Genomic DNA, 57,671 nt, shown 5'->3' with positions numbered 1-57,671 from the left:
ATTTCATTTCCATTTTGTTTTAATACTTCATAATGAACTTTCATCTTACCGTCTTTTCCTTCTTGCTTCACTTTTTGTTGCCCTTTAAAAAGTTCATCAGATTTTTCATATTTCGTATTATAAGCTAAATCACGTTCAACAACTTCTTCTTCTTTAACTAAAACATCTATTAATGGTTTTGCTGCTTTTATATTAATTTCCTGACCTACCTGTAAAATGGAATCTTGTTTCAATTCAGGATTTAATTGGAGAAGCTCGTTAATAGAAAGGTCATGTTCACTTGCAATTGAACTTAATACTTCTCCTGCTTTAATTTCATATGTTTCATCAGCTAGCTCATTTTTCTCTAAGAGTAGAAGCGCTTGTTCAACCGATAGTAACTCAGTAGGATCTATCTTCACTTCCGAAAGTGAAATCTCTTCAGATAAAGAAACATCAACTATTTTCGATTCTCCTATAGCTAATTCTTCATCAGTTTCGTCGTCCACTTCAACTGATAAATTTGTATTTTCTTGTTCATCTAATTCTTCATTTTTCGGTTGATTAGTTTTTATTTCATAATCTGTCATGTTCATTTCAGCTAAAACTTCTTCGGGTACATATTTTGACTTTAATTTGTTTAATACTTCATTTACCGCTTCTTCATCTCTAAAATACCCGATGACTTCACCGTTAATTTCTAGTTTTAAAGCCTTCATAATATAGGTAACTTCGTTTGATAGTTTGTCTAAAACATGCTGGTTATTAAAAGAAGGTTGAAAGGCGTTTTCCGATATGTAGGTAATTTCTTGATCAACAGATAGATTTAACTTCTCCTCATCTATTTCGGATTGATCCTCAGTTAGTGTGGTTACTAATTCTGCCTTATAAATACTAATCTGTTCTTCTAAGAAATCTTCCACTACTTCTTTACTTCCAACAGTACCTAAATGTTTACCATCCACATACACATGGTAAACACGAGGGAACTCATCCGTATCTGCATATACTGAAGTAAAGGAAAATACTAAACCAAGACAAACTAGTAAAATAACCTTATGTAGGATGTTACTGTGTAAAAACTTATTTTTTTTGTTTTTAATGTTCCTCACAACCTTTTCCTCCTATAGTGTTGACCTACCAGAGTTACAGTAGTTTGGTATTTTAAGGCAAAAATGCTACGTATATAAATCTACCACAAACCTATTAACTAAATAAATAGTACTGGGAATAATGTAATAAACTTGTATAAAAAATGTAAATTTTATACAAACAAAAAGTATATTTTTATTCCATAAGTGTAATATGTAAATTTATCAACTATGAATTTATTTTTTTCTACAAATGAATGTAACAAATAGATTACAAAGCTACCAAACACTAATATAATTCCTAATATTTTCTATAATTTTAGCCTAGTTTACTACTTTTTATACTACTCTTAGGTTAGTAGAAGATAAAAATAAAAAGCAGAACGAAATGTTCTGCTTTTTAAGATGGCTCGGGACGGAATCGAACCGCCGACACACGGATTTTCAGTCCGTTGCTCTACCGACTGAGCTACCGAGCCATAATTATATTATATACAGTTGACTTATCTTCCCTCATATATCTAGTTTCGAAGATTATTATTTGAAGTATTGTGCTCGTCTCGTTGCAAGCTTACGGTGAAGTATACGCTCCTCGCAAAGCCCAACATAGATGTAATTGCTAGGAGAATTACTGCTTCTCTACCGACTGAGCTACCGAGTCGTTATTAAGTTACTATTAAAAAGGGCAAAAAAATGGCGGTCCGGACGGGACTCGAACCCGCGACCTCCTGCGTGACAGGCAGGCATTCTAACCAACTGAACTACCGGACCGTTTCTATTAATTATATGGTGACCCGTACGGGATTCGAACCCGTGTTACCGCCGTGAAAGGGCGGTGTCTTAACCGCTTGACCAACGGGCCATGTATTTCGACTATTTCTGACAGCGTTATTAATATATCATATTTTTTTACTGTCTGACAATAAATTTTACATAAATATTTTTTGTTAAAAATTGGATTGATAGAATATGTCTATGCATAAGAAAAAAGCTACATAAGTGTGTAGCTTTTTTCTCATAATTTCTATTCTTTTTTATTCATATATATCCGATAGAACATTTGTCTGGGTACGATCTGGACCTACAGAAAAAATAGATACAGGTATTCCTGTTAGCTCTGATACTCTTTTGATATAGTGTCTAGTATTGTCAGGTAAATCTTCCAATGACTTGGCACTTGTTATATTTTCAGACCATCCTTTTAACTCTTCATAGACAGGCTTACACTTAGCAAGAACATTTAAATTGGCTGGATATTCATCTATAATTTGACCGTTATATTCATATCCTACACAGATTTTTAATGTATCGATGCCTGTTAAAACATCTAACGAATTCAGCGATAAATCTGTTATACCACTAACACGTCTAGAATGCTTAACGACAACAGCATCAAACCAGCCCACACGTCTAGGACGACCAGTAGTTGTTCCGTATTCTCTTCCAACTTCACGTATTTGGTCACCAATATCGTTCATTAACTCTGTAGGAAATGGTCCATCTCCTACTCGTGTTGTATATGCTTTTGAAACACCCATTACTCGGTCAATTTTAGAAGGACCGATTCCTGCTCCTACTGTTACCCCACCAGCAGTAGGGTTAGAGGAAGTCACATAAGGATATGTTCCTTGATCGATATCAAGTAAAACGCCTTGAGCACCTTCAAACAAAATGTGGTTTCCTTCTTGAATTGCATCATCTAAAATAACAGAAGTATCACATACAAAAGAGGCTAATTGTTGCCCATATTGATAGTATTCTTCAAATATTTCATCAACAGCCATCGGCTCTGATTCATATATTTTTTCGAACCACATATTTTTTTCATTCACATTTTGAGTTAATTTTTCATGGAATAATTCTTTATCTAAAAGATCAGCCATACGAATACCCATTCTAGATGCTTTATCGGTATAGGCTGGCCCAATTCCCTTTTTAGTTGTCCCTATTTTATTTTCACCCTTGAACGCTTCTTGAAGTTCATCTAATTTTTGATGGTAAGGTAAAATAACATGGGCTCTATTACTAATCTTTAAATGGTCAACTGCAATATTTCTTTCCTTTAAATATTTTATTTCATCTAGGAGTGCTTTGGGATTAATAACCATTCCATTACCCATAACACAAATTTTATCTTGATAAAAAATACCTGATGGAATTAAGTGTAATTTATATGTATCTCCACCAAATTTAATAGTATGACCAGCGTTATTACCACCTTGATATCGAGCAACAATGTGAGCCTTCTGTGATAAGAAATCTGTAATTTTTCCTTTTCCTTCGTCTCCCCACTGTGTTCCTACTACTACCGCTGTTGTCATATGGGCACCTCCAAATTATATACTTCATTTAATACCTCGATTATTCTACCAATATTTTATTATATTCGTCAATATATTCCGAACATTTATTGAATAATGTTTTTATTTGTTCGCAAATAGTTAGAAACAACAGAAGAAAAAACTTCCATAATAATGCTTCTATTTAAATTTCCCTTTTTTAATACTAATTATGCCATTTTAATCCGTATACTTTGCAATGCTAATAGAGGCTTTATTTTAAGAAACCTCATTTTTATAAGACAGAAAAAAAGACCAAACCATCTTATACACATGATTTGGCCTTTCTAACATATTCTATTAGGCTGGCGGAACTTCTTCTTGCCTATATCGATGATCTAAGTTTACAAACTTATTGTATTCTTTTACAAATGCGAGTTCGACATTCCCTACTGGACCATTTCTTTGTTTAGCAATAATAATTTCTATAATGTTTTGTTTTTCTGATTCTTCTTTATTATAGTAATCATCACGATATAGAAATCCAACTATATCAGCATCTTGCTCAATACTTCCTGATTCCCTTAGGTCGGACATCATAGGTCTCTTATCTTGTCTTTGTTCTACTCCACGTGAAAGCTGTGATAATGCTATCAGAGGAACATTTAATTCCCTTGCCAACCCTTTTAACTGTCTCGAAATCTCAGAAACTTCTTGTTGACGATTTTCTCCGCCTCTACCGCTACCTTGAATTAATTGTAAATAATCTATCAATATCATTCCAAGTCCATGTTCCTGTTTAAGTCTTCTGCACTTAGCACGGATGTCATTTACTCTTATACCTGGGGTATCATCTATGAAGATACCAGCATTAGATAAGCTACCCATCGCCATCGTTAGCTTACCCCAGTCTTCTGCTTCTAATTTACCAGTTCTTAATCGTTGGGCATCGATGTTGCCTTCTGCACACAACATACGCATAACTAGTTGATCAGCACCCATCTCCAAACTAAAAATAGCAATGTTTTCTTGTGCATGAATAGAAACATTTTGAGCGATATTTAATGCAAACGCAGTTTTACCTACTGAAGGTCGAGCTGCAATGATAATCAAATCATTTCGTTGAAAGCCAGAGGTTATTCTGTCTAAATCTTTAAAACCAGTAGGTATTCCAGTAACATCGGCCTTACTATGATGTAATTGTTCTATATTGTCATAGACTTCTATTAAAACATCTTTAATATTTTTAAAAGCGCCCGAGTTGTTTTTATGGGAAACTTCCAATATACTTTTTTCTGCTTCATTTAAGACATAATCTAATTCTTCTTCCTCAGAAAAACCTGTTTTTACTATATTAGTAGCTGCTGTAATCAATCTACGTAAAGTAGATTTTTCTTCTACTATTCTTGCATAGTATTCTATATTTGCTGCTGTCGGAACAGAGTTAGCAAGGTCACTAAGATAAGAAACCCCTCCAACGTCATCTAGCATCTTTTTATTGGATAAAATAGTAGTTACGGTTACTAAATCTATAGGTTCACCCTTGTCCGAAAGTGTTAACATAATCTCATATATTTTTTGATGGCTCGCACGATAAAAATCATCTGGAAGCAACAATTCTGAAGCCGCTACAATTGCCTGTGGTTCTAGAAATATAGCCCCTAGTACTGCTTGTTCAGCTTCTATATTATGAGGTGGAGTACGGTCATTCCAAATCTCACTCAAAACAAGTTCCCCCTTGATTATGAAGAAGTCTTATATCTATTTTTCTCCAATGTGTACTTTTATTGTTCCAACTACATCTGGATGAAGTTTTACTGGAACATCCGTAAAACCTAATGCTCGTATTGGCTGATCAAGCTCAATTTTCCTTTTATCAATGTTTATTTTATGCTTCTTTTTTAACGCATCTGCTATTTGCTTACTCGTAACAGATCCAAAAAGACGTCCACCATCTCCAGCTTTTGCAGCTAATTCAACTGTTAGAGACGCTAACGTTTCTTTTAGCTTCTTAGCATCTTCTAATTCTTCTTGCTCTAATTTTTGCTCTTTATTTTTTTTAGCCTTTAAAGCACTTAAATTAGCATTTGTTGCTTCTACAGCTAAATTATTTTTCAATAAATAGTTTCGGGCATAGCCCTCAGCTACCTCTTTAACATCACCTTTTTTCCCTTTACCTTTTACGTCTTTTGTGAATATGACTTTCATTCATCATCGCTCCCTTCAACGTATTGATCAATTATTTTCTTCAACTGTTCTGCAACTTCATCTACAGTTGTGTCATTTAATTGTGTTGCGGCATTTGTTAAGTGTCCACCGCCATTCATTTTTTCCATAATTATTTGTACGTTTATATCACCTAATGAACGTGCACTTATACCAATTTTCCCGTCATCTCGTTCGGATATGACGAATGACGCTTTAATATCACTCATTGTTAAAAGGGTGTCTGCTGCTTGTGCAATTAGGACAGGTCCATACACTTCCCCTGGATCTGCTTTTACAATTGCTATACCACTTTTGTATAGCTCTGTATTCTCGATAAGTTTACTTCTACGGACATATACATTAATATCTTCTTTCATTAACTTTTGGACTAAAACAGTGTCAGCACCTTTAGACCTTAGATATGATGCTGCATCAAATGTACGTGAGCCTGTGCGAAGCGTGAAATATTTTGTATCAACAATTATGCCTGCTAAAAGTGCAGTAGATTCCAGCATATTAAGCTTCAAAGTTCCTGGCTGGTATTCTAATAGTTCTGTAACTAATTCCGCTGTAGAAGAGGCGTATGGCTCCATATAAACAAGCGTTGGATCTTTGATAAACTCCTCTGCTCTTCTATGGTGATCTATAACAACCACATGGTCTGTTTTAGCTAATAGACGTTCTTCCATTACTAAAGAAGGTTTATGGGTATCTACTATTACTAGCAATGTGTTTTTTGTCACAATATCTAAAGTTGAGTCCGGGGAAATAAGCCACTGTGCTAAGGATGAGTCCTCATAAATGACATCCATTAACCTTTGAACTCCTGTGTGCACACCTTCAGGATCAAAAACAACATACCCATTTTTTTGATTGGCTTGAGCTACCTTTAAGATACCTATAGCAGCCCCAATCGAGTCCATGTCTGGGTTTTTATGGCCCATAATAATTACTTGATCACTCTCTTTTACTAATTCCTTTAATGCGTGAGAAATAACCCTAGCACGAACTCTCGTTCTTTTTTCCATTGGATTCGTTTTGCCACCGAAAAACTTAACTTTTCCACTTTCATCCTTAATGACAACTTGATCTCCACCACGACCTAATGCTAGATCAAGACTAGATTGAGCTAATTCACCTAATTCTCGTAAAGTAGATGAAGTACCTTTTCCGATTCCAATACTTAATGTTAACGGTACATTTTTATCCGAAATAAGTTCCCTTACTTCATCAAGAATTTCAAACTTAGTCTTCTCTATTTGGTCTAATACTTCTAAATTCATAACTGCAAGAAAACGTTCTTGTGACGTTCGTTTTAAGTAGATATTGTACTCACCAGACCATTTATTTAATATAGAGGTCATTTGGGAGTTTAAATGACTTTTAGAGGTGTCATCCATGGCTTGTGTAACTTCTTCATAGTTATCTAAAAAGATGATTCCTAATATGGTTTGTTCATTTTGATATAATGTCTCTATTTCTACCTGTTTTGTCTGATCAAAGAAATATATGAGACGTTCATCTCTTTTGATTATTGCTTGAAAACTTTTCACATCAAATTCAAACCATAACTCTTCTTTATCCTCTTTGATTGCAGGTATTAATTCTTCTGATATTTGGTTTAAGCTATAACCTACTAATGTCTCATTATCGGCAAAAATATTAACGTAAGGATTTGTCCATTCTATTTCATATTCCTCACTAAAAAGGACAATACCTATTGGCATTTCATTCAATGCCTCTTCTCCAACCTTCTTAACTCGATAAGAGAGTGTTGAAATATATTCTTCTGCCTGATCCTGAAGTTCCTGTTCTGTCTTTATACTATTGTACATCGTAAAGGCGAGTAAAATTGCCATCACAATTCCAATAATCCATTGAAAATAAAAAACAAATCCAAGGAAGAATAGGGATAGAGCATATATGATCCAAATATGACGATTTAGCGGAATTTTCTTAAAAAGATTTGACATAAAGCCAACTCCTAACCAATAAGGTTAACTCAGATTACTTACTTTCTTTGTTTAAACGGTCCCTCAAATTAAAACCTAAATCAATTATACCTAAAATTCTTAATGGATAAAGGAATATAAATGGAAGTAGTACAACCATTACAATCGTTCCGATAATAATTCCTTTTGACTTCTTTTTTGCATGTACGTAATAGAATATAAAAGATAAACCTTGTAAGGTGATAAGCGCTCCTACTAAGGTGAAAATGTTTACTGCTGCTTGATTTAAAGTACTACCCTGTTCCGTATCAACCCACATTAAAATCATAGCAATAAAATAATACCAAATAAGTGAAATTGGTAGTTTAAAATCACGCAAAGGTGGAAAAGCATACGTTTTATTTTCAAGTCTGTTAATGATTTTAAAACCAAACCAAATTGCTAAAAAGCTATAAAGAATTCCAATGAATCCAATTATAGTAGGAATTAAATACGTAAGCTGCTTCATTTGCTCTTCTATTTGTAGTAGGGCTTCTTCAGAGGTCCCTAACTGTTTTATTAATTCCTGTGTATTCTGCAGAGATATATCGATTAAATTATTCAATTCATCAACAAAATTAACCTGAAACAACAACTGTCCAATCCCTAAAATAGCTAAAAAACCTAACGCAAAAGCTACTGCACCAGTTGCCCACGTTTCATATACTGATTTTTTATAATGAAGACATACGCCGACTGTTATTCCACCGATCCCAGCCATAAGCGTTAGTGGCAAACTAAATATGGATGCTACGATTATGGTTAGCACACTAGTTGCCAAAAACATAATAACAGATGCTTGGATACCGTTTTTATACGCATATATTACAAACGGTAGTGGAAGTAAAAATATAGAGACTATTTCTATAAAAGGGATATATAAAGTCATTAATAATAACAAAAGGTAAATTGCAGAAAACAGTGCTCCCTCAGTTATAACGTTTGATTTCTTCATTCATTGCACCTCGTCAGTTTATTTATCATTTTAACTATAACTTCGTTTATTTTACCAATGTCAAATGGATTCTGTAAAAGATTAGATTTGATATCCATCATAACACGAAAGCCCAATATTTTAATAAGGAAATTGTTGTCTTCCTTAATTTTTAAATGGATTTTATAATAAGAAAAAAACTAGCTTGTACAAATGAAAATATATACTTAGAAAACAACATCTATACTTTCGGAGAAGATGGTATTTTCTAAACATATATTATGTACTTCATATGAGACTTAGGGGATAGTAAAAGGAAAGGCATAATGGAAGTTTATTTGATTCCATTATGCCTTATATTCCTAATTAATCGTTCACGTATGGTAACAATGCCATTGTACGAGCACGTTTAATTGCTTTTGTTAATTTACGTTGGTACTTAGCAGATGTACCAGTTACACGACGAGGCAAAATTTTACCGCGTTCAGATATAAACTTTTTAAGAAGATCTACATCTTTATAGTCAATATGTGTAATACCATTGGCTGTAAAGTAGCAAACCTTTTTACGCTTACGTCCACGACGAGCCATTTGCTTCCCCTCCTTCACGATTTATTAAAATGGTAAATCATCATCCGACAAGTCAATAGGTTCACCGTTGTTAGCGAACGGATCTTCCTCATTATTACGTCGGTCATAATTATTTTGTGAAGGATTCTGATTGGTTTGAAAACCAGCTGAACCTCTATCGCCTTGAGAAGACCCTTTCGATTCCAAAAATTGTATTGTTTCTGCAACAACCTCGGTAATAAATACTCTTTTTCCCTCTTGGTTGTCAAAACTTCGTGTTTGAATTCGCCCATCAACACCTATTAAGCTTCCTTTTTTCATAAAGTTAGCTAGGTTTTCTGCAGCTCTTCTCCACACAACACAGTTAATGAAATCAGCTTCCCGATCCCCTTGTTGATTCGAGAATGGACGGTTTACTGCAACTGTAAAGTTTGCAACAGCCACTCCATTTGGTGTATATCGAAGGTCAGGATCTTTTGTTAGTCTTCCTACAAGAACGACACGATTCATCATCAGAAACACTCCTTATTGATCTTCTTCACGAATAGCCATATGGCGGATAATATCGTCAGAGAACTTAGCTTGACGATCAAACTCATTAACTGCAGCAACATCATTAGTTGCAAAGTTAACAAGAACATAATAACCATCACGGTAGTCGTTAATTTCATAAGCTAAACGACGTTTACCCATTTCGTTCACTTTTTCAACTTCCGCCCCATTGTCCGTTAGTAACGTTGTAAAGCGCTCAACTACAGCTTTTTGAGTCTCCTCATCAACGTCCGGGCGGATGATGTACATGATCTCATATTTATTCATCCGTCTTCACCTCCTTTTGGTCTTAGCGGCCCCGTTCTTAGTCGGAGCAAGGAGTAACACTTACGTAATTACTCACAATGATGTATTATACCAAACTTTATAGCCCTGTACAATAGCGGTTAAAGATTATACGTTGAATCGGAACAAAATTACGTCCCCATCTTGAACAACATACTCTTTTCCTTCTGACCTAACTTTTCCTTGCTCCTTTGCTACTGTCATTGAACCAGCAGCTAGTAAATCTTCATAAGACACTGTTTCTGCACGAATAAATCCTCTTTCAAAATCGCTATGAATAACTCCTGCAGCCTGTGGAGCTTTCATACCTTTTTTAAAAGTCCATGCTCGCACTTCTTTTTCTCCAGCAGTAAAGTAGGTTGCCAAGCCAAGCATATGATAAGAGGCCTTAATTAATTGATCTAAGCCTGATTCTGCAATACCAAGCTCTTCTAAAAACATTTCTTTTTCTTCCCCTTCAAGCTCAGCTATTTCAGATTCAATTTTTGCACAAACCGTAATAACCTTGGAACCTTCTTTAGCAGCATACTCTTGAACTAGTTGTAAATTTTCATTTTCTTCAGGGTTTTGGATTTCATCTTCTCCAACATTTCCCACATATAAAACTGGTTTAATTGTTAATAGATGAAATTGCTTTACTATTTTTAATTCCTCTTTTGAAAAGTCTATGGATCGTGCAGGCATTTCATCTTCCAAAGCGTCTTTTACTTTTTTCAACACTTCAAACTCTACCATTGCATTTTTATCTTTTTGTTTTGCCATTTTCTCTACACGTTGATACCTTTTGGTTACTGATTCTAAATCAGCCAAAATTAGTTCCAAGTTAATTGTTTCAATATCATCTATAGGGTTTACTCTGCCTGAAACATGTGTAATATTATCGTCATTAAAACATCTAACCACATGGCAAATAGCGTCTACTTGACGAATATGAGATAAAAATTGATTACCTAAACCTTCTCCTTTACTAGCTCCTTTTACGATTCCAGCAATATCAGTAAATTCAAAGGCTGTAGGAACAGTTTTCTTAGGATTAACTAGTTCCGTTAACTTTCGTAATCGTTCGTCTGGAACCTCTACAATCCCTACATTAGGATCAATTGTACAAAACGGATAGTTAGCTGATTCTGCACCAGCCTGGGTTATAGCATTAAACAATGTCGACTTACCAACATTCGGTAGGCCAACTATTCCTGCAGTTAAAGACATTTTATATTCCACTCCTTAATTTCCGTGCCTTACTTTGTTTGTAGTCAATCCAATTATAGATAGTCCTTTCTAAAAAAACAAGCTAAACAAAAAGAAGCAAAGGAAGGTCATATACACCCCATTTTGCTCCTTTAGTATAGAAATATTTATTTTTACTTTTTAATTGCTGCACAAAATTTAAGTTATGCCTAGTTTTATCCAAATTATTTTTCTTCACTTTTTTCAAGTATTTTCTTCACTTTTTTTTCAAACTGCCTTCTAGGTATAAGAACACTGTGCTGACAGCCCATACACTTTATCCGAATATCCATTCCCACACGAATAACTTTCCATTGGTTTTCACCACAAGGATGGGGCTTCTTCATTGAAACAATATCATTCAACTCAAATTGTTTATTATCTGCCATCCAAATGTCACTCCTTTACTAAATCTTCTTCTTTTTCTTTACGGGAATACATAACCAATCTTGGGAATGGTATTTCCACACCATTTTTATCAAGTTCTTCTTTTATTGCTTTTCTCATTTTACGAGCAATTGCCCAATGTTGCATAGGCTCTACCTCAGCAATCACCCGAAAAACAACATCAGATGCTCCTAAATTTTGAACACCTAATAATTCTGGTGTTTTCACCATTTCAGGATTATCCGCAGGAAGTCTTTCCAAAAGTTCCGTTAATACTTTTTCTGCAAGATTAATATCTCCTTCATAAGAGACGCCTACATCGACTACTGCAACGCTGTTATGGATAGAAAAGTTTATAACTTCTTGAATATTACCATTTGGAATAATATGATGTTCACCTGTCCATGTTTTAATCTTCGTCGTTCTCAAACCTATTTCATCAACTACCCCTTCTGATTGGCCAATTCTCACGAAATCACCAACAGAAAACTGATCTTCGAATATAATAAAAAAACCTGTAATAATATCCTTCACTAGATTTTGCGCACCAAAACCAATAGCTAGACCAGCAATTCCTGCCCCTGCGAGAAGTGCCCCTACCTGCAATCCTAGTGATTCTAAAATCATAATAAATGCAGTGAAATAGACCATATAGACTAATGTATTTTCTAACAGTTTCGTAAGTGTTGCTTCTCTTCTTTCAGAAATGGTAAAAGGTCCTTTTTTTCTATGCATAAACAACTTCAATATTAAACCTTTTCCAATTCTTGTAATGATCCAAGCGCCAAATAAGATCAGAATAATTCTCACTGTTGCGAGACCAACTGTTTCTAAAATTTGATGTTCAGCTAAATAATCAAATATTTGACCCCATTGGTTAATGAGCCAGTCCATCTTTATCCTCCTAATACAATCTAATACCGCAAATCCTCCTTATATCTGTTCGCAATGGGATATAGTAGAATTGCTGATAATACATATAAGTTTAATAATCCATATAGTGGATATAAGTACTCGATTAAAGTTGAAAAACCAAAACTTGTAAATGGAACAGTTAATGTAACTGTGATTAGAGCTAATGCCCATAAAGGAATCTTAAACCTTTCTTGAATTCTAGAAATAAAACCTAAAACACTAGATAACGCTGTTGTGAATAGAGCTATCCAAAGCAATATCGATATAAAAATAAACATCTTATATGGATAATGTTTTAGAATAGCAAATAGCGGGATTTCATATAGCAACATCTCTTCAGAAATCTGAATTAGACTACTATTATAAATAAAAGATACGACACCAAGAATCACCGCACTACCAACGCTTGCTATCCAAACTTCCCCTTTACGCTTCACGTGCTTGCCAACAGCCCCTAATACAGCTATTAAAGGTAATATATTTAAGGCTGTAAAAGGAAAAGCTGAAGCCCAATTCGTTTGCTCGTTTAAATGGGAGATAAGGGAAAGTTCTTGCTGTACAGTAAATAATATCAAAACATACAGCAGTCCGCCAATTAAAAGTGGAAGAACAAAACTATTCATAGAAATTATCCCTTTCAAGTCCCATATAAAAACCAAAACAAGTGGTATCCCAATAGCTGCAATACCCCACCAATATGAAAAATGGAAGGCTTGCCATGTCGCTCCACTTCCTGCCATCATAACCATAGTGGTGGTAAATAAATAAACTAAAATTAATATATCATATAAACCAGTTAGGTGTTTCCCAACAATTAATCGAAGCACTGGTAGATAATGCGTTGTTCTTTGTTCATAACTGATAGTTAAAATCACATGACAGCTTACTGCAAACATAATTGAAAATAATAGAATAGCTAATCCACTTTCATGACCAAAAAATTGCCACAGTTCTCTTCCTGATGCATATCCAGCTCCTACCATTGTTCCAATTATTAAAAACATCCATTTAAATCCTGCTTTCCACATGGCTTCTCCTCCATTTTTTTACCAAAGTTGGTCTTTTTCAAGTTGGTAAGTATAGAACGGACATTGTTTCCGTATACTATTACCAATATGATTGTGGAGGACTAGCTATGAATCTAAAACAAATCCTTTTTCCAAAAAAACAAGAAAAAAGGTTTTATTATGCACATCCCTCGTCCGCTTATCGGTTAGCAAAAACGTTATATTCCTGGATTCCTAACAGAGATCAAGAAATCATAATAGTATGTATTGGGACGGATAGATCTACAGGAGATTCCTTAGGGCCAATTGTTGGAAGTCTACTGAGTGAACATCATCTTCCACAATTTTCGATATATGGGACATTGGACTCTCCAGTCCATGCTAAAAATCTTGAAGATAGGTTAGAAGATATAAAGCAAAACCATTCAAACGCTTTTATTATTGCTATTGATGCTTGTTTAGGAAAACAAAGTTCTATTGGTTCTATCATTGCAGGAGTCGGCTCCATCAAGCCAGGAGCAGCAGTTCAAAAACAGTTACCTGACGTTGGTGATTTATATTTAAGCGGGGTTGTAAATCTTAGTGGATATATGGAATATTTCGTATTACAAAACACTAGATTGTCCATCGTCATGAATATGGCCAAGCAAACTTCGCAAGCTTTAAGATTTTTACATTATTTTTTACAAAAAGATACTACAGAAGAAATAGTAGAAGAAAAAGAAGAAGGGTAATTCTTTTTAACTTACTTTTATCTATTAAACTTTAATAATAGATAATAGTCAGCATTCAAGCTGACTATTATTCTAAAACTGCATATATATAGCTAATAGGAATCCTACCATTAGTATGCTAGGAAGCAAATTTGCTACTCTTATATTCGTGATTTTTAATAGATTTAATCCAATAGCTACAATGAGCAGCCCGCCTGTAGCAGTCATATCCTCTATAAACAAGTTTAAAAATTGTTCTGGTACCCAATTTTCAATTTGTGTAGCAAAAACAGCTATTAATCCTTCGTAAAGTACTACAGGGATTATGGAAAAAACGACACCAAACCCAAGTGTTGTCGTTAAGACTAATGCAACAAACCCATCAATCATTGCTTTTGTGAGTAAAATTTCATGATCGTTACGCAACCCACTATCTAAACCCCCAATAACAGCCATAGCACCTATAACAAAGATTAAAGAAGCTGTTACAAACCCCTGAGCAATGGTAGACTCCCCTTTATTCTTTTGGTTGAATTTCGTTTCAATCCAGTTACCTATTGCATTAAGCTTATCTTCTAGTCTAAACAACTCCCCTATAAGAGCTCCTGTTATTAAACTTAATAACACAATAACAATCCGTTCAGATCCAAAAGCCATTTGAAATCCGATTAACAATACTGTTAAACCGATACCGTACATAATTGTTTCTTTAATTCTTTCCGGTATTTTAGTGAAAAACAAACCGAAAAAGGTTCCAACTAATATACCTAGTCCATTCATCAATGCACCGAATAACACCATTTTCGTTCCCTCTTTCTCGCCTCTCCAGCTGCAATGTTCCACGTGAAACAATAACAAAAATATGAAATTAATAAGAAGGGAGAAGCAAGCTTAAGCTTTCGCTTCGCTCACTTCCCCCGAACGCCTATCCATTTAAAAGTTGGATAATGCGATCTAAATCTTCCTGACTAAAGAATTCAATTTCTATTTTTCCTTTGCGTTTCCCTTTTTGAATATTTACATTTGTTCCAAAACGTTCACGCAACTCTGATTCTTTTGCCTCTAAAAAGATATCCTTTTTCTCTTTTGCTGGTTTCTTTTTAACTTTTTTCTCATTTAATTGAGAAATAAGCATTTCAACCTGGCGGACATTTAAATGTTCTTTTCGTATTTTATCCACTATTAATGGTAAGGATTCTTTGTCTTTTAAACCTAACAAAGCACGACCATGTCCCATGGAAAGTTCTCTATTATTAATTAGAGCACAAACAGTTTCCGGTAAAGCTAAAAGCCTGACTAAATTGGCGATGTGAGGGCGACTTTTCCCTAATCTTTGCGCTAAAACCTCTTGGGTAATACCTAACTCATTCATTAAACGATCATATGCCTGAGCCTCTTCAATAGGTGTTAAATCTTCCCTTTGGAGATTTTCCAACAATGCTAGTTCCATCATCTTTTGATCTGTTAATTCACGAACGACAGCAGGAATTGTTTCAAGTCCCGCTTCTTTTGCAGCACGGAATCGTCGTTCTCCAACAACAATTTCATATCCCTTTATGCTTTTTCGTAAAATAATCGGCTGCAATATACCATGTTCTTGAATCGATTCCTTTAATTCTTCAATGGCATCTGCTTGGAATGTTTTACGCGGCTGATATGGATTCGGTCGACATTGTTGTATTGGTATGTCCTTAACAATCTCATCTTCAGTCTGTACATCTGGAAAAAAAGCACTTATTCCTTTACCCAACCCTCGCGCCATTCGCCATCACTTCCTTCGCTAAATCATTATAAACCTCAGCACCTCTAGATTTCGGATCGTATTTTGTGATTGGTTCGCCATGACTCGGTGCCTCTCCCAATCTGACATTACGAGGAATAATGGATTGGAAAACTTTATCTTGAAAATACTTTTTAACTTCTTCTATAACCTGTAGACCTAAATTAGTTCGCGCATCTAACATCGTTAATAAAACCCCTTCAATCATTAACGTTTTATTTAAATGTTTTTGAACTAATCTAACGGTATTCAAGAGCTGACTCAAACCTTCTAAAGCGTAGTATTCACATTGTACAGGGATCAAAACACTATCAGCAGCTGTTAGTGCATTTATTGTGAGTAAACCTAAAGAAGGAGGACAATCAATGATTATAAAATCATAACGTTCTCTTACGGGGTCCAATGCTTTCTTTAAGCGAACTTCCCTCGATATTGTTGGTACTAATTCTATTTCAGCTCCAGCCAATTGGATTGTAGCCGGGATAGAATCTAAATTTTCAACAGCAGTAGGTACACAAACCTCAGCCGCTTTCAAATCCTCAACTAACACATTATATATACACTGATCCATATCCGCCTTATCAATTCCAACGCCACTCGTTGCGTTTCCTTGCGGATCTACATCAACTAGAAGTACTTTGTGGCCTAAATCAGCCAATGAAGCACTTAAATTAACAGCGGTTGTTGTTTTACCAACACCACCTTTTTGATTTGCAATGGCAATGACTTTGCCCATGGTGTCACCTGCCTCTATTCTGTCATGAAATTTTTTATTACTTCTCTATAATAGTAGAAAAAATCCTCCTCTTATACAAAGGTAGGAGGACTTCTTCTATTCTATCATTTCTTTTTCGGAATTTTAATCGTTAATTGATAGTATTCATCATGTTCTTCTTCATTGGTTTCTAATTCTATACCAGAATCATTGACCATGTGTATCGATTGGCGAATAGTGTTCATCGCAATACGAACATCTTTGCTAAAACCCCTCATTTGGACTCTAGGCTTTTTCTTTGTCTGTGGTTCTTTTAATTGTTGGATTCTTTTTTCTGTTTGACTGACATTTAAGCCTTTTTCTAATATCTCTTTCAAGAGCTTTTCCTGTTGTTCCGGTTCCTTCAATCCTATTAAAGCACGAGCGTGACGTTCTGTTATTTGTTTTTCAAGAACGGCATTTCGAACAGCTTGAGGGAGTTTTAATAATCTTAACTTATTAGCAATTGTTGACTGACTTTTACCTAATCGTTGTGCCAATGCCTCTTGGGTTAGGCCATGCATTTCTAACAATTGTGCATACGCCATCGCCTCTTCAATGACCGTCAATTCTTCCCTTTGTAGGTTTTCAATTAAGGCAACCGAGGCTGTTTCTGTATCGGACATTTCTTTAATGATTGCCGGTATATGATCCCACTGAAGATGTTGCGCTGCTCTCCAGCGACGTTCTCCAGCAATCAATTCATATTTCCCTCGAAGGTTGTCCATTTTTCGAACAACAATCGGCTGAATCATCCCATGTGTTCGAATGGTTTGGGCTAACTCTTGAATGCGTTCATCACTAAAAATGGAACGCGGTTGATATTGGTTTGGTTGAATATCACGAATAGGAATTTGAATTACTTCATCTTGTCTTACATTTTGTTGCGTTCCTTCCGTCTTTTCTCCCGCTCCAAAAAATCGGTTTAATGGGTTCACCCATAAACACCACCTTTTCACCATATCAGAAAGTATATCGTGTTAACGAAAAGGCAAGGTATACTTACCAACACGAATATGTAGAAAGATAAGTGCAATCATGCATTGATCTGCACCTATGATCCAGGGCGCTAACGTTCTTTATACAATCCTTTATTACTAATTTCGAGACTTTTTCTCAAAATCCTGCCAAATGTTCCACGTGAAACATTCAGGTGAATCCAATATGTCTATCTATTAATTTATCATATCTATCATTTTATCATATCTAAATAAAAAAAAGCAGAAAAAAAGAACCCATTTCCTAATATAGATTAGGAAATGGGACTTTTGTTAGGAATTCCTGGTTTTCTTGGATATCGTTTTGGTGTTGTTTTTATTTTTTTTACAACTGCTAAATGGCGCTCACTACCCTCTTCAGGCAAAGCAAAAGCATGTACCTCATTCCATTCTCCACCTAACTGATGAATTGCAGACTGAGCATCTTTTTCCTCTTCCTGAAACTGTGGTCCTTTTAAAGCTAAAAATGTTCCACCGACTTTAGCAAGAGGCAAGCAAAGTTCGCTTAACACCGATAATCGGGCAACAGCTCTTGCTGTGACTATATCAAAACTTTCGCGGAATTTCTTGTTTTGCCCAAACGTTTCAGCACGGTCATGATAAAAATTTACCCCTTGCAAGTTCAACTGTTTAGCTAAATGATCTAAGAATGTAATACGTTTATTTAGAGAATCAACAATTGTTACTTGTAGTTCAGGGAAGATAATTTTTAACGGTAGGGATGGGAACCCTGCTCCTGCACCCACATCACACACAGTCATGTTTCCTTCAAAAGGGAAATAAAAAGCTGGTGTAAGAGAATCGTAAAAATGCTTTAAATATACTTCATTCTTAGCTGTTATTGCTGTTAAATTCATTTTTTCGTTCCATTCAACAAGCGTGCTATAATATATTTCAAACTGCTTTAACTGTTTATCATTTATTTCTATTCTTTTTTCCTTCAATAGTTGGATAAAAAGTTCCTCATTCATTACAAATACCCCTTTTAATTGTTTGAAACACGTGCAATCTTACCTTGTTCAATATAGACGAGTAGAATAGATACGTCTGCTGGATTAACTCCTGAAATCCTTGAAGCTTGCCCCAAAGATAAAGGCCTAACTTCTTTAAGTTTTTCACGAGCCTCTGTTGCTAACCCTTGAATAGCATCATAATCAATATTTTCAGGAATGCTTTTGGAATCCATTTTTTTCATTTTTTCAACTTGTTGAAGGGACTTTTTAATATAACCTTCATACTTTATTTGTATTTCTACTTGTTCCTCTACATCTAAAGGTAATTCTTGTTCTGGTGAAGCTAATCCTTTAATGGTTTGGTAGGATACTTCCGGTCTTTTTAGCAAATCTGCAGCTCTTATTGCATCCTTTAGAGGGGTCCCGCCTGTTTCCTCTACTACTTTTTGCACGGCATCACTTGGCTTTAGTAAGATTTGACCAAGACGCTCTTTTTCTCCTTCAATTAATCTTTTCTTTGCGATGAATTTTTCGTATCTTTCCTGTGTAATAAGTCCAATCTGATAGCCTATATCAGTAAGTCGCAGATCAGCATTATCATGTCTTAATAAAAGACGGTATTCCGCACGTGAAGTTAGTAAACGATATGGTTCATTAGTTCCTTTCGTCACAAGGTCATCAATAAGTACCCCAATGTATGCTTGTGATCTATCTAAAATTAATGATTCTTTATTTAATGCTTTTGCTGCTGCATTTATTCCGGCCATTATACCTTGAGCTGCCGCTTCTTCATATCCCGAAGTACCATTTATTTGACCTGCTGTAAATAATCCTTCAATTCGTTTTGTTTCTAAAGTTGGCCACAACTGTGTTGGAACTACAGCATCATATTCAATCGCATATCCCGCTCTCATCATTTCTGCTTTTTCTAGTCCAGGTATGCTTTCTAACATCTTTTTTTGTACATCCTCTGGTAAAGAAGTGGATAACCCTTGGACATACACTTCCTCTGTATTCCTTCCTTCTGGTTCTAAGAAAATCTGATGTCTCGGCTTATCATGGAAACGGACAATTTTATCTTCAATAGAAGGACAATAGCGAGGTCCTCTACCTTTGACTGCCCCCGAGTACATAGCTGATCTTTGCAAGTTTTCATCAATTATTTGATGGGTAAATTCACCAGTATATGTTAACCAACATGGTAATTGATCTGTGATAAATTCTGTTGTCTCATAAGAAAAAGCTCGTGGTTCATCATCACCTGGTTGAATTTCTGTTTTTGTATAGTCGATCGTATGGCTTTTTACTCTTGGAGGTGTCCCTGTTTTGAATCGAACTAAATCAAAACCAAGCTCCTCCAAATGCTCAGACAATGTAATACTCGGTCGTTGGTTGTTAGGGCCACTTTCATATGCTATATCACCGATTAGGACTTTTCCACGCATGAATGTTCCGGTTGTTATAATAACTGTATTGGCGTAATAAGCTGCTTTCGTTTCTGTAATAACACCCTTGACAGCATTATCCTTAATAATTAATCGTTCAACCATTCCTTGTCTAACAGACAGATTTTCTTGGTTTTCAAGCGTTTTTTTCATTTCTGATTGGTAAAGAACCTTATCTGCCTGTGCACGTAATGCTCTTACAGCTGGACCTTTACTAGTGTTTAGTAAACGCATTTGTATATGTGTTTTATCTATATTTTTACCCATTTGTCCGCCAAGTGCATCGATTTCCCGTACTACTACTCCTTTTGCTGGTCCACCAACAGATGGATTACAAGGCATAAAGGCAATTAAATCTAAATTTAGCGTTAACATCAATGTTTTCGCTCCACGTTTTGCAGAAGCTAATGCAGCTTCACAACCAGCGTGACCCGCACCAATAACAATTACATCGAATCGACCCGCTTCATACATACTCTTTAAACTCCTTCCAAATCATTATTTCCCTAAGCAGAATTGAGAAAATAATTGATCAATTAAGCTTTCATGTACCGTATCACCAATAATTTCACCTAATAGCTCCCAAGTTCTCGTAACATCTATTTGAACCATATCAATTGGCATTCCTGCTTCAATACCATTTATAGCGTCCTCTAATGCATTTTTAGCATTTTTCAATAGTTGAATATGACGGGCATTAGACACATATGTAAGATCACCAGTATCTAAATCTCCTTCAAAGAAAATGTTTGCTATACCTTGTTCTAATTCATCAATACCTTTTTCCTCTATAATAGCCGTCTCAATAATTAGTGAGTTTTCTGCTAATTGTTTGACCTTTTCTATATCTAACCTTCTAGGAAGATCCGTCTTATTCACAATAATTAGCTTATCCATTCCAGCAGTTGCTTCAAATAAACGTTCATCTTCATCAGTAAATTCATCACCGTTATTTAATACAAGTAAAATTAAATCTGCTTCCTTTAGAACTTGGCGGGACCGCTCTACACCAATTTTTTCAACGATGTCCTCTGTTTCACGTATACCTGCAGTATCAACTAATCTTAATGGAACTCCTCTAACATTCACATACTCTTCAATGACATCTCTTGTTGTACCAGGTATTTCTGTAACGATAGCCTTGTTTTCATGAGCTAACGCATTAAGTAACGAAGACTTCCCAACATTAGGTCTACCGATAATAGCCGTTCCAATACCTTCTCTTAATATTTTACCCTGTTTTGCTGTTTGTAAAAGTCCCTCTATTTGCTTATATACTTGCTGTGTTTTTTCAATTAACACATGATGGGTCATTTCTTCCACATCATCATACTCTGGATAGTCAATGTTCACTTCCACATGTGCTACCGTTTCAATTAATTCTTGACGAAGCGAACGGATTAACTTCGATAACCTTCCATCCATTTGTTTTAAGGCAACACTCATCGCTCTGTCTGTTTTTGCACGAATTAAATCCATCACTGCTTCTGCCTGTGACAAATCGATTCTACCATTTAAAAAAGCTCTTTTCGTAAATTCACCAGGTTCTGCTAAACGAGCACCATTAGATAAAACTAACTCTAGAACACGATTAACTGAAACTAATCCACCATGGCAATTAATTTCAACAATATCCTCACGTGTGAAAGTTCTAGGTGAACGCATAACAGTTACCATCGACTCTTCTACAGTTTCATTTGTTTCGGGATCTACTAATTTTCCATAGTGTATCGTATGGGAAGGAACTTCATCTAAGTTTTTCCCTTTAAAGATTTTTTTCGTAATGTTTATTGCATCTGCCCCACTTAGCCGAACAATGGCAATTGCACCTTCTCCAACTGGAGTTGAAATTGCCGTAATTGTATCTATATCCATTGCCCTTCCTCCTTACAGGCATAGGTATTTTAAAATCAAATTTATTAATTTCACTAATTCCTTAGAATAGCATATTTATCCAAGTTATTCCACTTATAACTACTTTTATAATAGTATCCCAATTTAGACATTATATATATATTTTTAGACCCTTTTGTTTTTAATCTGTTAAAAAGAAAACACCTTCCATTATGTTTAAATGATAACGGAAGGTGATTTTTTATATTATTCTGGTTTTATTACGACTTTACGATTTGGTTCTACACCATCGGAATGTGTAGATATTTTGTTATTATTCTGTAAAGCAGTATGGATAACTTTTCTTTCATATGAAGGCATAGGCTCTAAAGAAACTGATTTTTGAGTTTGAATCGCCTTTTGTGCTAAACGATTTGCGAGTTGAATAAGCGTATCATTTCTTCTTTCTCTATATCCTTCAGCATCGATAATTACTGTTTTAAAACCATCTACATTTCGATTAACAACTAAATGAGTCAAGTATTGCAATGCGTTTAGAGTTTGTCCTCGTTTCCCAATTAGCATAGCAATCTTTTCACCAGATAGTTCATATAGAACTTCTTTTTCTTTTTTTACTGTATTAATCGTAATAGTAATTCCCATTTGTTCTGCTACTTGACGAAGGAATTCTTCCCCTTCCTTCACCTTATCGTTTAAGACACGAACTTTTACAATTGCCGGTTTGGAACCGAACACACCAAAAATTCCTTTTTTCCCTTCATCGATAACATCTACATGGACACGATCTATGACCGTATCAAGCTTCACCAAAGCAGATTGAACTGCTTCATCTACAGTTTGGCCAGTAGCAGTTACTTGTCTCACTTTTTTGCTCCCCCTGCATTATCATCCTTCATCATTGGACGACGAATGAAGATAGTTTGAATAACCATAAATACGTTACCTACTACCCAGTATAAAGCAAGTGCTGCTGGGAAGAATGTAGCGAATACCCCAATCATGATAGGCATGATATAAAGCATCATTGTCATTTGAGGATTTTGTGCTGCCGGACTACCAGCCATCATTAGTTTTTGTTGCAAAAATGTTGTTCCAGCTGCAACTAGTGGCAAAATGAAAAATGGATCTGGAGCACCTAATTCAAACCACATAAATGTTTGTGTTTTAATTTCATCTGAACGATAAATAGCATGATAAAAAGCAATTAATATTGGCATCTGAACTAGTATAGGTAAACACCCTGCTAGTGGATTAACACCATGAGTTTGGAAAAGCTTCATCGTTTCTTGTTGTAATTGCTGTTGCGTCTTAGCATCTTTAGAGCTATATTTTTCGCGCAAAGCCTTAATTTCAGGTTGAATATCCTGCATCGCTTTAGAAGATTTCAATTGCTTTACGTTTAACGGTAGTAATACTAAACGTATAATGATCGTAACAATAATAATCCCAATACCAAAACTATTTCCAAAAATTCCAGCTACATACTGGATTAGTAATGCTAATGGCCAAACAAAATATTGGTTCCAAAACCCTTCACTATCTGAATGGATTGGCTCATTAATTTCTGTACAACCTGAAAGAAAAAACAAAATCCCAATCATGGCTGCGATTAATAATAACTTATTTCGCAACTTTCTTCCTCCTAACCTGCATCACAAGCATGTTTTATGTAAATGAACATATAATTATATATTACCATTTTTTCTTTACTAGTTTCTATATAAAATAATTCCTTATATAAAGGAAGATAAAAAAAGTAATAAAATCTAATGAATGAAATTTCATCCATTAAGATTTAAGACTTCGTATCTTTTTTAATAGGTTTAATAAGCTTTGTTTTACGTAGTAAATGATTTAAACTTTTTTTTACATCAGGAAAGTCTAGATCTTTTGCTGGAACCCTGGCAATTACTACTAAATCATATTCATGTTTAATTTCTTCATGTAGTTCCAAAAAAGCTTGTCTTAAAAGCCGCTTCACTCTATTCCTCACAACTGCATTTCCAATTCGCTTTCCTACAGATAGTCCAATTCTAAAATGAGCTTGTCCAGCTTTCTCCATATAATAAAGGACAAACTGACGATTTGCGAAGGAACTCCCCTTTTGAAAAACTAGCTGGAATTCTTCATTCTTTTTAATTCTATAGGATTTCTTCATCATTTATTCACTCCAGTTTAGAAGCTTTCTAAAAGGCATAGTTATCTAGAAGTGAAAAATAAAACAACACACTTGATATTCACCCAATAAGTCTAGTTTATTCGCTGGATGCAAACATTAAACCCACAACGAACAAATTTCATCATTTACTCTTTTAAAGTGAAAAAAGACCACTGAGGATTTCAGTGGCCTATGCAGATAGATTTTTTCTTCCTTTACGACGGCGACGAGCTAAAATCTTACGGCCGTTTTTAGAACTCATTCTTGATCTAAATCCATGAACTTTACTACGTTTACGTTTTTTAGGTTGATAAGTGCGTTTCATTTATATACACCTCCTGAGGAAAGTTGAACTTTTTTTGAACTAGGCTAACACCATCTTTTGGATAAGCCTAAGGAATATCCCTACACCTAAACTGTTTACATAAGTTAAATCAGTTCAAAGTGCAAAAAGGTTAAAAGACAGTCCAATTAATTATACGGGACGTTAAAAACAAATGTCAACTTTTCCTTGAATTCAGAAGGTAAAAAAAATTATCCACAAACTGTATCGACAAAAAAAGAACACCAATTTTATATCCACAACAATTATCGACAAGTAATACACAAAATATAGTGCTGTGGATAAAAAAAGAACACAAGAAATGGGATATGTGGATAAGTCATTAAAATCCATTGCAACCCGAGGATTTATTTGGTATTATATTTGTGTTTAACTTTGTTATTTAATTCAATCCTATATTGACTTTTCCACAGACTGTGGATAACGTGTGGACATTCATACACATCCCTGTTTACGAATTTATAAACAAATTTGTGGATAATGTCGATAAATGTCAAATCATTAGTTATAATGATAATAAATCATCCACAGGTGTATTCCACTTGTTTACTTATCAACAGCCTCAAAATACTTAAAATTGAGCATGTTAGTAACTTTTTTCACTAAAATATGGCCTTTTTTATAAATATTATGAACCTTAAAAAAATTAGGTTCCATTGCACTTATGCTAGAGCTAACTGTATCGCAATAATTTTATACTTCTTTCTTGAACATGTGAAAATTGGCTTTCACCACATCATATTGGGGTAAGCCCGATTTTATATTGTAAAAATTAAATTCCCTCACCGATAAAGGGGTGAACTTTTTGGAAAACATAGCAGAACTATGGACAAAAACATTAAAAACTATAGAAGGAAAGATTAGTAAACCTAGTTTTGATACCTGGTTAAAGTCAACTGAAGCTAAGTCTTTTCATAATGAAACAATCGTTATAGCAGCTCCGAATGAATTTGCACGTGATTGGCTGGAGAATAGTTACTCTCAACTAATTTCAGATACTTTATTTGAAGTAACTGGAACTTCCTTAAAACCAAAGTTTATAATCCCCGAAACGGAAATCGAGGAATATGAACCAAAAAAGAATAAAAGGCCCGTCCAAAATATTTCTAATGCAACAGAAGGCACTTCAAAAAGTATGTTAAATTCAAAATATACTTTTGATACTTTTGTTATTGGATCTGGAAATCGCTTTGCTCATGCTGCTTCATTAGCTGTTGCAGAAGCGCCAGCAAAAGCTTATAACCCACTTTTTATTTACGGTGGAGTTGGCTTGGGTAAAACACATTTAATGCATGCTATTGGACATTATGTTATTGAACACAATCCATCTGCAAAAGTTGTTTACTTATCTTCTGAAAAATTTACAAATGAGTTTATTAACTCTATTCGTGACAATAAAGCTATTAATTTTAGAAACAAATATAGAAATGTAGATGTTTTATTAATAGATGATATTCAGTTTCTAGCTGGAAAAGAACAAACACAAGAAGAATTTTTCCATACGTTTAATACACTGCATGAAGAGAATAAGCAAATTGTCATTTCTAGTGATCGTCCTCCAAAAGAAATACCTACATTAGAAGATCGCTTAAGATCAAGGTTTGAATGGGGACTTATTACAGACATTACACCTCCAGATTTAGAAACAAGAATAGCCATTTTACGAAAAAAGGCAAAAGCAGAAGGTTTAGATATTCCAAACGAAGTGATGTTATATATAGCAAATCAAATTGATACAAATATAAGAGAATTAGAGGGGGCTCTTATAAGAGTTGTAGCATATTCCTCTTTAATAAACCGTGATATAGATGCATCAGTAGCAGCAGATGCATTAAAAGATATCATTCCTAGTTCGAAACCTAGAACCATTACTATACATGGGATACAAGAAGTTGTAGGGGAATTTTATCACATAAAGTTAGAAGATTTTACAGCGAAGAAAAGAACAAAATCAGTTGCTTTTCCTAGACAAATCGCAATGTATTTAGCTAGAGAAATGACGGACTTTTCACTTCCTAAAATTGGGGAGGAATTCGGTGGTAGAGATCATACAACTGTCATACATGCCCATGAAAAAATTTCAAAAATGATAGCAGCAGATCAACAGTTAAATCATGAAATTGAAGAAGTAAAAGAAAGAATTAAACAAAAATAACATCTGAATAATGTGAATAACTTTTACACATCTACACACAGTCTATCCACATGTGGATAGACTTTCTTATCTTTACTTTATAACTGTTATCCACATATTCACAGTCCCTACTATTACTATTACTACTTTTTTAAAGAAAAATAATATAATAGATACACATTTAGGAGGATTTTAAAATGAAGTTTGTTATCCAACGAAATCAGTTAATGGAAAGTGTACAAGATGTAATGAAAGCTATTTCTTCTAAAACAACAATTCCTATTTTAAGTGGAATGAAACTAGAAGCAACAACTGATGGAGTGAAACTTACAGGTAGTGACTCTGATATTTCTATTGAATCTTTTATACCAACGGAAGAAAATGGAATTGTTTTTGTAGAAAATATTGAACCTGGAAGTATCATACTACAAGCTAAATATTTTCCTGAAATTGTGCGTAAATTACCAGAACAAACAGTCGAAATAGAATCAGATGAACAATTTAATGTAACAATTCGTTCAGGAAGTGCTGAATTTAATTTGAATGGACAAGACCCACAAGAATATCCACAGCTTCCAAAACTTCATACAGAAAATAGTTTTGAATTGCCAATAGATTTATTAAAGGATCTTATTCGCCAAACTGTATTTGCTGTATCCACTTCAGAAACGAGACCTATTTTAACTGGAGTTAATATGGTGTTAAGAGATGAAAAGCTACACTTTGTTGCAACAGATAGTCATCGATTAGCATCTAGAACTATCCCAATGTCTGATATAACATCAGAGGTAACGTTTAAAAATATTGTTATCCCAGGTAAAAGTTTAAATGAACTAAACAAAATACTAGAAGATTCCCAAGATAAAATAGAAATCAGTGTCACAGAAAACCAAATTTTATTTAGAACAAAACATCTTTATTTCTTATCTAGATTATTAGACGGTAATTATCCCGAGACATCACGTTTAATTCCGGAACAAAGTAAAACAAATGTAGTTATCGATGCAAAAGAACTACTACATTCCATTGATCGTGCAAGTTTACTAGCTAAGGAAAGCAGAAATAATGTCGTTAAATTGATGACAAAAGATGGACATACTATAGAGATTTCAAGTAATTCACCAGAAGTTGGAAAAGTATTAGACGAAGTTAAAGTAGATTCTATTGAGGGAGAAGAATTAAAAATATCCTTTAGTGCAAAATATATGATGGATGCTTTAAAGGCGATTAATACAGAAAAAGTAAAAATTCTTTTCACTGGAGCTATGAGACCTTTTATTATTAAACCCGGCTCAGAAGAAGAGGAAATTTTACAATTAATATTGCCTGTACGCACTTACTAAAAAACATGATTAACACCTAACAGGGTGGATTGAGAAGCAAGGGATTCCACCCTTGCTTTTCTTATACGTAATGATTTAGTAAAATAGAAGAAGAATGAAAAGTAGGGTGGTAAAAAAATGAATGAACAAATAGAGATTAAGACAGAATCAATTCCACTTGGACAATTTTTAAAACTGGCAAATGTTTTAGAAACGGGCGGAATGGCTAAGTGGTTTCTAAGTGAATATGAGGTTTTTGTAAATGGTGAAAAAGAAGACCGTAGAGGAAAGAAATTAAGACATGGTGATGTAGTAGTAATTGAAGGCATTGGTTCATTTGAAGTAGCGAATCGTGACGAAGGTTCCTTGAATTAAAAGGAGTAATATATGCATATTAATGAACTGTCTTTGAAAAATTATCGTAATTATGAAAGCTTAGATTTAACTTTTGATCATAAAGTGAATGTCATAATTGGAGAAAATGCCCAAGGAAAAACCAATATAATGGAATCTATCTATGTTCTCGCCCTTACAAAGTCACATCGTACATCTAAAGATAAAGAACTCATTAAATGGGATGAAAGTTATGCTAAAATAAAAGGTAGTGTAGTAAAGAGAAACAGACAGTTTCCTTTAGAACTTATTTTCTCCAATAAAGGAAAAAAAGCAAAATTAAATCATATTGAGCAACAGCGATTAAGTGACTATATTGGTGCACTTAATGTTGTTATGTTTGCACCAGAGGATTTGAATTTAGTTAAAGGCAGTCCTCAAGAACGACGTCGTTTCATTGATATGGAAATCGGACAAATACAACCTATTTATGTTTACCATTTAGGACAATTTCAAAAAATACTTAAACAAAGAAATGCATTATTAAAGGATTATCAACGTAAACAACAAATGGATAGAACAATGCTCCGAGTAATGACAGAGCAAATCATTGAGCATGCAGCAACTATTATTCATAGGAGATTTAAGTTCCTACAGTTGTTACGTAAATGGGCTCAGCCAATACATTTAGGAATTAGCCGTCATCTAGAAAAATTAGAAATAACATATGATGCTTCAATAGAGGTATCAGAAAACATGGAATTGTCAAAAATAGTAGAAGTCTATCAAAAACAATTTGAAGATATGGAAACAAAAGAAATTGAAAGAGGTACATCATTGATAGGTCCTCATCGTGATGATCTCGTTTTTCATTTAAACGGTAAAGAAGTGCAAACATATGGATCACAAGGCCAACAAAGAACAACAGCTCTATCGTTAAAACTCGCAGAAATAGAATTGATTTATAGTGAAGTTGGGGAATATCCTATTTTACTTTTGGATGATGTTTTAAGTGAGTTGGATGATCATAGGCAATCGCATCTATTAAATACGATTCAAGGTAAAGTACAAACCTTTGTATCTACAACAAGCGTTGACGGAATCGAACATGATACGTTAAAAAAAGCAGAGATATTTCATGTCCATCAAGGGGCAGTATCGAAAGAAGGGTGAGGTTACGTTGTTTATACATATAGGTGAGGATCATGTCATTCAGTCAAGAGATGTAGTTGCTATAATAGATAGTGATTTATTAACTTCTTCCTCTATTGTTGATGAAATGATAATGAATCAAAAAAAGAATAACAAAGTTGTTGAAACATCTTATGAATCTGCAAAATCCATTGTTATAACAACGGAATATATATATTTTAGTACATTATCTGTTGCAACTTTGAAAAAACGCTCTCAATTATCGTCTACTCTAAATAAATTAGAGGATTTTTCGGAAGCATTTGAAGAGTAATCGTAACATTAGAAATACCTAGTATAATAGTGCTTTTACATTACTATAAAGTGAACCGTGAAAGAACAAAAAAATGAAGGTGTGAAACCGATGGCTATGGAAGAAAAATTATCAGGACAAGCATACGATGAAAATCAAATACAGGTATTAGAGGGTCTTGAAGCTGTTCGAAAAAGACCAGGTATGTATATAGGTTCCACGAATGAAAAAGGGCTTCATCATTTAGTTTGGGAAATTGTAGATAACAGTATAGATGAAGCTTTAGCTGGTTATTGTGATCAAATCAATATCGTTATCGAAAAAGATAACAGTATAACTGTTAGTGATAATGGACGTGGGATTCCTGTTGGAATTCACGAAAAACAAGGACGTCCTGCGGTAGAAGTAATTCTAACTGTATTACATGCTGGTGGTAAGTTTGGTGGTGGTGGTTATAAAGTATCAGGTGGACTACATGGGGTTGGTGCATCTGTTGTTAATGCCCTATCAACAGAATTAGAAGTATTTGTTCATCGAGATGGAAAAGTTCATTATCAAAAATACCATCGTGGTGTGCCACATGAAGATTTAAAAATCATTGGAGATACGGATATTACTGGTACTAAAATACACTTTAAACCAGATCCGGAAATTTTTTCAGAAACATTAGAATATAACTATGACACGTTAAAGCATCGTATTCGTGAGTTAGCTTTTTTGAATAAAGGTATCACTATATCTATAGAGGATAAACGCCATGATAGGGAGCCTCAAAAATTTTATTATGAGGGTGGTATTTCTTCCTATGTAGAGCATTTAAATCGTACGAGAGAGCCATTACACGAGCCTTTCTATGCCGAAAGTGAAATGGATAACATAACAGTTGAAATAGCTATTCAATACAATGATGGCTTTGCTAGTAATATATACTCCTTTGCAAATAATATTCACACTTATGAAGGTGGAACACATGAATCCGGTTTTAAAACCGCTTTAACTAGAGTAATTAATGATTATGCTAGAAAAAATCATATGTTTAAAGAAAGTGACCCAAATTTAAGTGGTGATGATGTTCGAGAAGGTATAACTGCAATTGTATCTATTAAGCATTCAGATCCACAGTTTGAGGGACAAACAAAAACAAAACTTGGAAATAGTGAAGCAAGAACAGTAACAGATGCATTATTTAGTGAAAACTTCTCTAAGTTTTTATTTGAAAATCCAGATATAGCAAAAAAAGTAGTTGAAAAAGGGTTAATGGCTTCCAGGGCTCGTATGGCTGCGAAAAAAGCTCGTGAGTTAACGAGAAGAAAAAGTGCTTTAGAAGTTTCAAGTCTTCCAGGAAAACTAGCTGACTGTTCTTCAAAAGACGCCAAAATTAGTGAACTTTATATCGTTGAGGGTGATTCTGCTGGTGGTTCAGCAAAACAAGGTCGTGATCGTCACTTCCAAGCAATTCTCCCATTAAGAGGTAAGATTATAAACGTTGAGAAAGCCCGTTTAGATAAAATATTATCAAACAATGAAATTCGGACTATTATTACAGCCCTAGGGACAGGTATTGGGGAAGACTTTGATATTGAAAAAGCTCGTTATCATAAAATTGTTATTATGACAGATGCCGATGTGGATGGTGCTCACATACGTACATTGCTTTTAACCTTCTTTTATCGTTATATGAAACCTTTAATAGAAAAAGGCTATATTTATATTGCACAACCGCCATTATATAAGGTTCAACAAGGGAAAGCAGCTCATTATGTATATAATGATCGTGAACTAGATGCATTACTACAGGAGCTTCCAAAAGCACCTAAACCTGGTATGCAACGTTACAAAGGTTTAGGGGAAATGAATCCTACTCAGCTTTGGGAGACAACAATGGACCCATCAACAAGAACAATGCTCCAAGTAAATCTCCAGGATGCAATGGAAGCAGATGAAATATTTGAAATCCTTATGGGAGATAAAGTAGAACCTCGTCGTGACTTTATACAAGATAATGCTAGATATGTTAAAAACTTAGATATTTAACCCAGTCGTCTACGCTTTTAAATGTCTAGCTGCGGCTCCTATCTCCTCGGGGTCATAAGTCAATCTGCTATGTGATAAAGATTGTCACGTCGCATCTTGTCTTATGCCTGTCGGAGATAACCAGTCGCCTACGCTTTTAAATGTCTAGCTGCGGCTCCTATCTCCTCGGGGTCATAAGCCAATCTGCTATGTGACAAAGATCGTCACGTCGCATCTTGTCTTATGCCTGTCGGAGATAACCAGTCGCCTACGCTTTTCTAAATATAAGGAGGTAATCCAATGGTGGATCAACAACGTCCACAGGTTCAAGAAATAAATATTAGCCAAGAGATGCGAACATCTTTTCTTGACTATGCTATGAGTGTAATTGTTGCACGTGCTCTTCCAGATGTTCGAGATGGATTAAAACCAGTACATCGTAGAATATTGTATGCGATGCATGATTTGGGGATGCATGCAGACAAATCATATAAAAAATCTGCTCGTATCGTTGGTGAAGTTATAGGTAAGTACCACCCTCATGGTGACTCTGCCGTTTATGACGCAATGGTTAGAATGGCACAAGACTTTAACTATCGTAAAGTACTAGTTGATGGACATGGTAACTTTGGATCCGTAGATGGTGATGCTGCTGCGGCAATGCGTTACACCGAAGCACGTATGTCTAAAATAGCAATGGAAATATTACGTGATATTAATAAAGATACGATAGATTATGCGGATAACTATGATGGTTCTGAGAGAGAACCAGTAGTATTACCTGCTCGTTTTCCTAATCTTTTAGTTAACGGTGCATCAGGAATAGCAGTAGGTATGGCAACCAATATCCCACCACATCAATTAGGTGAGGTAATTGATGCCGTATTAGCTGTTAGTCAAGATCCTGATATAACGATAACCGAGTTAATGGAAGAATATATCTATGGCCCAGATTTTCCTACAGCTGGTCAAATTCTAGGTAGAAGTGGAATAAGAAAAGCGTTTGAAACAGGAAAAGGTTCGATTACTATTCGAGCAAAAGCTGAAATCTTTGAAAAAGATAATGGTAAACCGGTAATTATCGTTACAGAGTTACCTTATCAAGTAAATAAAGCAAAATTGATTGAAAAAATTGCAGAACTAGTACGTGACAAAAAAATAGAAGGAATTACAGATCTACGAGATGAGTCAGACCGTGAAGGAATGCGAATCGTCATTGAACTTCGTAGGGATGTAAATCCTAACGTTTTATTAAATAATTTGTATAAACAAACAGCTCTACAAACCTCTTTTGGTATTAATATGCTTGCTTTAGTAGATGGACAACCAAAAGTTTTAAATTTAAAGGAAGCACTTGTTCACTATTTGGATCATCAAAAGGTTGTTATTAAACGTAGAACAGCTTATGAACTAAAAAAAGCAGAAGCAAGAGCTCATATTTTAGAAGGTTTAAGAATTGCTCTTGATCATCTAGATGAGGTTATAGCTCTAATTCGTGCTTCAAAGACAACGGATATAGCTAGAGATGGCTTAATGAGTAAGTTTGATTTAAGTGATAAGCAAGCCCAAGCTATTTTAGATATGCGTCTACAACGATTAACAGGCTTGGAACGTGAAAAAATTGAAGATGAATATCAAGAATTAGTGAAGTTAATTGCTGAATTGAAAGCAATATTAGCTGATGAGGAAAAGGTTCTTGAAATTATTCGTGAAGAACTAACGGAAATAAAAGAAAAGTACAATGATGAAAGAAGAACAGAAATTGTCGTAGGGCAATCTGACTTCATTGAAGACGAGGATTTAATTCCTGAAGAGACAATTGTTATTACACTAACTCATAAGGGATATATTAAACGTCTTCCAGCTTCTACTTATAGAGCTCAACGTCGTGGCGGACGTGGTGTACAGGGAATGGGTACAAATGAAGATGACTTTGTTGAACATTTATTATCAACTTCTACACATGACACCATTCTATTTTTCTCTAATAAAGGAAAAGTATACAAAATTAAAGGATATGAAATTCCTGAGTATAGTAGGACAGCAAAAGGTATTCCAATTGTTAACGTCCTAGAAGTTGAAAAAGGTGAATGGATAAATGCTGTTATTGCTGTACATGAATTTGTTGATGATTGGTATTTATTCTTTACGACTAAGCAAGGAATATCGAAACGTACTACGTTGTCTCAATATGCAAATATAAGACGTGGTGGATTACGTGCTATTAATCTAAGAGAAGATGATGAACTTATTTCTGTACGCCTTACAGATGGAAATAAGCAAATTATGATTGGAACAAAACAAGGCTATTTAATACGCTTTGATGAAAAAGATGTAAGAGCTATGGGTAGAACAGCTTCAGGTGTGAAAGGTATTACCTTACGGGATGAAGAAGATCAAGTTGTTTCCATGGAAATTTTAGAAGATGATCTTCAAGTATTAACGGTTACAAGTAGAGGTTTTGGTAAACGTACCGATGCTAAAGACTACCGAATGACTAACAGAGGTGGTAAAGGGATTATTACTTGTAATCTAACAGATAGAAATGGTCATGTTGTAGCAGTTAAGGCTGTTACAGGTCATGAGGATTTAATTATTATCACCGCTAGTGGTGTATTAATTCGTATGCCAGTAGAGGGTATTTCTGAGACAGGACGTAATACACAAGGTGTTACCTTAATTCGTCTTGCTGAGGGAGAAGAAGTAGCAACTGTTGCTCGAATAGAAAAAGAAGAAGAAACAATTGAAGAATTAGCTGATTCTGTAGAAGAGACGCAAGAATAAACAAACTTCCTAGAGACACAACGAAGGTTGTGTCTCTATTTTTACCTTTATCATTTAAATTGAATTATTGGTTATGTTTAAGGGAGGGGAACATTTTGGGCTTTCACCCAAGTCAGTTAAAGCAAGGTTGTATCATAACACGTGACGTAATGGGTAAGACAATGAATCCAATCATTCCAAAAGATACTGTTATCACGCCCCTACACATTGAAATTTTAAACCACTTTATGGTTGAAGAAGTTGAAGTAGCCACAACATTAATTAGTGGAAAAGAATTTAAACCAGAGCAAAAAGAAGAGGATGAAATACAGAAAACAGTTGTTGGAGTACATAGCAAATCTTTTTTAGAGCTTTATTTACATAGTGTCAAAGAAACAAAACAGTTATTTCAAAATTGGCAAGCTAGAAATCCAGTGGATATACTAGAGGTAAGAAAGCATCTTCTCCCTTTATTAAAGAAAGCTGATGAAATGGAGAATATTGTTTTCTCTCTTCATCATTTTGTGGAAAAAGAGGAATATACACATCATCATTCTGTAGCAAAAGCGTTAATTTCAGCATTTTTAGCAAAGAAACTTCGTTTTCCTGAAGGAGAAAGAATCCAAATTGCTCTTGCAGCTTATTTGAGTGATAGTGGAATGGCTCTATTAGATGACTCCTTATTAGATAAAAAGGCAAGTTTAACGCTTGAAGAGTTTGAGCAAGTAAAAAAGCACCCTATCTATTCTTATCGTTTAGTTGAGAATATTTCTATGATTAAATATGATGCGAAAATTGCTATATTACAGCATCATGAACGTTTGGATGGAAGTGGTTATCCGTTTGGGTTACAGCTAAATAAAATACATCAATATGCCCGCATTCTAGCCATAAGTGATATTTTTCATGCGATGACATCTGAACGTTTTTACAAATCCAAACAATCGCCATTTAAAGTACTAGAAGAAATGCTGCATCAACAGTTTGGAAAATTAGATATAGAGATTGTTACCATTTTGGTTCGTAGCTTGACTAACCTATCGAACGGGACAAAAGTACGATTATCCGATCAAACTACTGGTGAAATAGTATTTATAGATCAAAAATTTCCAACACGTCCTATTATCCGTTTGGATCATAATAACAATATGATTTCCTTAATAGATCATAAAAGTATTTATATTGATGAAGTTTTAAACTGATTAAAAAGGATTGACTAATTTATCAATCCTTTTTTTTTATCTATTTTCTTTGCATGTTAAGTAAAAAGTAACCTAGCATAATAGGTGTTTTAGTCTCTGCTATATCTACAAAACGTTTAATATAGGAATAGTCATTACTCCCATATGTATGCAATAAATCCCCCCACCACTCTGTTTCATATCTACATATCATACTTAAATTATATAAAAGCAAGTAATGTGTCATTACTTCATGAAAAGGGAAAACAGTTTTACGCTTTTTGGATAAAAACCATTTTTCTTTATATATATGAAATGAAAAAAGGCTATTTTCAAATGGTAGGATGTTTTTTTCTAAAGATAAAACTAAATGATTATCCGTATTTTTTACGTCTTCTATTTCAGGGAGATACAATTTAATTTTTTCAATAAATCTGTTTTCTGTCATATGCCAATCATTTAAAAAGGTTAAAGGAATTCTTAATTCTTTTTGAATCTCGTTACTAAATATTTCTTCATGCGTTGTCTCCTTATTTTGAAAAAGATTTAATTCATCCATTTCTGGAATTTTTTTTAGCAATACATCCATCGAAAATTTATCAGTTGGAAATTGATTGATAGAAAACAAGTGGTTTGAAAAGTATGGAAATAGGCCATATTGTTGAATTTTTACTTCATCCTGCAAGAAACTGTAGTTTTGTTTTTTTCTTTTTCTGGCAGATACTCCATGAGCTAACAATCGTGTGTTCTCTGGGTATTGAGGTCGACATGCAATGAGACAGGTTTTAATAAGTTGGGTCAAACCATAAAATAACAGAACTGGTTTGATACTAATTGGAGCTTGCTTTGATTGTTGGAAATACGTTTCAGCATGTTCCAAATAATAGATAAATCGTTCTGCGTTTTCAAAACTGAGTCTATCTGCATCTTCTATTTCTTGTTTTTTATAGCAATTTTTTAAATACATTTGAACATAAGGTATAGATTTAAGTTGATCAAAAAATGCATTCATTTGTTGTTGTACCATATGAAACCCCTTACAATTAAAAATCCTTGAAAAAGTATTGGATATATCGTAATGTTATTAAAAATATTTAAATCGTTTCTTTTTCTAGTATGTCCATTTAACGTTTAAATCATAAATATAGAGGAGGTTTATCATGCGGACTGATAAATTTAGTAAAGAAGGACTTACCTTTGATGATGTACTATTAATCCCAGCTAAATCAGAAGTGCTACCGAGAGAAGTACAAGTAAAAACAGAATTATCTCCTAAGCTAAAATTAAATATTCCGTTAATAAGTGCTGGTATGGACACGGTAACTGAGGCAGAGATGGCAATATCAATGGCAAGACAAGGTGGTTTAGGCATTATACATAAAAATATGTCTATTGAAGAACAAGCTGAACAAGTTGATCGGGTAAAACGTTCTGAGAATGGAGTAATAACAAACCCCTTTTTCTTGACACCTGAACATCAAGTTTATGATGCAGAACATTTAATGGGTAAATATAGAATTTCTGGTGTGCCGATTGTGAATAACGCAGAAGAACAAAAATTAGTTGGCATATTAACAAATCGAGATCTTCGTTTCATACAAGATTATTCGATTGAAATTTCCACTGTAATGACAAGTGAAGAATTAGTTACTGCTCCAGTAGGAACAACAGTTGAAGAAGCAGGTCATATATTGCAGCAATATAAAATAGAAAAGTTACCTCTAGTAGATGAAAATAACGTCTTAAAAGGTTTAATTACGATTAAGGATATTGAAAAGGTAATTGAATTTCCAAATTCAGCTAAAGATAAACAAGGAAGATTATTAGTTGGTGCTGCGGTTGGAATTACGACGGATACGATGTTACGAATAGAAAAACTAGTAGAAGTCGGGGTTGATGTGGTAGTTGTTGATACAGCACATGGTCATTCTAAGGGAGTTTTGGATCAAGTAACAGCAATTCGAAATAAATATCCTGAGTTAGATATTATTGCAGGTAATGTAGCTACTCCTGAAGCGACAAAGGACTTGATTGAAGCTGGTGCAAATATTATAAAAGTTGGAATTGGCCCTGGTTCTATTTGTACGACAAGAGTTGTTGCAGGTGTTGGTGTTCCACAAATTACTGCAGTATATGATTGTGCTATTGAAGCTAAGAAACATAACATACCTATTATTGCAGACGGTGGTATTAAATATTCTGGAGATATTGTAAAAGCTTTAGCAGCAGGAGCACATGTTGTTATGCTAGGAAGTATTTTTGCTGGGGTTACAGAAAGTCCGGGAGAAACGGAAATTTATCAAGGTCGTCGATTTAAAGTATACCGCGGCATGGGTTCTGTTGGTGCAATGAAATCAGGTTCAAAAGATCGTTATTTCCAAAGTGAATCGGAAACTAATAAACTTGTACCTGAAGGAATTGAAGGGCGTGTTCCTTATAAAGGACCATTATCTGATACAATACATCAATTAGTTGGAGGACTGCGTTCGGGAATGGGTTATTGTGGAGCGAAGGATTTAGAGTTTTTAAGGGAAGAAGCTCAATTTATTCGCATTACAAATGCCGGGTTACGCGAAAGCCATCCACATGATGTTCAAATTACGAAAGAAGCACCAAATTATTCTGTATAATTAATTTTCAACATTTTTTTATGGGAAATGGGAATTATAGACAGTGACTTTTGACTGTCTATTTTTTTTTTGAGGCCTGTGATAAAATTGCTAAGTAACAACTAAATGGTGGAGGTTAAAAAACTATGAGAAAGTACATTCAATCCATTATGGTAGTTATGTTAGCATTTTTAATAACTACTGTTTCTTTCATTCCAAACCCTATTTCAATTCATGCAGCACCATCTGACATAGAAGCTAAATCGGCTATTGTTGTTGATGCTGAAACAGGAAAAATACTGTATGAAAAAGAAGCTGATTTAGCTTTACCTCCTGCCAGCATGACGAAAATGATGACAGAGTACTTGGTTCTAGAGGCTATTGCTAATGGACAAATTAGCTGGGACACAACAACACAAATAGGTGAATATCCATATTGGTTATCATCTAGCAATGAGTTTTCTGGTATAGGACTAATTCAAAATAAAGACTACACGGTAGAACAATTGTATATAGCTATGGCAATATATTCTGATAACGCTACAACTGTAGCATTAGCAGAATTGGTAGCGGGTACAGAAGGAAATTTTGTTAAAAAGATGAACGAAAAAGCACAAGAAATGGGATTGCCTGATGCACAGTTTGTAAACTCTACAGGCCTTTCTAATCGTGACTTAGGAGACCGTTCTCCTGAAGGAACTGATCCAGAAGCGGATAACTACCTATCTGCTAAGTCATTGGCTTTATTAGCATATAATTTAATAAAAGACTATCCCCATGCATTAGAATATTCAACAATAAAAGAATATCAATTAGATGATCAAATGCTTACGAATTTGAACTGGATGCTTCCTGGTATGCCAGGTCATTTAGAACAGTTTGGCTATGAGGGAATGGATGGTTTAAAAACTGGTTGGACAGATATGGCTGGTTACTGCTTTACTGGAACAGCCGAACGTAATGGACAACGCTTAATTACAGTAGTTATGCAAACAGATAGCAAGGAAGCTCGTTTTAATGAAACGAGAAAGCTACTCGATTATGGTTTTAGTAATTTTGAACTGAAGGAAATCTTCCCGGCTAACTATCAATTAGAGGAAGAGTCTACTTTATCTGTTGTGAAAGGTAAAGAAGATGCAGTGGAAATTGCTACAAATGAACCTATTCGTGCCGTTGTAAAAACAGGTGAAGAGAATCCTTATACGGCTATTTATCAACTAGATGAATCAAAGTTAACAAAAGATGGTGAGTTAACAGCAAAAGTTGAAAAAGGTGAAGTTGTTGGGACAATGCAAGTTGTTTATAATGGTGAAGAAGATTTTGGATTTATTACCGATGGTTTAGACCAACAATTAAGTGCAGAACTTGTTACACAAGATAGTGTAGAAAAAGCTAATTGGTTTGTTCTGACGTTTAGAGCAATTGGTGATTTTTTCACCGATTTATTCTCAAGTATTGTTGATGGGATAAAAGGAATTTTTTAAAACACACTGGAATAGTGGGAATTTAATACTTTTTACGGTAAAATACTAATAGACAATAATAGTCGTTGTATTCACTGTAAAATATAGGAGGTTATTCATCATGTCAAAAACAGGTACGGATCGTGTAAAAAGAGGAATGGCTGAAATGCAAAAAGGTGGCGTCATCATGGACGTTGTCAATGCAGAACAAGCTAAAATTGCAGAAGAAGCAGGTGCAGTAGCAGTAATGGCACTTGAACGTGTTCCTTCTGATATTCGTGCTGCAGGTGGAGTAGCACGTATGGCTGACCCTACAATAACAGAAGAAGTAATGAATGCAGTATCCATTCCAGTAATGGCAAAGGCTCGTATTGGTCATATTGTAGAAGCAAGAGTATTAGAAGCGATGGGTGTAGACTACATTGATGAAAGTGAAGTTTTAACACCAGCAGACGATATTTACCATATCAATAAGCGTGATTTCACAGTTCCTTTTGTTTGTGGTTGCCGTGATCTTGGAGAAGCTGTTCGACGTATTGGAGAAGGTGCTTCTATGTTACGTACTAAAGGAGAACCTGGTACAGGTAACATTGTTGAAGCAGTTCGTCATATGCGACAAGTGCAATCTCAAATCCGCCAAATTGTTGGTCTTTCTTTAGATGAATTAATGGTATTTGCAAAAGAAAATGGTGCACCATATGAATTACTATTACAAATTAAAAATGAAGGTCGTCTTCCGGTAGTTAACTTTGCTGCAGGTGGAATTGCTACTCCTTCTGATGCTGCGCTAATGATGCAGTTAGGTGCTGACGGTGTATTTGTAGGATCTGGTATCTTTAAATCAGATAACCCGCAAAAGTTTGCTCGTGCTATTGTGGAAGCAACTACACATTATGAGGACTATAAATTAATTGGTGAGTTATCTAAAAATCTTGGTACAGCGATGAAAGGTATTGAAATGTCTACATTAACACCTGCTGACCGTATGCAAGATCGTAGTAGATAATATTTATCACATTTTCTAACCCTAAAGAAATGTAATAAGGGAGAAATTCAGCTATGACTAAAATTGGTATATTAGCTCTACAAGGTGCAGTTCGTGAACATGCTTTTTCAGTAGAGACAAGTGGAGCAGAAGCAGTAATTGTAAAACGAGTAGAACAATTAGAAGATATTGATGGTTTAATCTTACCTGGTGGAGAAAGTACGACGATGAGAAGACTAATCGACAGGTATGATTTCTTAGAACCATTAAAAGCTTTTGGTCAATCAGGAAAGCCTATTTTTGGTACATGTGCAGGTTTAATTTTACTTGCAAAAGAAATTGATGGACAAGATCATGCTCATCTACAATTAATGGATATAAAAGTAGCGAGAAATGCTTTTGGTCGTCAACGTGATAGTTTTGAAGCGGATATTCATCTTAACGGAATAGGTGAAGAATTTAATGCCGTCTTTATAAGAGCTCCATACATTCTTGAAGTTGGGAATGGAGTAGAAATTTTGGCTAGCTACAAGGATAAAATTGTAGCAGCACAACAAGACCATTATTTAACAAGTGCTTTTCATCCAGAACTAACAGATGATCACCGTTTAACGGAACATTTTGTTAAAATGGTAAAAGATGCAAAGAAAGAACTTGCATCCTCCTAATAAAAAGAGTATATTATAAAACAACTAAAAATTGTAAAAACAAAAGAGCTATGAAGGGAACTAGTAACAATATTTCTTTCTCTAGAGAGTCGGTGGCTGCTGTAAACCGATGTAAGATTGTTGTGAATCCATCCTTGAGCTGATATGCTGAAATAATTAGTAGGTATATCCGGTAAGCGCCGTTAATGTAACTAAGTTGGAAGACTTTATAGGTCTTCAATTAGGGTGGTATCGCGGGAATTAATATAACTCTCGTCCCTTTTTTATAAGGGACGGGAGTTTTTTGTTTATACTTTAAGAAAGCATAACTTTGTTAAAGGATTAAAGTATAAGAAAAACTAAGGCTTTCGCCATAAGGACTTGGCGACAAGCAAAGTTTTTCTAATTTGAGTAAATAAAACAATGGAGGAATGACAATGTTAGATATGAAATATTTACGCGAAAATTTTACAGAAGTAAAAGAAAAGCTGAAATTTCGTGGTGAAGATTTATCTGATTTAGATAAATTTGAGGAGTGGGATACACGTCGTAGAGAACTCATTACAGAAAGCGAAGAATTAAAAGCAAAGCGAAATGACGTATCTAAGCAAATTTCTGTTCTGAAAAAAGAAAAGCAAGATGCAGATCATATGATTAAGGAAATGCGTGAGGTAGGGGATCGAATAAAGGAATTAGATAATGAATTAAAGGAGTTAGAAGATAAACTACAAACTTTGCTCTTATCCGTTCCTAATATTCCACATGAGAGCGTCCCTGTTGGAGAAAGTGAAGATGATAATATAGAAGCTCGTACATGGGGTAAGATTCCCACATTTAATTTTGAAGCGAAGCCACATTGGGATTTAGCGACTAATTTAGGGATGGTAGACTTTGAACGCGCTTCTAAAATTACAGGAAGCCGATTCGTATTTTATAAAGGTTTAGGTGCGAGATTAGAACGTGCTTTAATGAACTTTATGATGGATTTACAAGTAGATGAACATGGGTATGAAGAAGCAATTCCACCATATATTGTTAATAGAGATAGTTTAACTGGTACAGGTCAATTACCTAAATTTGAAGAAGATTTGTTTAAGATAGAAGGCTGGGATTATTATTTGATTCCAACAGCTGAAGTACCTGTGACTAATTTCTACCGTGATGAAATATTAACAGGTGAGGACTTACCGAAAAAGTTTGCAGCATATAGTGCATGTTTCCGTTCTGAAGCAGGATCTGCCGGTCGTGATACGAGAGGGCTAATTCGTCAGCACCAATTTAATAAAATCGAATTAGTTCAACTAGTTAAGCCAGAAGATTCTTATGAAGTTTTAGAACAACTGACAGGACATGCAGAAAAAGTATTACAGCTACTGGATTTACCATATCGTGTCATGAGCATGTGTACAGGAGATTTAGGTTTTACGGCAGCAAAGAAGTACGATATAGAAGTCTGGATTCCAAGTTCTAACACATACCGTGAGATTTCTTCTTGTTCTAATTTTGAAGATTTCCAAGCACGCCGGGCTAAAATCCGTTTCCGTCGTGAGCCGAACGGAAAACCAGAATTCGTGCATACATTAAATGGTTCTGGTCTTGCTATTGGTAGAACAGTTGCTGCAATTATTGAAAATTATCAACAAGAGGATGGAACAATTAAAATTCCAGAAGTACTACGTCCATACATGGGTAATAAAGAAATAATTGGTTAAGTAAGAAGCGGAGGGATACTGGTATGTTGGATCATGTCAAACAGATTGCTTTAAGTCTTTTAAGGGATAAGTATTCTAGCTGTGACATAGGAATACTCGCGGGTAGTTTTGTGCGAGGTGAAAATACAGAAACATCTGATTTAGACATCGTCCTAATTGATGATAGCTATACAGTATCTTTCCGCGAATCTTTTTATTATGAAACTTACCCTATTGAGTGCTTTGTTCATAATAGGACGACTCTTTATGACTTTATCGAAAGTGATTGTAAGAGAGCAAGGCCAAGCTTGTTAAGAATGGTTAGTGAGGGGATTATTTTAAAGGATGATGGATCTGCTAAACAACTACAAGAAGAATTAACAAGCAGGTTAAAACAAGGGCCAATAATGTGGACAGAAGATGAACTTCTATATAAACGTTATATGTTGACAGATGTTTTAGATGATTTTAAAGGTACAATGAGTCGTAAGGAAGGAATCTTTATTGCCGCCAAACTAGCTGAAATGTTACATGAGTTTATTCTTCGTATGAATAAACAGTGGATAGGTACAGGGAAGTGGATATATCGAGCCCTAAATACGTTTGATCCATTAGTTGCAAGGAACTTAGCTCATGCTTTAGACAGCTATTATTTAGAAGGAAAAAAAGAACAGTTAATAGCAATTACAGAAGAATGGTTAGATGTTTATGGCGGGGCAGTTTTTGAAGGATTTCAGTTAGGGTCTATTTCAAAAAAGTAAGAAAAATTAAACTTCTCTATTTTACTTGAATAGAAGATATAAATATGATATATTCTTTAAGTGTCATTACGGAGGAGTACCCAAGTCCGGCTGAAGGGATCGGTCTTGAAAACCGACAGGGGTGTCAAAGCCCGCGGGGGTTCGAATCCCTCCTCCTCCGCCATAATGATTTTGCGTATAAATTGGAGAATATAACGGAATGAAATCGTTACATAAGTAACGATTTTTTTTATGCTCTAAAAATCCCATTTTACCTATCACTACTTTCGTATTTCAAAAAGGATTCTTTATTTAGCTATCGAATACTTAGTAAAAAAGAATGCGAGGTAAACAGATAGTGAAAGTCTTCAAAATCACAGGTGGAATTCTTTTGTTTGTTATTTTTTCAGGAATACTAGCTTTTTTTACATTTTGGTTAACTTTCCCTTTAGCATTTATGTTATTTGGGGACGGTAGTGCCCTCTACCTCTGGCTGAAAAATCATCTCCCTTATGAACCATATTTCCTTCTATCAATCATTCCTACTATTTTTGTATTCATCCTTATGTGGTTTAGGCTATTTCCCAAATGGTTTTCAAAAATAACAACTGGTTAAAAGGAATAAAGAGGAGGGACCTTTTTCAATAGATCCCTCCCCTTTATACTCTACTTTATAGTTTAACTTTTTCTGGAGAAAACTTTCCTGTCAGTTGTCTTGATTGTTGTATAAAATAACTAATTCTATCTAAGATTGGCTCAATAGATCCTGCATCATTTACAATATCGTAGTCAGCAATGTTTATACGCATTACTGGGCAAGAATTAAAGTTATTAATCCAATTTTGATAACGGTCATGCATTTCCTTCCAATATTCAATAGGAGTTTGTTGCTCCATTGGACGACCACGTAGTTTAATGCGATCAACAATATCCTCAAAAGAACCTTCTAAATAGATGAGAAGATCTGGGTGTGGGAAATAAGGTGTCATAACCATTGCATCGAATAGGCTTTTATATGTTTCATAATCTACACCAGACATTGTCCCTTTTTCGTAGTGCATCTTTGCAAATATACCTGTATCCTCATATATGGATCGATCTTGTACAAATCCACCACCGTATTCAAATATTCTTTTTTGTTCCTTAAATCTCTCGGATAGAAAATATATTTGTAAATGAAAACTCCATCTCTCAAAATTAGCATAAAATTTATCTAAGTATGGATTTGAGTCTACTTTTTCAAATGAAGTCCGGAAATTAAGTGCTTTTGCAATGGTCTTTGTCATCGTTGATTTACCAACTCCAACTGTTCCAGCAATTGTTATGACAGCATCATTTGGAACCCCGTATCTACTTTTTACACTCATAATGCTACCTTCCCTTCTTTTAATGATTTCTCTACTTGAGTTAGAACATAGTTCAAGTCTTCTTGGCTTTTGACATAGTCTAGGTTGTCCCCATTTAAGCGTATAATCGGAATTTCTGGGTGCTCTTGTTCAAACTGTTTCATAAAGATTTCATACTCATAGGATAATTGCTGCAAATAAGAAGCTTGTATATTATGCTCTACTTCACGTCCACGTTGTTCAATTCGGGATAAAAGAGTGTCTAAGCTAGCATTTAAGTAGATCATGATATTAGGTTTCGGCATATCGATGGTTAAAATTTTATAAATTTCTTCATATTTTTGAAATTGTTCATTATTCAATGTCATTTTTGCAAATATCATATTTTTTGAAATATGATAATCCGATACAACTGGTATTTGTTCCATCAGGTATTTTTTTTCGATATCTTCTAATTGCTTGTAACGATTGCAAAGAAAAAACATTTCTGTTTGAAAACTCCACTCTTCAATATTGTCATAAAATTTGCCAAGAAATGGATTTTCTTCAACAATTTCTTTCAGTAGATGAAAATTGAAGTGATTATTAATTTTATTAGCAAGTGAGGTTTTGCCAACACCAATGGGTCCTTCTACTGCTATGAAAGGAATTTTCCCCATATTTCTCCCCCTTTATCAATAAGAAAAAAAGACGATTTACAACAAAACGTTTCAAAAATTGACAAGTTTTATTTTATCATAATAGGCGAGTTAACGTAATATGAAATAAATAGGAAGGGTTTAATTAATTTATTAAATTTTCTGAATATATGTTGACAGGAATTTATTTAGCCTTCATAATACAGAAAATGAAAAAAATAAAGCTATGAACAGGCGAGTAAATAATTGTTCAGGTGAAAGAGATTGGAATCCATAGGCTGAAAGTTTCCATCACCAAGGAGATTATTGAACCTACCTGGGAGCTATCAAGACGAAAGCTTGATCGTTTTACCCAAACGTTATTGGGCATAGAGAGGACATCATACATACTATGATGTCAATTAAGGTGGTACCGCGGAATCAACCCATTTCCGTCCTTTATATGAGGACAGAAGTGGGTTTTTATGTTTTTATCACATTAATTTTTCAACGAGTATTACAATGGGAGGTATGAAAATGGTGAATAAAATCGCCTTTATTGGAGCGGGTTCAATGGCAGAGGCTATTATTACTGGAATACTTAATAAAGGTGTAATAAAGCCACACCAAGTCTATATCACGAACAAAGATAACCAGGAACGGCTGGATAGATTGAATATTATTTATCATGTCCCTTGTATGAATGATAAAAAAGAAGTGATGAAGGAAGCGGACATTGTTATTCTTTCTGTTAAACCGAAGGATGCCCAAGAAGCACTTCATTCTATACGACCATTTGTCAAAAAAGAGCAACTAATTGTTTCCGTACTTGCTGGTATTTCAACAGAGTTTATTGAAGAACAGTTGGGAGTAGAGGTTCCTGTTATTCGTGCTATGCCTAATACGTCTGCAGCAATAGGACATTCTGCTACAGCAGTTGCTAAGGGTAAGCATGCAAGGAAGGAACACTTAGAAAACGCTATCTCTCTATTTCAAACCATTGGAACAACAACAGTTGTAGAGGAAGAGGATTTACACGCAGTTACTGGACTTTCAGGAAGTGGGCCTGCTTATATTTATTACTTAGTTGAAGCGATGGAAGATGCAGCACAACAAGCGGGCTTACAAAAGGAAATATCAAAGGAATTAATTGTCCAGACATTAGTTGGTGCAGCGGAAATGTTAAAAACGACACAGGAGACTCCATCTGCATTAAGAAAAAAAATTACAAGTCCAGGAGGTACAACACAAGCTGGAATAGAAACATTAGAGAAGTATAAATACCAAGAGGCCTTAATAGAATGCATTAAAAATGCGAAAGCAAGATCAGTAGAATTAGGAAAACTATTTGAACAAACTAATCCGTAGAGTGGAAAAGTCTACACTAAGGTAAAGTGAAAAAGGATATTTCTCTTTTCAACTTCTTTTATATTTTGTATAATTAGGATTGCTAAATTTTTGGCCCCGTAGCTCAGGGGATAGAGCGTTGGTTTCCTAAACCATGCGTCGGAGGTTCGAATCCTCTCGGGGCCACTTCCTTGATATAAAAGCATTCTTGGTCATTTAGTATTTCCAACGGTCTTACTTTTTTTTGATATAGACCGTGCGAAACAATACAAAAGACCGTAGGTGCTAAATCATTAAAGCCTTCTAAATACATTTTTGGGAGGTTTTTTTATGCGTACAAATCAATTTAAAGGAAAAAAACAAGTAGTAAAAAGGTCAAATTTAAAGAAAGAGAGTTACAGTCTAAAAGAAGTCCATAATCTTTTTATTACAAGTAAAAAAGTAGAAGGATTAAGGGAAAGAACCATTTCAGACCATCTCCTTCATTTCGGTTATTTTTTGAAGTGGCTGTCAGATGTTAATTCTGAAATCATGACTTGTTACGAATTGGATGTAATAACTGTAAGGAATTATATTCAATTCATGGAAGATAAAGGACTTTCTCCGGTTACAAGAAATGTTCGAATTAGAACATTAAAGTGTTTTTTAAAATTCGCACATGAAGAGGGTTTTTTACCAGAAAATATCTCGCAAAAAATTAAAATAGTGAAAACTGATAAAGATACATTAAAAATCTTAACTGATGAAGAAGTCACAAAGCTAATAAAAGTTATTGATAAAAGTTCATATACAGGGTTTAGGGATTTTGTAGCAATTATGCTTATGGTGGATACAGGAATGAGGTCTGTTGAAGTATCATCATTAACAGTTGATATGCATGATTTTAATAATATGTTGATTTATTTACCGGGAAGTAAGGTGAAGAATCGAATTGGTCGTGTTATTCCTCTTTCTAGCCAAACTAATAAGCTTTTATATCAACTTATAAAGGAAAATGAGATTTTTTTTGGAGAAAAGCATGTGTTTTTAAGTGTATATGGTACGCCATTTCAATCAAAAAGCTTTAGAAAAAGATTGGTTACTTATAAACATAAGGCAGGAATTAAAGGAGTTCGTGTTTCACCGCATTCCTTTAGGCACTATTTTGCAAAATCATATGTATTAGGGGGAGGTGACCCGTTCTCCTTACAGAAGATATTAGGACACTCTGATATGCAAATGGTCAGGAAATACATCCAAATGTCTAAGTCTGATGTGAAAATACAACATAATCGATATAGTCCAGTCCAACGGTTGAAATTATAAAACCGTTGGATTGAAGTTAAAAAAACCGTAGGACTTAATTGCAAGCATCATGAAGTTTCTATGCTCATTCTTTGTGAAAATCCAATAATGACAGTATACTTTCTATTAAAAGAAATTCTTTTAAATCTATTGGAAGTAGTTTCAATAAAAAGTATAATTAAATCAGTAACCACATGAGGTGAAAACATGAGAAAATTTAAAGTTGCTTCCTTATTTGCCGGTGCAGGTGGCTTGGATATAGGATTAGAATTATCAAATGGTTTTGAAACAATATATGCAAATGATATAGATAAAGATGCTTGTGCTACTTTTTCAAAGTGGTCCGATGCTGAAGTTGTATGCGGTAATATAAAAGATATACATGAACGGGACATTCCAGATGCAGACATTATAACAGGTGGATTCCCTTGCCAAGGCTTTTCAGCGGCTGGTCCCCGTAAGGTGCTTGATGAAAGAAACACACTTTATAAGGAATTATCAAGAGTAATAGAGGCTAAACAGCCTCTTGCATTTATAGGAGAAAATGTAAAAGGTTTATTGACTCTAGGAAATGGTGAAATCATGGAAGCGATAAAAAATGATTTTAGTTCCAAAGGTTATAGACTGTATTATCAACTATTAAATGCGGCTGATTACGAGGTACCTCAAGACAGGTATCGTGTTATTATGATTGGAATAAGAGAAGATATTGATATAGGTTTTGAGTTTCCTAAACCTACTGGACGCAAAAGTATTAAAGATATACTATCAGATTTACCAGAACCAAAACCAGAGGATATTTGCCATGCTCCTTATTCATCAAGATATATGAGTCGAAATAGGAAACGTGATTGGGATGAAGTAAGTTATACAATTCCAGCGATGGCAAAACAAGTAACATTACATCCAAGTTCACCAGATATGATAAAACTAGAAAAAGATTTATGGAAATTTGGAGAAGGTTCTACAAGAAGATTTAGTTGGCAAGAAGCTGCTGCAATACAGTCTTTTCCGAAGTATATTGATTTTGAAGGGAATTTAACAAGTAAATATAAACAAATTGGTAATGCAGTTCCTCCAAAGTTAGCAAAAATTATTGGTACTGAATTATTTAATACATTAAACAAGGCTTTAGAAAGAAAAAAAAAGAAAGTAGTGGTTTAATGGCAACTCAAACGCTAAATGGAAAAGCTCTTGAATATGCTTTTCTAAAGTCACTAGCAAAAAAATTAAATATGGAAACGGAAGTTCATATTATTGAATCAAAACCAATGAAGACTGCTAGAGAAGCTTACTTATCGTTTGAGGAAAAAGAAAAAGAGAGGATGATATTGGCTGCTGATGCTGGGAATGAAGTCATCCTAAAGCTAGAACCAAAACTTCACTTGGGAGTAAATCCATTAATTTTAAGTATCCAACAAGATGCTGCAGGTCAAGCTGGAGATGTTCGAGATGTCCTTGCGATTCGAAATGATGATAACTGGGAGATAGGAATATCATGTAAGAATAATCATACTGCTTTAAAACACTCAAGGTTGTCCCCTCATATTGATGTTGGAAAATCATGGTTCGGATTTCAGTCAACAAATGAATATTTTAAAGAAATAACCCCAATTTTTGATGAAATAAGTGAACTTAAAGTAAAAGGTGTTTATTGGAGAGATATTCCTGATAAAGATGAAAAGTACTATGTTCCAATTCTTAATGCTTTTGTTAAAGAACTAAAAAGATTGGATAATATTTATCCTGGTGAAATTCCAAAAAGGTTGCTTAGTTATTTGCTGGGAAGAAATGATTTTTATAAGGCAATTGCTTATACCAAAAATAGAACCACAGAGATTCAAGGGTTTAATCTATATGGCACACTAAATCAAAGGTCTCAAGGGTTGACCCCCCAACTTCGGATGCCGCAATTAAAATTACCTACTAGATTTTATGATATAAGTTTTAAAACAGGTAAAACCAATACAATTTTGATTGTCTGTGATGAGGGCTGGACTATTTCAGCCCGTATACATAATGCTAGTTCAAAAGTGGAAAACTCTTTAAAGCTAGATGTTAAGTTAGTAGGCTTACCACCAACACTATATCGTCATGTAGAATCTTGGAGGTAGATTTATAAAGTTCCTTAAAACGTTTAGCAAATAAAAGCTAAACGTTTTTTTATTTGAGATGTTTTAAACGGGTCCACCCTACAAATATAACTATCACCGACACACTTTACTGGAAATTATAAATTATCATCCACATTTCATAGTGAATTGCAGGTTCTGTTAATCATTGTTCTGTTTTTATAAGGTTAAGGAGAAAAATAAAGAACCAAAATATACATTTTAATAAATAAAATAACGTATATTTTGGCTCATCTTTAGATTTGGAGTTATTGAACTAACGCACCTTGGTATAGGTGACCAACTTGATTATCATACTCCTTCTTTAAAAATAGTCTTTTACTAACTATTGAAGATACTTAGTTATATTAATCGTGTCTTCTAGGTCAGAAAGCCTACTATCCATAGCATTTTGTATGTCCTCTTGGCTTAATCCTACTCGTTTTAATTCTTCATAGATTTCCTGCTGTATTTTTGAAGGTAGTAGTGCGATGAATGTTGTTTTCGTCATTGTTTTTCACCTTTCTATCACTTTGATAAAAATAATATTAGATATATGAATAGACATTTTCATTATTTGAGTAATCCAGGAAGTTGTTTTTAATCTTTTCAATACCTTTTATGATGTGTTTATTTTTATTTTTATTTATTTCCCTTAATACGTCAACAGCATCTTTGTTATAATAATGCAATTTACTTATTATCTTGTGCAGAGAGATAATTTACCATTAAATTAAAGGGGAATATCTCACTAAGAAATTCATATTTACGAATTAGTTCCAGAAATGTACCGGAATCCTATTATAAATAAAATTAGTTGCGTATAGTTTATTTTAGTGGCATGTATTTGCATTTTATTTAATTTTAGATATAATCTAAGTATGGAGCAGATTTTACTTTTTTAAAATCAGCAAAAGTTCGAAAATTGGGAGGAAGTCGTGTGCAACGCGAAGTGTGGGCGACAAAGTATTCTCCTGGCAGAAGAAAAAGACCCTAGTGGTAACTAGTCACTACCACGTTATGGGTCTTTTTTTTTGTATCTTGAATAAATATGTTTTAATCGGAAAGAATGAGTGTAAATAAGGAGAAGGATGGACTTCACCACGCGGAACGGAAATGTTTTTTGGCAATGTACTAGGCAGGTAGCTAGTCAGGCTATGCCTCTCCTTCCTTCTCAATTATCTACGATGTTGCTGATGTTACATTAAATACTGGAGCAGATTAAGTATCCAGTTAAATATATTGCTTATGATTGTCGTTAGCGCTCCCCACTCTAATATGGTTAAGCCTAACAACTTCTTGGTGTTAATGATGCTACTGATTCTTTTGCGAAGTGTGGTTAGTATCTCCTTCACCCCCTGGAATGTCCCGGGGTGAAGGTACATAATTCCATTATAACTATTAACCTATTTTTTTCCAATAGTGAAAGACTTTTAAAAACAAAGCTAGTAAAGATATCTATTTTTTTGAGGGACATACAAATTTTATAAATACCTTTAACACCTCAATTTTCTACACAAAATAAATTTTAATATTTTTTTAAATATATTGTTCTATGAAGAAAAGGGAAACCACTTTGGGTTTCCCTTTTATATTTTATTGAATTTTTTACGGATTTTTTTAGGAAAAAAAGTATTTCATTATAAACATGAAATATAACAACAAATTACTCTAGTAAGGAATTTTAGTTTGATTTTTAATTTTAGAGATTTATATAAAGGGGGAAACAAGATTGTTAAGCAGTCCAAGAATAATTAGAATACCTAATGAGGAAACAGGAGAAATTGAGGAATATTTTTTAGCGCAAACAAAAAAGTTTGAACTAATAGATAAAGAAAAGAAAGAAATGATAAAAAGAAAGTTTCAAAGAAAAAAAGGCATACGAATTAAAGATATAAGGGGAGAATTTTTAATGGCTAAAAGTGAGCCCTTAAAAAGGCTAGAAGAAACTGATATTACCGTCAAAGATAGGCGCTATTTTATGCAATTATTAACTTATTTAGATTTTGGTCAAAAGCCATTGAAAAAGGGGGATGTACCATTAAATATAAATGAGATTGCAAAGATATGGGGAATGCATAAAGATAACGCTAAAGTGAAAATAAACAAATTAGTTGATATAGGATTAGTAATTAAAGATAAAGACCCAATTGATAAACGTAGAACAGTATTTCTTATAAATAGTGAATTTTATGAAAAAGGAAAGAAATCATCTAGTGATAAGTTTGTAAAGGTCTTTCAGAAAAAGTTAGCAGAAGTAATTAGTAATATAGAAGAGATTCAAAAAAATAGTAAAAACCAAAGCATACTTAATTCTATCGGGTTACTCAATGCTTTAATACCATATTTTCATTACCAGACATTTTACTTAGTTGAAAATCCCAATGAATGTATAACATTAGACGGAGAATCAATTATTGATGCATTAGAAAGAAACTCAGGTTCCTTAAGGCACTTAACTAAGACCCGTCTTTGTTCTATTATTGGAAACAAAAATGGTAACCGTAATACCATTACCCAATATTTTAAAATTTTAGAAAAAGCAGGTGCAGTCATGGTTTTAAATACAAATAGAAAATCAACATTTTTAATACACCCAGACCTATTTTTTAGAATTGATAGCAAGGGAGTAGAAGAATATACACGTTATGTAAGAACAATGTTTAATCAACATAATAGTGTAGCACTTAAGTAGAAGCCTGAATATATTCAGGCTTTTTTAACTATATTATTGAAGTAACTTTCTCGTATAACCTTGGGAAGTGGCGACTCAAATCGAAGCATAAAAAAATCCCTTAATAGCTATGTTTACAATTTCCTTCCATTTTCAACGTCTTTTAGCATTGTTTCTGATTTCTTATTAGCCATGTTTTACCCCCTCTCTTTAATCAGTTGTATTATTCTTTTTAATAATTTATTCCTTTAAACATTTCTTGTCTTTATTTAATATCGCTTCTGCTTTTTTAATTACATTCTCGTTTTTCTTTTTTTGTTCTTCATATAATTTTTTTGCGATTTCTCCGGCAGATAGATTAGACAATTTTTTCATTTAAAAGCCCTCCTTGACTGGTTTTCAGCATATCCAAATGAATTAGTTGTAAAAACCTATATAAGTAAAACAGGATTATTTATTTTATCTTATTTTAACTATTATTATTATTTTATGCTAAGGTTTTTAAGAACTGGAGTAAATTATGCGTTTCGATTCCGAAACGCAACCTCTATTAAGGAGTATGGAGCCCGACGGCGTTTGAGTCGGTCTTGACCTTCATCTTTTGAACTTCTCAGCGGAATTTCCGCCGAGGAATTAAAAGGGATAGGTCGCCAGCCTATTTCTTTCAGATACTGAAAAAATATGGCTGCCAACCATATTTCTTTTCGTGTAAAAATGCCAAGTTGCAGCGCCAACTGCAACTATAAAAATATCGAAATACAAAACCAAATCAATCGTAAATGCAGGTGAGCACGTTGAGCATAGCTTGACGGAGCGAGCTATCTTCGTTGGGATTCGCGGCTACCAGCCGTGATGAAATCGGAGAGACCTGAAGCTACATGCAATGAGAGTTGCTTGTGTAGCTACAACGGGGGCTGCGTGTAAAAGCGCTTCTACCCACTGGAACCTAACGGTTCTTGGACGATGGGCGACACTGAAATAATGGAATTTCAGCTATGTGAAATTCTGTTCGTTACATTACGAAGTGGTGAAAATCCACCCAGCGGGGAGGTCCAGTAATGGCTCAACGTTTGGCTCGGCGGGGGAGGAAGCGAACTCTTTTGAGTTCCGCCAAGTAAAAGCTTGGTCTCCGAAAGGGGATACAAATACGAATAGCTCAACCCGTAAAGGTCTGCCAACATGCTGGCAGCTAAAGGAACCCTGCGTTTTAGTAGGGACCAACCGAGTAAATTCAATAAGAGAGGATGCCGAACTGGCGTCGACTCAATATATCAACCGAAAGCGCTTTGCGTGAGTAAGGGGGAGCTTCCATACTCTGCCCCTATTAGATATATTGACGAGCCGACCTGACTTATTGAATGAAGTGTGTGACTAAAGTGGGAAACCGTACCAGGTGGAGCTGGCGGTGGGAGATGACGTGATTAGGCTTTTATCAATGCTGCAAGGCAGTGGCAGTGATAGTTCCGTAAGAGGTGGTACTCTTGCAAAAGGACGGCTGAAAACAGATGGGTTATGCAGAACGATGATTTGGGAATAAATCTTTTGGCGAAGATTTATTTGGTCTTGGCGGACCTTGGTGCTGTTTTATTCCACTGGGAGGTGGTATTATGGCTCAACAATATTTGGTTGAATCCTGGAAAGGATTGCTTCAATACATTACAAATAATCTATTAGGAAAGGGGTATTATTATTGGCATTGCACGGAACTTCCAGTTCAAAAGCAAGACAAATGGCTTAAAATCGATGAAAAGTTAATGAGCAAATATGAGACAAATATAGATAAATTCAAACGTCATAGGCGGAAGGCGAAAGGTCTAGCTAATTTCGTCTACATCCGTTGGGAACAGTACGCTTTCATTTTTCATACCGAAGGTACTGTTCCAGACGTTTATGATGATAAATTTTATGATATCCGTCAGGAGCCACTCTTTTTGAAAGTGGGGGAACTGACAACTTTTGTGCTGCAAATTTCAGGCAATGGGAAGGTGAATGTGAAGCTATCTAGTGATACATATCAAGGTTTAAAGGCGGTCATTCACAATACAGCCAAAAGAAGAAATCCTGTTTTGTTGCAAAATACTTTTAAAATGGTGAACGGATTACCTTCTTATGGTCCAGTTCTCAAGCAAAAAAGAGACCTTGCTACGTTTGCGATTAAACAAGCCGAAAAAAATCAAATTCGGATTCGCAATGAACAAGGTAAAAAGCGCAAAATGAACAGGAAAGATTTTTGGATATATACGAAAAAGCCGACAGTAAAGGTTTTTTCCGAGTTCGAAGAGGGTGGCTAGTAAACAAAAGACAGTAAGCCCTGGTGGTTCTTTTTGCTTTGTGCAGCTTGAACCACTTTTTTACGCTCAAAAATGGGGTGTTTTTTTGTTTTTTACTCTTTAGCCCTTAAATAGTGTAGTTTCAGGAGCATTTTTCAAAAAAATGAGGTTATTTTGGCTTATTTTTGGTATCTAATTCATCAAAAACTTTTAAATAGTATTTATATTCGTTTAGCTCTGAAATAATGGTTTCCAGTACTATTTCACTCGGAACCAGTTGGTATTTTTCGTCAAAATGAATGGTTACAACAATCCCATCATTCACAATTATGGTTTTTTGTTTGAAATTTCCCATTGTAATCCCCCCTCTAGTGAAGAGTTAAATAAAAAATAAAAATTCCCTCCGAAATTATCGGAGAGATTTTTTATACTGTTTTATCACCAATCACCGTTTAACTCGTAGTGATACCATTTTTTTCGAAAACATCAGTGGCTCTGTAATGAACATGAAAACAGTTTTCTTTTGGAACCCAAACTACTTTCAATATATTCCCAAGCAGTATTGAAGTTTGCGGGATTGTGTACCCCAAGTAAATTGGTGTTTTTTTGAATTATGCTAAACTTTTTAAATTGTTCCTTTGTTATTCCAATCCGGTTTTGATAATTCATATTTTCGCCTTTATTTTTGTAAAATCACTAATCTTTTGAATAGCTTATTTTCTTAATGTTATACATACTTGCTAACAAAAACTATCATTTGCCTTTTGTGTATTTATAATTTTTATGTTCTCTCATTACCCTTTAATTTTTAATTTTATCGTTCTCTATCATACCTATATTTTCTAAAAAACGTATTCTCACTATCACCTATTTTTTTATAAGTCTTTATTTATCACTGTATTTTTAATAATACTTCTTAATATCTTAAAGCAACTTTATTAATAGTTTGATTTATTAAAGCTATTTATCCTGTCTCTATTTTTTTCTAACATCTTAATGGTTAGAACAAAACTAATTTACATAAAACTATATTATTCAATAGCTTATTATATCCAATAACAAAACAACCGGTTTTTTTAAAAAATTATAGTAGAATAGTTACAGAAAATGGTATAATTGTAATAAATATATAGGAGGGATAAAATGAAACAGAAAATAATTATAACTGAAGATATTATAGAAGCGTTTCTTGATAAAATTGTATTTCAATATAAATATACAGATGCTGCTGAAAAATTAGGAATTGGGTTGCATTTTTTAGAAGATATTGATTTACAAAGTCTAATGGAAAAGGTTATTGATAAAGAGGTCTTTGATGTACCTTACGATTACTATAAAGGTATATTAACAAAAGAAGAGGCAGTAAAAATTATAATGTCTGACGAAACTATTTTAGAGGCTATATAGGTAAAAGAAAGTGCTGAAAAAACAGCACTTTTTTTATATTTACTAATACCCTGTAGCAATACAAAGAGCTGTATGTATATGTGAATATAAGTTATCAGTAATTTCATCAACCATTTGATAGATTCTTTTTTTATCGACTACACGGATTTGTTCCATTAGCAGAACTCCATCAACTTTTTTATGCTTAAGATGTTGTTTGTTTAATTTTATATGTGTAGGGAGTAGTTTAAACTTCTTGGAACTAATAGGAACTACTATTGTTGTTGTAGAATAAATATTTCCCAAATTATTTTGAATAACTAATGCTGGTCTGTAACCGCCTTGCTCAGAACCAATATATGGACCAAAATTAACAATTCTTATCTGTCCTCTTTTAATTGTTTCCACCAATATCACCTCAAATGTTTTTATATTTTTTTAACACAAAAAGTAATTTTTAATATTAAAAAGCCGATTTTTAGACAGTACACCGTTTATTTTATTTAATACTCTTCAATAGTTTTAAAAGACATTAAAAAAGATTTAAAAAAACATGTGAAGATAACTGTCCTTTTTGTATCAGAACATCACAAAAAAAGGAATGAGTGCTATTCCTATAAGTGCGATGAAAAGCAGCAAAGTCTATCCAATGCGTGAAGATAAGTGGCTTTTTGCATTAAAACATCACAAAAAAAGGAATGAGTGCTATTCCTATAAGTGCGATGAAAGGCAGCAAAGTCTATCCAATGTGTGAAGATAAGTGGCTTTTTGCATTAAAACATCACAAAAAAAGAATGAGTGCTATTCCTATAAGTGCGATGAAAGGCAGCAAAGTCTATCCAATGTGTGAAGATAAGTGGCTTTTTGCATTAAAACATCACAAAAAAA

General features: G+C 34.4%; 55 protein-coding genes, 5 tRNA genes and 2 other annotated features (1 of these 62 only partly in view). Of the genes, 26 read left to right on the top strand and 34 right to left on the bottom strand.

Annotated elements, in window-relative coordinates; translation table 11 throughout:
* From HNQ94_RS14445 to HNQ94_RS14370, 16 genes are all read right to left on the bottom strand, one after another.
* Positions 1–1,091 carry the 5' portion of a M23 family metallopeptidase gene (locus HNQ94_RS14445; protein WP_174497067.1) on the bottom strand. Its footprint begins 460 nt before the window's first position, so 1,091 of the gene's 1,551 nt are visible here — the first part of the coding sequence; its start codon is at positions 1,089–1,091; the stop codon falls past the left edge of the window.
* A 385-nt stretch (positions 1,092–1,476) separates the two neighbouring features.
* Positions 1,477–1,549, bottom strand: a tRNA-Phe gene (locus HNQ94_RS14440).
* A 215-nt stretch (positions 1,550–1,764) separates the two neighbouring features.
* Positions 1,765–1,841 (bottom strand) — tRNA-Asp (locus HNQ94_RS14435).
* A gap of 16 nt (positions 1,842–1,857) precedes the next feature.
* Positions 1,858–1,932, bottom strand: a tRNA-Glu gene (locus HNQ94_RS14430).
* Between the two features lie 172 nt (positions 1,933–2,104).
* Positions 2,105–3,391: an adenylosuccinate synthase gene (locus tag HNQ94_RS14425; RefSeq protein ID WP_174497068.1), complete on the bottom strand. Its 1,287-nt coding sequence runs from the start codon at positions 3,389–3,391 to the stop codon at positions 2,105–2,107.
* A 318-nt stretch (positions 3,392–3,709) separates the two neighbouring features.
* Positions 3,710–5,074: a replicative DNA helicase gene (gene dnaB, locus HNQ94_RS14420; RefSeq protein ID WP_174497069.1), complete on the bottom strand. Its 1,365-nt coding sequence runs from the start codon at positions 5,072–5,074 to the stop codon at positions 3,710–3,712.
* A gap of 36 nt (positions 5,075–5,110) precedes the next feature.
* Complete coding sequence (rplI, locus tag HNQ94_RS14415; protein WP_174497070.1) at positions 5,111–5,557, bottom strand: 50S ribosomal protein L9; 447 nt, start codon at positions 5,555–5,557, stop codon at positions 5,111–5,113.
* The gene (locus tag HNQ94_RS14410; protein ID WP_174497071.1) at positions 5,554–7,530 is read right to left on the bottom strand and encodes a DHH family phosphoesterase; all 1,977 of its coding nucleotides are present in this window, start codon (positions 7,528–7,530) and stop codon (positions 5,554–5,556) included. The genes rplI and HNQ94_RS14410 overlap by 4 nt, the downstream gene beginning before the upstream one ends.
* Before the next feature lie 34 nt (positions 7,531–7,564).
* Positions 7,565–8,503 carry a YybS family protein gene (locus HNQ94_RS14405; RefSeq protein ID WP_174497072.1) on the bottom strand — a complete coding sequence of 313 codons (939 nt, stop codon included), beginning with the start codon at positions 8,501–8,503 and terminating at the stop codon, positions 7,565–7,567.
* Between the two features lie 345 nt (positions 8,504–8,848).
* Positions 8,849–9,073 (bottom strand): 30S ribosomal protein S18, encoded by a 225-nt coding sequence (gene rpsR, locus HNQ94_RS14400; RefSeq protein WP_174497073.1) that lies wholly within the window; start codon positions 9,071–9,073, stop codon positions 8,849–8,851.
* 24 nt (positions 9,074–9,097) lie between these two features.
* Entirely contained in the window at positions 9,098–9,565 is a 468-nt protein-coding gene (gene ssb / locus HNQ94_RS14395; protein WP_174497074.1) for a single-stranded DNA-binding protein, read from the bottom strand.
* A gap of 12 nt (positions 9,566–9,577) precedes the next feature.
* Complete coding sequence (gene rpsF, locus HNQ94_RS14390) at positions 9,578–9,871, bottom strand: 30S ribosomal protein S6 (protein ID WP_174497075.1); 294 nt, start codon at positions 9,869–9,871, stop codon at positions 9,578–9,580.
* A gap of 126 nt (positions 9,872–9,997) precedes the next feature.
* A complete protein-coding gene (ychF, locus tag HNQ94_RS14385) occupies positions 9,998–11,098 on the bottom strand; it encodes a redox-regulated ATPase YchF (RefSeq protein ID WP_174497076.1) in 1,101 nt (366 codons plus the stop codon).
* Between the two features lie 203 nt (positions 11,099–11,301).
* Complete coding sequence (locus HNQ94_RS14380; protein WP_174497077.1) at positions 11,302–11,505, bottom strand: DUF951 domain-containing protein; 204 nt, start codon at positions 11,503–11,505, stop codon at positions 11,302–11,304.
* Positions 11,506–11,512: 7 nt separating this feature from the next.
* Positions 11,513–12,397: a mechanosensitive ion channel family protein gene (locus HNQ94_RS14375; protein WP_174497078.1), complete on the bottom strand. Its 885-nt coding sequence runs from the start codon at positions 12,395–12,397 to the stop codon at positions 11,513–11,515.
* A gap of 20 nt (positions 12,398–12,417) precedes the next feature.
* Positions 12,418–13,446, bottom strand: coding sequence for a YkvI family membrane protein (locus HNQ94_RS14370; protein WP_174497079.1), 1,029 nt, complete (start codon positions 13,444–13,446; stop codon positions 12,418–12,420).
* A gap of 107 nt (positions 13,447–13,553) precedes the next feature.
* Here HNQ94_RS14370 and yyaC point away from each other — a divergent pair, with 107 nt between their 5' ends.
* The gene (gene yyaC / locus HNQ94_RS14365) at positions 13,554–14,159 is read left to right on the top strand and encodes a spore protease YyaC (RefSeq protein WP_174497080.1); all 606 of its coding nucleotides are present in this window, start codon (positions 13,554–13,556) and stop codon (positions 14,157–14,159) included.
* Positions 14,160–14,231: 72 nt separating this feature from the next.
* Here yyaC and HNQ94_RS14360 read toward each other — a convergent pair whose 3' ends face one another.
* The 11 genes from HNQ94_RS14360 to rpmH form a co-directional block, all read right to left on the bottom strand.
* Positions 14,232–14,939, bottom strand: a complete 708-nt coding sequence (locus tag HNQ94_RS14360; protein ID WP_174497081.1) for a DUF554 domain-containing protein — start codon at positions 14,937–14,939, stop codon at positions 14,232–14,234.
* A 124-nt stretch (positions 14,940–15,063) separates the two neighbouring features.
* Entirely contained in the window at positions 15,064–15,900 is an 837-nt protein-coding gene (locus tag HNQ94_RS14355) for a ParB/RepB/Spo0J family partition protein (protein WP_174497082.1), read from the bottom strand.
* On the bottom strand, positions 15,881–16,654 hold the full coding sequence (locus tag HNQ94_RS14350; RefSeq protein ID WP_174497083.1) for a ParA family protein: 774 nt from the start codon (positions 16,652–16,654) through the stop codon (positions 15,881–15,883). Before HNQ94_RS14350 ends, HNQ94_RS14355 begins: the two co-directional genes overlap by 20 nt.
* Positions 16,655–16,758: 104 nt before the next feature.
* On the bottom strand, positions 16,759–17,634 hold the full coding sequence (gene noc / locus HNQ94_RS14345) for a nucleoid occlusion protein (protein ID WP_174497084.1): 876 nt from the start codon (positions 17,632–17,634) through the stop codon (positions 16,759–16,761).
* Positions 17,635–17,924: 290 nt separating this feature from the next.
* Positions 17,925–18,641, bottom strand: coding sequence for a 16S rRNA (guanine(527)-N(7))-methyltransferase RsmG (rsmG, locus tag HNQ94_RS14340; protein ID WP_174497085.1), 717 nt, complete (start codon positions 18,639–18,641; stop codon positions 17,925–17,927).
* A 14-nt stretch (positions 18,642–18,655) separates the two neighbouring features.
* Positions 18,656–20,542 (bottom strand): tRNA uridine-5-carboxymethylaminomethyl(34) synthesis enzyme MnmG, encoded by a 1,887-nt coding sequence (gene mnmG, locus HNQ94_RS14335; protein WP_174497086.1) that lies wholly within the window; start codon positions 20,540–20,542, stop codon positions 18,656–18,658.
* Between the two features lie 24 nt (positions 20,543–20,566).
* Positions 20,567–21,943, bottom strand: a complete 1,377-nt coding sequence (mnmE, locus tag HNQ94_RS14330) for a tRNA uridine-5-carboxymethylaminomethyl(34) synthesis GTPase MnmE (RefSeq protein WP_174497087.1) — start codon at positions 21,941–21,943, stop codon at positions 20,567–20,569.
* A gap of 225 nt (positions 21,944–22,168) precedes the next feature.
* A complete protein-coding gene (jag, locus tag HNQ94_RS14325; protein ID WP_174497088.1) occupies positions 22,169–22,786 on the bottom strand; it encodes an RNA-binding cell elongation regulator Jag/EloR in 618 nt (205 codons plus the stop codon).
* Positions 22,783–23,553, bottom strand: coding sequence for a YidC family membrane integrase SpoIIIJ (gene spoIIIJ, locus HNQ94_RS14320; RefSeq protein ID WP_174497089.1), 771 nt, complete (start codon positions 23,551–23,553; stop codon positions 22,783–22,785). Before spoIIIJ ends, jag begins: the two co-directional genes overlap by 4 nt.
* Before the next feature lie 164 nt (positions 23,554–23,717).
* Entirely contained in the window at positions 23,718–24,080 is a 363-nt protein-coding gene (rnpA, locus tag HNQ94_RS14315) for a ribonuclease P protein component (RefSeq protein WP_174497120.1), read from the bottom strand.
* Between the two features lie 190 nt (positions 24,081–24,270).
* Positions 24,271–24,405, bottom strand: a complete 135-nt coding sequence (gene rpmH, locus HNQ94_RS14310; protein ID WP_174497090.1) for a 50S ribosomal protein L34 — start codon at positions 24,403–24,405, stop codon at positions 24,271–24,273.
* 823 nt (positions 24,406–25,228) lie between these two features.
* Between rpmH and dnaA the strand changes: the two genes are divergently transcribed.
* From dnaA to HNQ94_RS14270, 8 genes are all read left to right on the top strand, one after another.
* Positions 25,229–26,578, top strand: a complete 1,350-nt coding sequence (gene dnaA / locus HNQ94_RS14305) for a chromosomal replication initiator protein DnaA (RefSeq protein WP_174497091.1) — start codon at positions 25,229–25,231, stop codon at positions 26,576–26,578.
* 176 nt (positions 26,579–26,754) lie between these two features.
* The gene (gene dnaN / locus HNQ94_RS14300) at positions 26,755–27,900 is read left to right on the top strand and encodes a DNA polymerase III subunit beta (RefSeq protein ID WP_174497092.1); all 1,146 of its coding nucleotides are present in this window, start codon (positions 26,755–26,757) and stop codon (positions 27,898–27,900) included.
* Positions 27,901–28,017: 117 nt separating this feature from the next.
* The gene (gene yaaA / locus HNQ94_RS14295; protein WP_174497093.1) at positions 28,018–28,254 is read left to right on the top strand and encodes a S4 domain-containing protein YaaA; all 237 of its coding nucleotides are present in this window, start codon (positions 28,018–28,020) and stop codon (positions 28,252–28,254) included.
* Between the two features lie 12 nt (positions 28,255–28,266).
* Positions 28,267–29,385: a DNA replication/repair protein RecF gene (recF, locus tag HNQ94_RS14290; RefSeq protein WP_174497094.1), complete on the top strand. Its 1,119-nt coding sequence runs from the start codon at positions 28,267–28,269 to the stop codon at positions 29,383–29,385.
* A 7-nt stretch (positions 29,386–29,392) separates the two neighbouring features.
* Positions 29,393–29,677: an extracellular matrix regulator RemB gene (gene remB / locus HNQ94_RS14285; RefSeq protein WP_174497095.1), complete on the top strand. Its 285-nt coding sequence runs from the start codon at positions 29,393–29,395 to the stop codon at positions 29,675–29,677.
* A 90-nt stretch (positions 29,678–29,767) separates the two neighbouring features.
* Complete coding sequence (gene gyrB / locus HNQ94_RS14280) at positions 29,768–31,690, top strand: DNA topoisomerase (ATP-hydrolyzing) subunit B (protein ID WP_376697753.1); 1,923 nt, start codon at positions 29,768–29,770, stop codon at positions 31,688–31,690.
* Positions 31,691–31,969: 279 nt separating this feature from the next.
* Positions 31,970–34,453: a DNA gyrase subunit A gene (gyrA, locus tag HNQ94_RS14275; RefSeq protein WP_174497096.1), complete on the top strand. Its 2,484-nt coding sequence runs from the start codon at positions 31,970–31,972 to the stop codon at positions 34,451–34,453.
* Positions 34,454–34,548: 95 nt separating this feature from the next.
* The gene (locus HNQ94_RS14270; RefSeq protein WP_174497097.1) at positions 34,549–35,634 is read left to right on the top strand and encodes an HD-GYP domain-containing protein; all 1,086 of its coding nucleotides are present in this window, start codon (positions 34,549–34,551) and stop codon (positions 35,632–35,634) included.
* Between the two features lie 40 nt (positions 35,635–35,674).
* Here the strand turns inward: HNQ94_RS14270 and HNQ94_RS14265 are convergent, their stop codons facing one another.
* Positions 35,675–36,640 (bottom strand): YaaC family protein, encoded by a 966-nt coding sequence (locus HNQ94_RS14265; protein WP_174497098.1) that lies wholly within the window; start codon positions 36,638–36,640, stop codon positions 35,675–35,677.
* A 133-nt stretch (positions 36,641–36,773) separates the two neighbouring features.
* Here HNQ94_RS14265 and guaB point away from each other — a divergent pair, with 133 nt between their 5' ends.
* The 7 genes from guaB to HNQ94_RS14230 all read left to right on the top strand — a co-directional run bounded on the left by guaB (position 36,774) and on the right by HNQ94_RS14230 (position 43,932).
* Positions 36,774–38,243: an IMP dehydrogenase gene (gene guaB / locus HNQ94_RS14260; RefSeq protein WP_174497099.1), complete on the top strand. Its 1,470-nt coding sequence runs from the start codon at positions 36,774–36,776 to the stop codon at positions 38,241–38,243.
* Positions 38,244–38,368: 125 nt separating this feature from the next.
* Positions 38,369–39,706, top strand: a complete 1,338-nt coding sequence (locus HNQ94_RS14255) for a D-alanyl-D-alanine carboxypeptidase family protein (RefSeq protein ID WP_174497100.1) — start codon at positions 38,369–38,371, stop codon at positions 39,704–39,706.
* Positions 39,707–39,806: 100 nt separating this feature from the next.
* Positions 39,807–40,691 (top strand): pyridoxal 5'-phosphate synthase lyase subunit PdxS, encoded by an 885-nt coding sequence (pdxS, locus tag HNQ94_RS14250; RefSeq protein WP_174497101.1) that lies wholly within the window; start codon positions 39,807–39,809, stop codon positions 40,689–40,691.
* A 53-nt stretch (positions 40,692–40,744) separates the two neighbouring features.
* Positions 40,745–41,338 carry a pyridoxal 5'-phosphate synthase glutaminase subunit PdxT gene (gene pdxT, locus HNQ94_RS14245; RefSeq protein ID WP_174497102.1) on the top strand — a complete coding sequence of 198 codons (594 nt, stop codon included), beginning with the start codon at positions 40,745–40,747 and terminating at the stop codon, positions 41,336–41,338.
* A gap of 41 nt (positions 41,339–41,379) precedes the next feature.
* Positions 41,380–41,601 (top strand) — a binding site (T-box leader).
* Between the two features lie 153 nt (positions 41,602–41,754).
* The gene (gene serS, locus HNQ94_RS14240) at positions 41,755–43,029 is read left to right on the top strand and encodes a serine--tRNA ligase (protein ID WP_174497103.1); all 1,275 of its coding nucleotides are present in this window, start codon (positions 41,755–41,757) and stop codon (positions 43,027–43,029) included.
* A 23-nt stretch (positions 43,030–43,052) separates the two neighbouring features.
* Complete coding sequence (locus tag HNQ94_RS14235; protein ID WP_174497104.1) at positions 43,053–43,769, top strand: nucleotidyltransferase domain-containing protein; 717 nt, start codon at positions 43,053–43,055, stop codon at positions 43,767–43,769.
* A 70-nt stretch (positions 43,770–43,839) separates the two neighbouring features.
* A tRNA-Ser gene (locus tag HNQ94_RS14230) sits at positions 43,840–43,932 on the top strand.
* Positions 43,933–44,419: 487 nt separating this feature from the next.
* Here HNQ94_RS14230 and HNQ94_RS14225 read toward each other — a convergent pair.
* Complete coding sequence (locus tag HNQ94_RS14225; protein WP_174497105.1) at positions 44,420–45,115, bottom strand: deoxynucleoside kinase; 696 nt, start codon at positions 45,113–45,115, stop codon at positions 44,420–44,422.
* Positions 45,112–45,753, bottom strand: coding sequence for a deoxynucleoside kinase (locus tag HNQ94_RS14220; protein ID WP_174497106.1), 642 nt, complete (start codon positions 45,751–45,753; stop codon positions 45,112–45,114). The genes HNQ94_RS14225 and HNQ94_RS14220 overlap by 4 nt, the downstream gene beginning before the upstream one ends.
* 196 nt (positions 45,754–45,949) lie before the next feature.
* Positions 45,950–46,174, top strand: a binding site (T-box leader).
* Between the two features lie 68 nt (positions 46,175–46,242).
* On the opposite strand from HNQ94_RS14220, the gene proI reads away from it, so the two are divergent.
* The 5 genes from proI (at position 46,243) to HNQ94_RS14195 (ending at position 50,456) form a co-directional block, all read left to right on the top strand.
* Positions 46,243–47,079 (top strand): pyrroline-5-carboxylate reductase ProI, encoded by an 837-nt coding sequence (gene proI / locus HNQ94_RS14215; RefSeq protein ID WP_174497107.1) that lies wholly within the window; start codon positions 46,243–46,245, stop codon positions 47,077–47,079.
* A gap of 92 nt (positions 47,080–47,171) precedes the next feature.
* A tRNA-Arg gene (locus tag HNQ94_RS14210) sits at positions 47,172–47,244 on the top strand.
* A gap of 144 nt (positions 47,245–47,388) precedes the next feature.
* Positions 47,389–48,363 (top strand): tyrosine-type recombinase/integrase, encoded by a 975-nt coding sequence (locus HNQ94_RS14205; RefSeq protein WP_174497108.1) that lies wholly within the window; start codon positions 47,389–47,391, stop codon positions 48,361–48,363.
* A 186-nt stretch (positions 48,364–48,549) separates the two neighbouring features.
* Positions 48,550–49,506 (top strand): DNA cytosine methyltransferase, encoded by a 957-nt coding sequence (locus tag HNQ94_RS14200; RefSeq protein WP_174497109.1) that lies wholly within the window; start codon positions 48,550–48,552, stop codon positions 49,504–49,506.
* On the top strand, positions 49,506–50,456 hold the full coding sequence (locus tag HNQ94_RS14195) for a HaeIII family restriction endonuclease (protein WP_174497110.1): 951 nt from the start codon (positions 49,506–49,508) through the stop codon (positions 50,454–50,456). The genes HNQ94_RS14200 and HNQ94_RS14195 overlap by 1 nt, the downstream gene beginning before the upstream one ends.
* Positions 50,457–50,799: 343 nt before the next feature.
* Here the strand turns inward: HNQ94_RS14195 and HNQ94_RS14190 are convergent, their stop codons facing one another.
* Positions 50,800–50,964: a hypothetical protein gene (locus HNQ94_RS14190; RefSeq protein WP_174497111.1), complete on the bottom strand. Its 165-nt coding sequence runs from the start codon at positions 50,962–50,964 to the stop codon at positions 50,800–50,802.
* A gap of 1,221 nt (positions 50,965–52,185) precedes the next feature.
* On the opposite strand from HNQ94_RS14190, the gene HNQ94_RS14185 reads away from it, so the two are divergent.
* Positions 52,186–53,148: a MarR family transcriptional regulator gene (locus HNQ94_RS14185; RefSeq protein WP_174497112.1), complete on the top strand. Its 963-nt coding sequence runs from the start codon at positions 52,186–52,188 to the stop codon at positions 53,146–53,148.
* Between the two features lie 219 nt (positions 53,149–53,367).
* Here the strand turns inward: HNQ94_RS14185 and HNQ94_RS19660 are convergent, their stop codons facing one another.
* The gene (locus tag HNQ94_RS19660) at positions 53,368–53,502 is read right to left on the bottom strand and encodes a hypothetical protein (protein WP_260400949.1); all 135 of its coding nucleotides are present in this window, start codon (positions 53,500–53,502) and stop codon (positions 53,368–53,370) included.
* A gap of 1,030 nt (positions 53,503–54,532) precedes the next feature.
* Here HNQ94_RS19660 and HNQ94_RS19655 point away from each other — a divergent pair.
* Together HNQ94_RS19655 and HNQ94_RS14180 are read left to right on the top strand one after the other, a co-directional pair.
* Positions 54,533–54,664 carry a hypothetical protein gene (locus HNQ94_RS19655; protein ID WP_260400948.1) on the top strand — a complete coding sequence of 44 codons (132 nt, stop codon included), beginning with the start codon at positions 54,533–54,535 and terminating at the stop codon, positions 54,662–54,664.
* Positions 54,665–54,734: 70 nt separating this feature from the next.
* Positions 54,735–55,418, top strand: a complete 684-nt coding sequence (locus tag HNQ94_RS14180) for a hypothetical protein (protein WP_174497113.1) — start codon at positions 54,735–54,737, stop codon at positions 55,416–55,418.
* 148 nt (positions 55,419–55,566) lie between these two features.
* Here the strand turns inward: HNQ94_RS14180 and HNQ94_RS14175 are convergent, their stop codons facing one another.
* Positions 55,567–55,752, bottom strand: coding sequence for a hypothetical protein (locus HNQ94_RS14175; RefSeq protein WP_174497114.1), 186 nt, complete (start codon positions 55,750–55,752; stop codon positions 55,567–55,569).
* Between the two features lie 788 nt (positions 55,753–56,540).
* Here HNQ94_RS14175 and HNQ94_RS14170 point away from each other — a divergent pair.
* The gene (locus HNQ94_RS14170) at positions 56,541–56,804 is read left to right on the top strand and encodes a hypothetical protein (RefSeq protein WP_174497115.1); all 264 of its coding nucleotides are present in this window, start codon (positions 56,541–56,543) and stop codon (positions 56,802–56,804) included.
* Positions 56,805–56,846: 42 nt separating this feature from the next.
* On the opposite strand, the gene HNQ94_RS14165 is transcribed toward HNQ94_RS14170, so the two are convergent.
* Positions 56,847–57,191: a type II toxin-antitoxin system PemK/MazF family toxin gene (locus HNQ94_RS14165; RefSeq protein ID WP_174497116.1), complete on the bottom strand. Its 345-nt coding sequence runs from the start codon at positions 57,189–57,191 to the stop codon at positions 56,847–56,849.
* A gap of 290 nt (positions 57,192–57,481) precedes the next feature.
* Between HNQ94_RS14165 and HNQ94_RS19475 the strand changes: the two genes are divergently transcribed.
* Positions 57,482–57,671 (top strand): hypothetical protein (locus tag HNQ94_RS19475; protein ID WP_221452584.1); only part of this gene is annotated, 190 nt, incomplete at its 3' end.

Origin of the sequence: Salirhabdus euzebyi, assembly GCF_014207435.1 — a bacterium.
Taxonomy (GTDB): Bacteria; Bacillota; Bacilli; order Bacillales; family Alkalibacillaceae; genus Salirhabdus; species Salirhabdus euzebyi.
This window is presented reverse-complemented; position numbering and strand designations above follow the sequence as displayed.

Bases quoted from the DNA above. Each gene is read 5' to 3' on its own strand.
- gyrA (WP_174497096.1), top strand. From the start codon at position 31,970: ATGGTGGATCAACAACGTCCACAGGTTCAAGAAATAAATATTAGCCAA.
- pdxT (WP_174497102.1), top strand. From the start codon at position 40,745: ATGACTAAAATTGGTATATTAGCTCTACAAGGTGCAGTTCGTGAACAT.
- rnpA (WP_174497120.1), bottom strand. From the start codon at position 24,080: ATGAAGAAATCCTATAGAATTAAAAAGAATGAAGAATTCCAGCTAGTT.
- gyrB (WP_376697753.1), top strand. From the start codon at position 29,768: ATGGCTATGGAAGAAAAATTATCAGGACAAGCATACGATGAAAATCAA.
- HNQ94_RS14195 (WP_174497110.1), top strand. From the start codon at position 49,506: ATGGCAACTCAAACGCTAAATGGAAAAGCTCTTGAATATGCTTTTCTA.
- HNQ94_RS19660 (WP_260400949.1), bottom strand. From the start codon at position 53,502: ATGAAAAAATTGTCTAATCTATCTGCCGGAGAAATCGCAAAAAAATTA.
- serS (WP_174497103.1), top strand. From the start codon at position 41,755: ATGTTAGATATGAAATATTTACGCGAAAATTTTACAGAAGTAAAAGAA.
- mnmE (WP_174497087.1), bottom strand. From the start codon at position 21,943: ATGGATATAGATACAATTACGGCAATTTCAACTCCAGTTGGAGAAGGT.
- recF (WP_174497094.1), top strand. From the start codon at position 28,267: ATGCATATTAATGAACTGTCTTTGAAAAATTATCGTAATTATGAAAGC.
- HNQ94_RS14200 (WP_174497109.1), top strand. From the start codon at position 48,550: ATGAGAAAATTTAAAGTTGCTTCCTTATTTGCCGGTGCAGGTGGCTTG.
- HNQ94_RS14175 (WP_174497114.1), bottom strand. From the start codon at position 55,752: ATGGGAAATTTCAAACAAAAAACCATAATTGTGAATGATGGGATTGTT.
- guaB (WP_174497099.1), top strand. From the start codon at position 36,774: ATGCGGACTGATAAATTTAGTAAAGAAGGACTTACCTTTGATGATGTA.
- pdxS (WP_174497101.1), top strand. From the start codon at position 39,807: ATGTCAAAAACAGGTACGGATCGTGTAAAAAGAGGAATGGCTGAAATG.
- HNQ94_RS14220 (WP_174497106.1), bottom strand. From the start codon at position 45,753: ATGGGGAAAATTCCTTTCATAGCAGTAGAAGGACCCATTGGTGTTGGC.
- rpmH (WP_174497090.1), bottom strand. From the start codon at position 24,405: ATGAAACGCACTTATCAACCTAAAAAACGTAAACGTAGTAAAGTTCAT.
- HNQ94_RS14380 (WP_174497077.1), bottom strand. From the start codon at position 11,505: ATGGCAGATAATAAACAATTTGAGTTGAATGATATTGTTTCAATGAAG.
- HNQ94_RS14370 (WP_174497079.1), bottom strand. From the start codon at position 13,446: ATGTGGAAAGCAGGATTTAAATGGATGTTTTTAATAATTGGAACAATG.
- HNQ94_RS14350 (WP_174497083.1), bottom strand. From the start codon at position 16,654: ATGGGCAAAGTCATTGCCATTGCAAATCAAAAAGGTGGTGTTGGTAAA.
- dnaN (WP_174497092.1), top strand. From the start codon at position 26,755: ATGAAGTTTGTTATCCAACGAAATCAGTTAATGGAAAGTGTACAAGAT.
- HNQ94_RS14375 (WP_174497078.1), bottom strand. From the start codon at position 12,397: ATGGACTGGCTCATTAACCAATGGGGTCAAATATTTGATTATTTAGCT.
- HNQ94_RS14355 (WP_174497082.1), bottom strand. From the start codon at position 15,900: ATGGCGCGAGGGTTGGGTAAAGGAATAAGTGCTTTTTTTCCAGATGTA.
- HNQ94_RS14265 (WP_174497098.1), bottom strand. From the start codon at position 36,640: ATGGTACAACAACAAATGAATGCATTTTTTGATCAACTTAAATCTATA.
- proI (WP_174497107.1), top strand. From the start codon at position 46,243: ATGAAAATGGTGAATAAAATCGCCTTTATTGGAGCGGGTTCAATGGCA.
- HNQ94_RS14225 (WP_174497105.1), bottom strand. From the start codon at position 45,115: ATGAGTGTAAAAAGTAGATACGGGGTTCCAAATGATGCTGTCATAACA.
- rplI (WP_174497070.1), bottom strand. From the start codon at position 5,557: ATGAAAGTCATATTCACAAAAGACGTAAAAGGTAAAGGGAAAAAAGGT.
- rpsF (WP_174497075.1), bottom strand. From the start codon at position 9,871: ATGAATAAATATGAGATCATGTACATCATCCGCCCGGACGTTGATGAG.
- HNQ94_RS14405 (WP_174497072.1), bottom strand. From the start codon at position 8,503: ATGAAGAAATCAAACGTTATAACTGAGGGAGCACTGTTTTCTGCAATT.
- mnmG (WP_174497086.1), bottom strand. From the start codon at position 20,542: ATGTATGAAGCGGGTCGATTCGATGTAATTGTTATTGGTGCGGGTCAC.
- HNQ94_RS14425 (WP_174497068.1), bottom strand. From the start codon at position 3,391: ATGACAACAGCGGTAGTAGTAGGAACACAGTGGGGAGACGAAGGAAAA.
- rsmG (WP_174497085.1), bottom strand. From the start codon at position 18,641: ATGAATGAGGAACTTTTTATCCAACTATTGAAGGAAAAAAGAATAGAA.
- HNQ94_RS14255 (WP_174497100.1), top strand. From the start codon at position 38,369: ATGAGAAAGTACATTCAATCCATTATGGTAGTTATGTTAGCATTTTTA.
- HNQ94_RS14180 (WP_174497113.1), top strand. From the start codon at position 54,735: ATGGCTCAACAATATTTGGTTGAATCCTGGAAAGGATTGCTTCAATAC.
- HNQ94_RS14235 (WP_174497104.1), top strand. From the start codon at position 43,053: ATGTTGGATCATGTCAAACAGATTGCTTTAAGTCTTTTAAGGGATAAG.
- yaaA (WP_174497093.1), top strand. From the start codon at position 28,018: ATGAATGAACAAATAGAGATTAAGACAGAATCAATTCCACTTGGACAA.
- yyaC (WP_174497080.1), top strand. From the start codon at position 13,554: ATGAATCTAAAACAAATCCTTTTTCCAAAAAAACAAGAAAAAAGGTTT.
- noc (WP_174497084.1), bottom strand. From the start codon at position 17,634: ATGGTGAAAAGGTGGTGTTTATGGGTGAACCCATTAAACCGATTTTTT.
- HNQ94_RS14410 (WP_174497071.1), bottom strand. From the start codon at position 7,530: ATGTCAAATCTTTTTAAGAAAATTCCGCTAAATCGTCATATTTGGATC.
- HNQ94_RS14205 (WP_174497108.1), top strand. From the start codon at position 47,389: ATGCGTACAAATCAATTTAAAGGAAAAAAACAAGTAGTAAAAAGGTCA.
- rpsR (WP_174497073.1), bottom strand. From the start codon at position 9,073: ATGGCTCGTCGTGGACGTAAGCGTAAAAAGGTTTGCTACTTTACAGCC.
- ssb (WP_174497074.1), bottom strand. From the start codon at position 9,565: ATGATGAATCGTGTCGTTCTTGTAGGAAGACTAACAAAAGATCCTGAC.
- HNQ94_RS14360 (WP_174497081.1), bottom strand. From the start codon at position 14,939: ATGGTGTTATTCGGTGCATTGATGAATGGACTAGGTATATTAGTTGGA.
- HNQ94_RS14170 (WP_174497115.1), top strand. From the start codon at position 56,541: ATGAAACAGAAAATAATTATAACTGAAGATATTATAGAAGCGTTTCTT.
- HNQ94_RS14190 (WP_174497111.1), bottom strand. From the start codon at position 50,964: ATGACGAAAACAACATTCATCGCACTACTACCTTCAAAAATACAGCAG.
- ychF (WP_174497076.1), bottom strand. From the start codon at position 11,098: ATGTCTTTAACTGCAGGAATAGTTGGCCTACCGAATGTTGGTAAGTCG.